The organism is Thermoactinomyces intermedius, from assembly GCF_013912365.1.
GTDB lineage: Bacteria > Bacillota > Bacilli > Thermoactinomycetales > Thermoactinomycetaceae > Thermoactinomyces > Thermoactinomyces intermedius.
Window position 1 is genome coordinate 1 of the sequence record NZ_JACETT010000052.1, and the last position, 41,856, is coordinate 41,856.

Annotated in this window: 49 protein-coding genes, 1 rRNA gene, 1 pseudogene and 1 riboswitch; of the genes and pseudogenes, 34 read left to right on the plus strand and 17 right to left on the minus strand. The window is 47.8% G+C overall.

Annotation, left to right across the window (positions count from 1 at the left end; genetic code table 11):
- Nucleotides 1-114, plus strand: a 16S ribosomal RNA gene (locus tag H1R82_RS12055); the annotation flags it as partial.
- A gap of 119 nt (nt 115-233) precedes the next feature.
- Here the strand turns inward: H1R82_RS12055 and H1R82_RS12060 are convergent.
- Complete coding sequence (locus tag H1R82_RS12060) at nt 234-839, minus strand: DUF6630 family protein (protein WP_181732194.1); 606 nt, start codon at nt 837-839, stop codon at nt 234-236.
- A gap of 177 nt (nt 840-1,016) precedes the next feature.
- On the opposite strand from H1R82_RS12060, the gene H1R82_RS12065 reads away from it, so the two are divergent.
- The 7 genes from H1R82_RS12065 (at nt 1,017) to mtnA (ending at nt 7,517) form a co-directional block, all read left to right on the plus strand.
- Entirely contained in the window at nt 1,017-1,655 is a 639-nt protein-coding gene (locus tag H1R82_RS12065) for an SDR family oxidoreductase (RefSeq protein WP_181732195.1), read from the plus strand.
- Between the two features lie 149 nt (nt 1,656-1,804).
- Nucleotides 1,805-1,916: riboswitch (SAM riboswitch) on the plus strand.
- A 131-nt stretch (nt 1,917-2,047) separates the two neighbouring features.
- Nucleotides 2,048-3,271, plus strand: a complete 1,224-nt coding sequence (locus H1R82_RS12070) for a 2,3-diketo-5-methylthiopentyl-1-phosphate enolase (RefSeq protein WP_181732196.1) — start codon at nt 2,048-2,050, stop codon at nt 3,269-3,271.
- Nucleotides 3,268-3,972, plus strand: coding sequence for a 2-hydroxy-3-keto-5-methylthiopentenyl-1-phosphate phosphatase (locus H1R82_RS12075; protein ID WP_269747559.1), 705 nt, complete (start codon nt 3,268-3,270; stop codon nt 3,970-3,972). The genes H1R82_RS12070 and H1R82_RS12075 overlap by 4 nt, the downstream gene beginning before the upstream one ends.
- Before the next feature lie 16 nt (nt 3,973-3,988).
- Nucleotides 3,989-4,615, plus strand: coding sequence for a methylthioribulose 1-phosphate dehydratase (gene mtnB, locus H1R82_RS12080; protein ID WP_232334002.1), 627 nt, complete (start codon nt 3,989-3,991; stop codon nt 4,613-4,615).
- A 23-nt stretch (nt 4,616-4,638) separates the two neighbouring features.
- The gene (locus H1R82_RS12085) at nt 4,639-5,175 is read left to right on the plus strand and encodes a 1,2-dihydroxy-3-keto-5-methylthiopentene dioxygenase (RefSeq protein ID WP_181732198.1); all 537 of its coding nucleotides are present in this window, start codon (nt 4,639-4,641) and stop codon (nt 5,173-5,175) included.
- A gap of 51 nt (nt 5,176-5,226) precedes the next feature.
- The gene (gene mtnK / locus H1R82_RS12090) at nt 5,227-6,450 is read left to right on the plus strand and encodes an S-methyl-5-thioribose kinase (RefSeq protein ID WP_181732199.1); all 1,224 of its coding nucleotides are present in this window, start codon (nt 5,227-5,229) and stop codon (nt 6,448-6,450) included.
- On the plus strand, nt 6,447-7,517 hold the full coding sequence (gene mtnA, locus H1R82_RS12095) for an S-methyl-5-thioribose-1-phosphate isomerase (protein WP_181732200.1): 1,071 nt from the start codon (nt 6,447-6,449) through the stop codon (nt 7,515-7,517). Before mtnK ends, mtnA begins: the two co-directional genes overlap by 4 nt.
- A 66-nt stretch (nt 7,518-7,583) precedes the next feature.
- Here mtnA and H1R82_RS12100 read toward each other — a convergent pair whose 3' ends face one another.
- The 4 genes from H1R82_RS12100 to H1R82_RS12115 form a co-directional block, all read right to left on the minus strand.
- Nucleotides 7,584-8,015, minus strand: a complete 432-nt coding sequence (locus tag H1R82_RS12100; protein WP_181732201.1) for a TlpA disulfide reductase family protein — start codon at nt 8,013-8,015, stop codon at nt 7,584-7,586.
- A 109-nt stretch (nt 8,016-8,124) separates the two neighbouring features.
- Nucleotides 8,125-8,505, minus strand: a complete 381-nt coding sequence (locus H1R82_RS12105; protein WP_181732202.1) for a hypothetical protein — start codon at nt 8,503-8,505, stop codon at nt 8,125-8,127.
- 101 nt (nt 8,506-8,606) lie between these two features.
- On the minus strand, nt 8,607-9,467 hold the full coding sequence (locus tag H1R82_RS12110) for an EamA family transporter (RefSeq protein WP_181732203.1): 861 nt from the start codon (nt 9,465-9,467) through the stop codon (nt 8,607-8,609).
- A 210-nt stretch (nt 9,468-9,677) separates the two neighbouring features.
- The gene (locus H1R82_RS12115) at nt 9,678-9,968 is read right to left on the minus strand and encodes a hypothetical protein (protein WP_181732204.1); all 291 of its coding nucleotides are present in this window, start codon (nt 9,966-9,968) and stop codon (nt 9,678-9,680) included.
- A gap of 174 nt (nt 9,969-10,142) precedes the next feature.
- Between H1R82_RS12115 and H1R82_RS12120 the strand changes: the two genes are divergently transcribed.
- Entirely contained in the window at nt 10,143-10,508 is a 366-nt protein-coding gene (locus H1R82_RS12120) for a carboxymuconolactone decarboxylase family protein (RefSeq protein WP_037994793.1), read from the plus strand.
- A gap of 262 nt (nt 10,509-10,770) precedes the next feature.
- A complete protein-coding gene (locus tag H1R82_RS12125) occupies nt 10,771-11,250 on the plus strand; it encodes a CBS domain-containing protein (protein WP_181732205.1) in 480 nt (159 codons plus the stop codon).
- A 151-nt stretch (nt 11,251-11,401) separates the two neighbouring features.
- Here the strand turns inward: H1R82_RS12125 and H1R82_RS12130 are convergent, their stop codons facing one another.
- Complete coding sequence (locus H1R82_RS12130) at nt 11,402-11,959, minus strand: hypothetical protein (protein ID WP_181732206.1); 558 nt, start codon at nt 11,957-11,959, stop codon at nt 11,402-11,404.
- A gap of 565 nt (nt 11,960-12,524) precedes the next feature.
- On the opposite strand from H1R82_RS12130, the gene sufC reads away from it, so the two are divergent.
- The 5 genes from sufC to sufB are packed head-to-tail and all read left to right on the plus strand — an operon-like array spanning nt 12,525 to nt 17,721.
- A complete protein-coding gene (gene sufC, locus H1R82_RS12135; protein WP_181732207.1) occupies nt 12,525-13,313 on the plus strand; it encodes a Fe-S cluster assembly ATPase SufC in 789 nt (262 codons plus the stop codon).
- 15 nt (nt 13,314-13,328) lie between these two features.
- A complete protein-coding gene (sufD, locus tag H1R82_RS12140) occupies nt 13,329-14,633 on the plus strand; it encodes a Fe-S cluster assembly protein SufD (protein ID WP_181732208.1) in 1,305 nt (434 codons plus the stop codon).
- Nucleotides 14,630-15,850, plus strand: coding sequence for a cysteine desulfurase (locus H1R82_RS12145; protein ID WP_181732209.1), 1,221 nt, complete (start codon nt 14,630-14,632; stop codon nt 15,848-15,850). Before sufD ends, H1R82_RS12145 begins: the two co-directional genes overlap by 4 nt.
- The gene (gene sufU, locus H1R82_RS12150; RefSeq protein WP_220215033.1) at nt 15,837-16,277 is read left to right on the plus strand and encodes a Fe-S cluster assembly sulfur transfer protein SufU; all 441 of its coding nucleotides are present in this window, start codon (nt 15,837-15,839) and stop codon (nt 16,275-16,277) included. The genes H1R82_RS12145 and sufU overlap by 14 nt, the downstream gene beginning before the upstream one ends.
- Before the next feature lie 31 nt (nt 16,278-16,308).
- The gene (gene sufB / locus H1R82_RS12155) at nt 16,309-17,721 is read left to right on the plus strand and encodes a Fe-S cluster assembly protein SufB (RefSeq protein ID WP_232334001.1); all 1,413 of its coding nucleotides are present in this window, start codon (nt 16,309-16,311) and stop codon (nt 17,719-17,721) included.
- Nucleotides 17,722-17,820: 99 nt separating this feature from the next.
- Here the strand turns inward: sufB and H1R82_RS12160 are convergent, their stop codons facing one another.
- Entirely contained in the window at nt 17,821-18,129 is a 309-nt protein-coding gene (locus H1R82_RS12160) for a DUF4870 domain-containing protein (RefSeq protein WP_181732211.1), read from the minus strand.
- 107 nt (nt 18,130-18,236) lie between these two features.
- Between H1R82_RS12160 and H1R82_RS14955 the strand changes: the two are divergent.
- From H1R82_RS14955 to H1R82_RS14730, 5 genes and pseudogenes are all read left to right on the plus strand, one after another.
- A pseudogene (locus H1R82_RS14955) lies at nt 18,237-18,413 on the plus strand (site-specific integrase); the annotation flags it as partial.
- Nucleotides 18,414-18,472: 59 nt separating this feature from the next.
- Nucleotides 18,473-19,165, plus strand: coding sequence for a DUF1538 domain-containing protein (locus H1R82_RS12165; RefSeq protein WP_181732212.1), 693 nt, complete (start codon nt 18,473-18,475; stop codon nt 19,163-19,165).
- Complete coding sequence (locus tag H1R82_RS12170; protein ID WP_181732213.1) at nt 19,162-19,896, plus strand: DUF1538 domain-containing protein; 735 nt, start codon at nt 19,162-19,164, stop codon at nt 19,894-19,896. Before H1R82_RS12165 ends, H1R82_RS12170 begins: the two co-directional genes overlap by 4 nt.
- Complete coding sequence (locus H1R82_RS14725; RefSeq protein ID WP_181732214.1) at nt 19,880-20,251, plus strand: P-II family nitrogen regulator; 372 nt, start codon at nt 19,880-19,882, stop codon at nt 20,249-20,251. The genes H1R82_RS12170 and H1R82_RS14725 overlap by 17 nt, the downstream gene beginning before the upstream one ends.
- The gene (locus H1R82_RS14730) at nt 20,232-20,570 is read left to right on the plus strand and encodes a P-II family nitrogen regulator (RefSeq protein ID WP_181732215.1); all 339 of its coding nucleotides are present in this window, start codon (nt 20,232-20,234) and stop codon (nt 20,568-20,570) included. Before H1R82_RS14725 ends, H1R82_RS14730 begins: the two co-directional genes overlap by 20 nt.
- A 223-nt stretch (nt 20,571-20,793) precedes the next feature.
- Here H1R82_RS14730 and H1R82_RS12185 read toward each other — a convergent pair whose 3' ends face one another.
- The 6 genes from H1R82_RS12185 to H1R82_RS12210 form a co-directional block, all read right to left on the minus strand.
- Nucleotides 20,794-21,099, minus strand: coding sequence for a magnetosome magnetite crystal formation protein family (locus H1R82_RS12185; RefSeq protein ID WP_232333995.1), 306 nt, complete (start codon nt 21,097-21,099; stop codon nt 20,794-20,796).
- A 117-nt stretch (nt 21,100-21,216) separates the two neighbouring features.
- Entirely contained in the window at nt 21,217-22,362 is a 1,146-nt protein-coding gene (locus tag H1R82_RS12190; protein WP_232333994.1) for an N-acetyldiaminopimelate deacetylase, read from the minus strand.
- A 14-nt stretch (nt 22,363-22,376) separates the two neighbouring features.
- Nucleotides 22,377-23,582, minus strand: coding sequence for an aspartate aminotransferase family protein (locus H1R82_RS12195; RefSeq protein ID WP_181732218.1), 1,206 nt, complete (start codon nt 23,580-23,582; stop codon nt 22,377-22,379).
- 52 nt (nt 23,583-23,634) lie between these two features.
- Nucleotides 23,635-24,342, minus strand: coding sequence for a 2,3,4,5-tetrahydropyridine-2,6-dicarboxylate N-acetyltransferase (gene dapD, locus H1R82_RS12200; protein WP_181732219.1), 708 nt, complete (start codon nt 24,340-24,342; stop codon nt 23,635-23,637).
- A 163-nt stretch (nt 24,343-24,505) separates the two neighbouring features.
- Nucleotides 24,506-24,727, minus strand: coding sequence for a hypothetical protein (locus H1R82_RS12205; protein ID WP_181732220.1), 222 nt, complete (start codon nt 24,725-24,727; stop codon nt 24,506-24,508).
- Nucleotides 24,711-26,042, minus strand: a complete 1,332-nt coding sequence (locus tag H1R82_RS12210) for a helix-turn-helix domain-containing protein (RefSeq protein WP_181821669.1) — start codon at nt 26,040-26,042, stop codon at nt 24,711-24,713. The genes H1R82_RS12205 and H1R82_RS12210 overlap by 17 nt, the downstream gene beginning before the upstream one ends.
- Nucleotides 26,043-26,319: 277 nt before the next feature.
- On the opposite strand from H1R82_RS12210, the gene H1R82_RS12215 reads away from it, so the two are divergent.
- The 5 genes from H1R82_RS12215 (at nt 26,320) to aceA (ending at nt 31,611) form a co-directional block, all read left to right on the plus strand.
- The gene (locus H1R82_RS12215; protein WP_181821671.1) at nt 26,320-27,144 is read left to right on the plus strand and encodes a YihY/virulence factor BrkB family protein; all 825 of its coding nucleotides are present in this window, start codon (nt 26,320-26,322) and stop codon (nt 27,142-27,144) included.
- 6 nt (nt 27,145-27,150) lie between these two features.
- On the plus strand, nt 27,151-28,233 hold the full coding sequence (locus tag H1R82_RS12220) for an AI-2E family transporter (protein ID WP_181732223.1): 1,083 nt from the start codon (nt 27,151-27,153) through the stop codon (nt 28,231-28,233).
- 193 nt (nt 28,234-28,426) lie between these two features.
- On the plus strand, nt 28,427-28,552 hold the full coding sequence (locus tag H1R82_RS14735; protein ID WP_255516933.1) for a hypothetical protein: 126 nt from the start codon (nt 28,427-28,429) through the stop codon (nt 28,550-28,552).
- Nucleotides 28,553-28,716: 164 nt separating this feature from the next.
- Complete coding sequence (gene aceB, locus H1R82_RS12225) at nt 28,717-30,303, plus strand: malate synthase A (protein ID WP_181732224.1); 1,587 nt, start codon at nt 28,717-28,719, stop codon at nt 30,301-30,303.
- A 27-nt stretch (nt 30,304-30,330) separates the two neighbouring features.
- Complete coding sequence (gene aceA / locus H1R82_RS12230; RefSeq protein ID WP_181732225.1) at nt 30,331-31,611, plus strand: isocitrate lyase; 1,281 nt, start codon at nt 30,331-30,333, stop codon at nt 31,609-31,611.
- A 53-nt stretch (nt 31,612-31,664) separates the two neighbouring features.
- On the opposite strand, the gene H1R82_RS12235 is transcribed toward aceA, so the two are convergent.
- Both H1R82_RS12235 and H1R82_RS12240 read right to left on the minus strand, forming a co-directional pair.
- Nucleotides 31,665-33,155, minus strand: a complete 1,491-nt coding sequence (locus H1R82_RS12235; RefSeq protein WP_181732226.1) for a nicotinate phosphoribosyltransferase — start codon at nt 33,153-33,155, stop codon at nt 31,665-31,667.
- A gap of 22 nt (nt 33,156-33,177) precedes the next feature.
- The gene (locus tag H1R82_RS12240; RefSeq protein ID WP_037994753.1) at nt 33,178-33,585 is read right to left on the minus strand and encodes a M67 family metallopeptidase; all 408 of its coding nucleotides are present in this window, start codon (nt 33,583-33,585) and stop codon (nt 33,178-33,180) included.
- Between the two features lie 236 nt (nt 33,586-33,821).
- Here H1R82_RS12240 and H1R82_RS12245 point away from each other — a divergent pair, with 236 nt between their 5' ends.
- From H1R82_RS12245 to H1R82_RS12260, 4 genes are all read left to right on the plus strand, one after another.
- Entirely contained in the window at nt 33,822-34,694 is an 873-nt protein-coding gene (locus H1R82_RS12245; protein ID WP_181732227.1) for a DUF72 domain-containing protein, read from the plus strand.
- Nucleotides 34,695-34,731: 37 nt separating this feature from the next.
- Nucleotides 34,732-36,177 carry a bifunctional metallophosphatase/5'-nucleotidase gene (locus H1R82_RS12250; RefSeq protein ID WP_181732228.1) on the plus strand — a complete coding sequence of 482 codons (1,446 nt, stop codon included), beginning with the start codon at nt 34,732-34,734 and terminating at the stop codon, nt 36,175-36,177.
- Between the two features lie 48 nt (nt 36,178-36,225).
- Nucleotides 36,226-36,483: a DUF6154 family protein gene (locus tag H1R82_RS12255; protein ID WP_049719637.1), complete on the plus strand. Its 258-nt coding sequence runs from the start codon at nt 36,226-36,228 to the stop codon at nt 36,481-36,483.
- Nucleotides 36,484-36,559: 76 nt separating this feature from the next.
- Nucleotides 36,560-36,862 carry a YunC family protein gene (locus tag H1R82_RS12260; protein WP_181732229.1) on the plus strand — a complete coding sequence of 101 codons (303 nt, stop codon included), beginning with the start codon at nt 36,560-36,562 and terminating at the stop codon, nt 36,860-36,862.
- Between the two features lie 54 nt (nt 36,863-36,916).
- Here the strand turns inward: H1R82_RS12260 and H1R82_RS12265 are convergent, their stop codons facing one another.
- A complete protein-coding gene (locus tag H1R82_RS12265) occupies nt 36,917-37,126 on the minus strand; it encodes a cold shock domain-containing protein (protein WP_037994743.1) in 210 nt (69 codons plus the stop codon).
- Between the two features lie 170 nt (nt 37,127-37,296).
- Entirely contained in the window at nt 37,297-37,731 is a 435-nt protein-coding gene (locus tag H1R82_RS12270) for a DUF2621 family protein (protein ID WP_181732230.1), read from the minus strand.
- Nucleotides 37,732-38,341: 610 nt separating this feature from the next.
- On the opposite strand from H1R82_RS12270, the gene yfkAB reads away from it, so the two are divergent.
- The 5 genes from yfkAB to H1R82_RS12295 all read left to right on the plus strand — a co-directional run bounded on the left by yfkAB (nt 38,342) and on the right by H1R82_RS12295 (nt 41,755).
- Nucleotides 38,342-39,496, plus strand: coding sequence for a radical SAM/CxCxxxxC motif protein YfkAB (yfkAB, locus tag H1R82_RS12275; protein WP_232333993.1), 1,155 nt, complete (start codon nt 38,342-38,344; stop codon nt 39,494-39,496).
- 118 nt (nt 39,497-39,614) lie between these two features.
- Nucleotides 39,615-40,289: a 5,6-dimethylbenzimidazole synthase gene (bluB, locus tag H1R82_RS12280; protein WP_198058700.1), complete on the plus strand. Its 675-nt coding sequence runs from the start codon at nt 39,615-39,617 to the stop codon at nt 40,287-40,289.
- Between the two features lie 68 nt (nt 40,290-40,357).
- On the plus strand, nt 40,358-40,612 hold the full coding sequence (locus H1R82_RS12285; protein ID WP_181732231.1) for a hypothetical protein: 255 nt from the start codon (nt 40,358-40,360) through the stop codon (nt 40,610-40,612).
- 35 nt (nt 40,613-40,647) lie between these two features.
- Nucleotides 40,648-41,340, plus strand: a complete 693-nt coding sequence (locus H1R82_RS12290; protein ID WP_181732232.1) for a DUF3891 family protein — start codon at nt 40,648-40,650, stop codon at nt 41,338-41,340.
- Between the two features lie 22 nt (nt 41,341-41,362).
- Complete coding sequence (locus H1R82_RS12295) at nt 41,363-41,755, plus strand: VOC family protein (protein ID WP_181732233.1); 393 nt, start codon at nt 41,363-41,365, stop codon at nt 41,753-41,755.
- The last annotated feature ends 101 nt before the right edge of the window (nt 41,756-41,856 follow it).

Here is a 41,856-nt window from a genome sequence, read left to right on the forward strand (position 1 = left end):
CCGAAGTCGGTGAGGCAACCATTTTGGAGCCAGCCGCCGAAGGTGGGGCAGATGATTGGGGTGAAGTCGTAACAAGGTATCCCTACCGGAAGGTGGGGATGGATCACCTCCTTTCTAAGGAGCTCATTTCGAGCAAAAACGATTTTTTCAAAGAGTCATGTCTCACACTCTTTGGTTTTCAGGGAACACTGGGAAAAGCCCCGCAGACCACGGTCTGCGGGGCTTTTCTTACATCATGAGACCCAAAAAGGGTTTTCTTTTTCCAGCAGATGGATAAACGCAGGAATCAACAGCCCATAATGCGGTTCCGGTTGAAAGGGCAGATCCTTTTCAATCCACAAGGTCCCGTATCCGGATTCAAAAGCCAGTTCCTGGCAATGTTTGGCCGTCTGCACGGGCAAAATGGTCAAGGTGTACGGATGAAGCGTGGGTGTCAGAGAGCATAAAACATATTGCAGGGGTTCCAAATAATGGTTGGCTAATTGAAAGAAAAAACGGACATAAGGATGGCTGACCGGGTCCGAAGAAGCGAAATGGCTTTCGTTCCATTTGCCGTCACGGATCACCCATGCAAACCGTTTGGACTTTTTGTCGTGTTTGGTGCTGAACCAGGCGGAGATGAGGGATTCGTCGAATGTGAAAATCAAATTTCGCTGTTTCAAAGAGTGAATCAATGCAAACCAGGGAAGATTACTAAGAGGGACGGAATCCATCATCATCGTGGTTAATAAATATTCTTTGGGATTTTTTATGCAAAAATTGACTTCTTCGGCCAAGGTTGGATCATTGGGAAGCAAAAAATGCGCAAGATCCAAAAGTTTTTCAGGCTGATATTGCATAGCGACTCCCCCACCACAAGATATCGAACATATGTTCTGGGATCATTATAAAAAAAGATTGAATCAGGAACAAGGGGAAATGTGAAATTAACCATAAAGAGGTTTGACGGGGGGGAGTCCGGGTGGAAAGGTTCATATGGTGACAAAAGAAACATCAATCAAAGGGAGTCTGGTAACATGAATATTTTGCTCCTTGGCGCCAATGGAAAAATCGGCAGGAAATTGGTATCGCTGTTGAAAGAAACGCCTCATCACCTCCGGGCGATGGTCCGCAAAGAAGAACAAGTGCCGGTCATTCAAAGACTGGGCGCGGATGAGGTGGTCATCGGCGATTTGGAAAAAGATTTTTCCCATTGGGCAGAGGGTATGGACGGAATCATATTTTCAGCCGGTTCAGGCGGTCACACCGGTCCGGATAAAACCATTTTGGTGGACCTGGACGGGGCCTTCAAGGCAATTGAGGCTGCTGAACAGCATCAAGTCGGTCGGTTTGTGATGATCAGTTCCATCGGGGCGGATCAACCGGAAAAAGGGCCGGATTCCATCCGCCATTATCTGGTTGCCAAAAAAAGGGCAGATGAACGATTGCGCAACAGTTCCCTCAATTACACCATCATTCGCCCCGGAGCCTTGACAAACGACCCGGCCAAAGGTACGGTCTTGCTCCGTGAACATATCGATCAACCGGCTTCCATTCCGAGGGCTGATGTGGCGAGAGTCGTGGCGGAAGCATTGGAACATGAAAATACTTATCGCCGTTCGTTTGATCTGGTCACAGGGGATCAACCGATTCAAGAGGCTTTAAATAACTTGTGACCCAAAGAAAAGCGCCGGAGTGTGAGCATTCCGGCGCTTACTTGTTTATTCAAAAATCAAATGAAAAATTTAAATCAAAATTATTGATTCCTTAAAAATTATATGCTAAATTAAAGAAACTGATGAAAACTGAATAAACGGATCAGATTCTCTTATCCAGAGAGGTGGAGGGACAGGCCCGAGGAAGCCTCGGCAACCATCTGCTTGAAGCAGAAAGGTGCCAATTCCTGCAGGACACGGAGCGGTTCTGACAGATGAGAGAAGGTGATAATGATAGATCGATTTATCCCTTTTTGCATCTGTGCAGAAAGGGATTTTTTTCATTACCCGGCATAAACGGGCGGGTACCGCTGTATGGTAAAGCATCATTGATTGAGGGATGGTGATGGCAAGTGGCAACCGATCGGGAGTATATCATTGCGACCTATCTGATTCAGGGGAAGCATGATTTCCACAAAAAAGCCAAAAGCATTGCTGTCGGTTTGACGGCGGGAACTTGGACGGAGTTGCCGGAGACCCGGAAAAAACAGATGGCGGCCCATCTCGGTGAAGTGATTGAGGTGACCGGGCTGGCACCGGGAAAGGACGGAGAACCGCGTGCCCTTTGCAAAATCGGGTATCCGCTCCGCAATCTGACACCGGATTTTCCCGCTCTTTTGACCACGGTGTTCGGCAAGTTGTCTTTGGACGGAAAAATCAAGTGCTTGGATATTGAAGCACCCGATTCGTTTTTGGACGCGTTTCCCGGTCCCAAATTCGGAATCGAAGGCATCCGCCAAAAGTTGGATGTATCCGGCCGTCCGCTGTTGATGAGCATTTTTAAACAATGCATCGGCATGACATTGGATGAGTTGGAGGAAGCTTATCAACAACAAGTGGATGGCGGGGTGGATCTGGTCAAAGATGATGAGATTTTCTTCCGGGAGGATTATGCACCTGCCGAAGAAAGAGTCCGCATTTTCAAAAGGATCAACCGGGAGAAGGAAGAACGGACCGGGAAAAAAACTTGGTATGCGGTCAACCTGACCGGCCCGGTGACACAACTGGCCGACAAAGCCAAGCGTTTGGCAGAACAAGGGGCGGACTGTTTCCTCTTAAACGCGGTTCCTTACGGGCTGGATATTCTCCACCGGTTGGCAGAGGATCCCGATATCCATGTGCCGGTCATGGCTCACCCGGCTTTTGCGGGAGCGGTTTGCGCCTCTGATGATTACGGTTTGAGTTCGCCGCTGCTGTTGGGAAAATTGTTGCGATGGGCCGGAGCGGACATGGTGTTGTATCCTTCGCCTTATGGTTCGGTGGCCATGCCGAAAGAGGATGCGCTCCAAGTGGCTGAAAACTTGCGTCAACCTTCCACCGTTCACCGGCCATCCCTTCCGTCCCCGTCGGCCGGCATTCATCCGGGGTTGGTGCCGGCCATGGTACGGGATTTTGGAACGGATCTCATCGTCAATGCAGGCGGGGGCATTCACGGCCATCCGCAAGGCTCGACGGCAGGGGGAAAAGCATTTGTCGAAGCGATCGGCGCTGCGGTAAAAGGGCGTCCGTTGGAAGAAGCGGCCCAAGATTCCCCGGAATTAAAGCAGGCGTTGGACAAATGGGGGAGTATCACATGACGTCTTCGTTGAAACAGGTGATTTTCTGTGATTTTGACGGAACAATCACCAATCAGGATAACATCGTCAACCTTTTCAAGCATTTTGACCCGCCCGGCTGGGAAGCGCTGAAAGACGACATCCTCGCCCGACGCATCAGTATCCGGCAGGGGGTGGGGCAAATGTTTTCGCTTCTTTCCACGGCAAAAAAAGAAGAGATTGTGCGTTACGCCGTGGATCAGGCGGAAATCCGCCCCGGGTTTGAAGATTTCATCCGCTTTTGCCGGGCAAATGATATCCGGCTGTTGATCACCAGCGGAGGGATCGACTTCTTCGTGTACCCGATTTTGACCCGCTTTGCGATTCCCGCTGAAGACATTTTTTGCAATGGCAGTGATTTCAGCGGGGAGACAATTCGCATTGTCTGGCCGCATCCCTGTGACGAGCATTGTGACGGGGACTGCGGCATGTGCAAAACCAGTGTGATCCGTTCTTATGATGAAAAGGAGTATGAACGGATTGTGATCGGAGACAGCATTACCGATTTGGCCGCTGCCAAACTGGCTGATTTTACGATTGCCCGGGACTTTTTGCTGGAACAATGCCGTAAGCAGGGGCTGAATCACCAGCCTTTTGACACGTTTTATGATGTGATCGAAATTTTGAGCCATCATCGGGGCCATGGGAGGTGCAAACAATTTGACACGACTGGAACATCCTGAACGGATCCGGGTGGAAATGGAAAAGGTGGAAGGGGCTTTTGAGGAATTGCGAAAGATCAAAGAGCTTTTTGCCCGTCGGGGATGGTTTCCGGCCACCAGCGGAAACCTTTCGGTCCGGATGGACGTCCAAGAGGGGGAACCGGATCTGATTGCGATTACGGCCAGCGGAAAAGATAAGACCGTCCATACCCCGGAGGATTTTTTGCTGGTGGACCGGGAGGGGAAACCGGCGTTTCCGACCCGGCTTAAACCTTCGGCTGAGACTTTGGTTCACACGGCGATTTATCAAAAAATAAAAGACTGCCGCGCAATCTTCCATATTCATACTGTTCATAATAATCTCATTTCGGAGCAGTGCGGGGATGCCGGGTATGTTTCTTTTTCAGGGCATGAAATTATCAAGGCGTTGAACATCTGGGAGGAAGGAGCCGTGATCCGGGTGCCGATTGTCCCCAATCATGCCTCGATTCCCGACTTGGCCCAAGCAGTCCGCGAAGTGACCGACCCGCGGGTTCCTGCGGTTTTGATCCGCAATCACGGTATTTATGCATGGGGTGACAGCATATTTGCTGCCAAACGTCATTTGGAAGCTTTTGAGTTTTTGTTTGAGTATCAGGTGAAGCTTCAGCTTTTAAATCAATAGACCGACGGAAAGGGGTTTTTCACATGGCGCAAATTTACATCAGAAATTCGGGAAAACGGTTGGAATCAGAAGAAGTCCGTTCCTTTCTCGAAGAACAGGGCGTGTTGTATGAACAATGGCCGACAGAGAAACTTCCGGAACATCTCAGGGAAAAGTTTGTGTTGAATGAGGAAGAGCAAGAAGAGATTCTCAAGGCCTACCAAGAGGAAATCCAATCGCTCGCCAAGCGAAACGGCTATGTCCAATGGGATGTGGTGGCGTTGTCCGAAGCGACTGAAAATCTGGATGAGCTTTTGAAGAAGTTTGAAAATGTGCATACCCATTCGGAAGACGAAGTGCGGGCCATCGTCTCGGGAAACGGGATTTTCACGATTAAAGGAAAAGAAGGAACCGGTTATTTTGATGTGGAGCTTTCTCCCGGAGATGTGATCTCCGTGCCGGAAAACACCCCTCACTTTTTCACGTTGATGGAGAACCGGAAAGTGGTGGCCGTGCGTCTGTTTATCGATCCGTCCGGATGGGTGGCTCATCCTTATCAAGATCCGGAGTTCACGGCTTGACGGTGTCCCGCCCTGTGTGCGGGACTTCCCGGAGGAAGGAGGAAACAACCGATGTTTGAAAATTATAAACCTTTGACGGAAGAAGATGCGGTGCAATATGCCCACTCGAAAAAAGAATGGTTTGCCCCCGGTGCAGAGATGGACTGCAGGGAAATCGGCGACGGAAATCTCAATTTGGTCTTTCGCATTGCTGACCGTTCGTCCGGACGGAGCCTCATCTTCAAACAGGCGCTTCCGTATGCCAGGGTGGTCGGGGAGTCATGGCCGTTGACGCTGGAGCGGTCCCGCATCGAGGCAGAAGCCTTGAAGCTGGCGGCCCGACGGGTGCCGGATTTGGTGCCTCGCGTTTATTTCTACGATGATCAATTGGCTTTGACCGTGATGGAAGACTTGTCCGATCACATCATTTTGCGGAAAGGGCTGATCAAAGGAGAGGTGTATCCCCGGTTGGCGGAGGATTTGGCGGAATATCTGGCTCAAACGCTCTTTTTCACTTCGGAATACTACCTGGATGCCAGGGAAAAAAAGGAGAAGGTCCGCCGCTTCATCAATCCGGAAATGTGTAAGATCACGGAGGATTTGGTGTTTACTGATCCTTATTATGATGCCGAAACCAATTCATTCAACTCTTTGATCCGGGAAACGGTGGAAGCGATTTGGAACGATGCCCGCCTGAAAAAAGAAATTGCCCATTTGAAAGAAAGTTTTATGACCCGGGCACAAGCTTTGCTGCACGGGGATCTTCACACCGGTTCCGTCATGGTGAAAAAAGACAGCACCAAAGTGATTGATCCGGAATTTGCTTACTACGGGCCCATCGGCTTTGACGTGGGGGCTGTGATCGCCAATCTCTTCCTTTCTTTTGTTTCCCATGAAGCGCACACCCGGGACCGGAAGCAGAGGGAAACCTACCAAAACTGGCTGCTGGAAACCGCCGAAAAAATTTGGAGCGGCTTTGAACAAACGTTTCGGGCACTTTGGAAAGAGCATGTCAAAGATGAAATGTGGTGCGTACCGGGCTATGTGGATGATGTATTGTACCAGGTGCTTCAGGATGCGGCGGGCTTTGCCGGTTGTAAAATGATGCGGCGTGTGATTGGTTTGGCTCCCGTGGCGGATTTGGAATCGATCGAAGACACGGCTGTCCGCGCCGAAGCGGAAACCAGGGCTTTGGAAATCGGGCGGCAATTGGTGCTGCAGCGTCATTTGGTACATTCAGCGGCTGACCTGATCCGGATTGCCCGGGAAGCCGGGGAAGGGTTGACGGTGAAATGAAGCAGGATTACACAATTCCCCATCCGCAATCGGTTTTTTGGGAAAACGACCATCTGGTTTTGCTGGATCAAAGAAAGCTTCCCCGTGAAACCGTTTATTTGCACCTTTATACCCCGGAAGAGGTTTGGGATGCGATTGTCACATTGGCTGTGCGGGGGGCGCCGGCCATCGGCATCGCCGCTGTTTACGGTTTGTATCTCGGCGTGCGCCACGTCACCGGGCGGGAAGAAATATTCTTCTCCGAGCTGGAACGGATGGTTGACTATTTGAGTTCGGCCAGGCCGACCGCGGTGAATTTGTCATGGGCCTTAAACCGGGTGAAAACCAAGGTGGAATCGTTCAAAGGGAGACCGGTATCCGTTTTGAGGCAGGCAGTATGGGAAGAAGCGAAAGCCATTCATGAAGAGGATGTGAGGGTGTGCCGGAAAATCGGGGAGCATCTGCTGCCTTTTTTGCACGACGGCATGGGCATCCTCACTCACTGCAATGCCGGAGGGCTGGCCACCGGTGCGTACGGGACCGCCTTGGCTCCGCTGTATCTCGCCCGGGAGAAGGGATGGAACCTCAAAGTGTATGCCGACGAGACACGGCCGGTGTTGCAGGGATCGCGGCTGACCGCCTATGAGTTGATGCAGGCGGGAATTGACGTCACACTGATTTGTGACAATATGGCGGGGGCCGTGATGAAACAAGAAAAGATTCAGGCGGTCATTGTCGGAACGGACCGGGTTGCGGCCAACGGGGATGTTGCCAACAAAATCGGTACGTACAGCTTGGCTGTCCTGGCCAGGGCTCACCAAATCCCTTTTTATGTGGCAGCCCCTTCTTCATCGATTGACTTGGCGACGGAAACGGGCGACGGGATCCCGATTGAAGAGAGGCCGGCGGAGGAAATCGTGAGCGGCTGGGGCAAGCCGACTGCTCCCGAAGGGGTCCGTGTCTATAATCCCGCTTTTGATGTGACGCCCGCGGAGTATGTCACCGCGATCATCACGGAGTACGGTGTGATCCGTCCGCCCTACCGGGAAAATTTAAGAAAATGTCTTCGGCAAACGATGACGGTATAAACAAACATTTGAAAAAGGGAATTTCATGTCGGATGAAAAAGGCGCCGGTGAAAAACCGGCGCTTTTTTATGATGAAGATTCAGGGGAGAGGAGAACTCCCAATTCTTGAATGACGGTGGTGAAGGGGACCGTTTCGTCATAAATGCCGTGAATTTCGCCCTCCGGTGTGATCAGGACATCGGTGGGAACCGAGGAGAGACGGTAAGCATCGTAGGTCCGGGTGCCATGGTCGCGCAGCACCGGAAAATGAAAACCGGCTTCTTTGACAAATTGGTATACCCGGTCCGGATCGGGTTCGCGCCCGGAGACATGGATCGTGAGAAAAGCGACCTGGTTGGTTTTTAAAGATCGGTAAAAAATTTCTTTTTTGGCCAGGGCCTCCTGGCAAGCCGCACACCAGGTCGTCCAAAACTCAAGCCAGACTATCCGGCCCTGGTAATCGCTCAGTTGATGGATGTTTCCGTTTAAATCGGGAAGGGAAAAATCGGGTGCTTTCATCGGTCATGAACTCCTTTGCGTAAGGATGCCGGTTAAAAATGGCGCTGAAAGATCCGGGCAGTTCGGGATCCCGGTTCCAAAAGGAAGAAGATCCGCCCGGCGAATCCGGTCACTCACCGGTGATGTAGCCGGCTTTCAAGGCGTACAAAAAGGTGATGAAAAAAATGACCAGGTTGGGATACATGATTTTTTTTCCAAACTTTTCACTGACGGGCCACACCCGGTGCCGGGACCGGGGGGATGGAAAAACCAAAGGTTCATAAGTCATCATGATCCATAAAGATTGCGAAAACACGGACATCATTTTGGCGTCGAAAGTGGGAACGAAGATCACATGGAGAACGGTCACGGCAAGCGATACATACAGCATGATTTTCATGGTCAAAAACGCTTTTTCCCGAAACCGAGTATCCAAAAGAAAGAAACAAACATAATGGATGACACCACATAAAATCAAAAGAAGGATTTGCAATGCCAACATTTCGATCATCAGACAAATCTCCTTGCTTGCATGGATTATACATAAGTAGGAATTAATAATAACAAAAGTTCGAAAAGAATCGAAGGACCACCGGAGAACTTTTTCCCGATTCAAATGCGGATCAGAACCAGTCCGGCAAACAACAGGATCAAAGACACGGATTGCATCAGCGATAAGCGTTCACGAAAAACCAGGATGGATAGCAGCGCAACCACCAGGCTGTTTGTGGAAAAGATCGGGGCAATGATGGACGCAGGGCCAAGATCCAGAGCGATGGCATAGAGTTGCATTCCGGCAAATGAAAAAAATCCTGCTCCCAACCCCCAGACCATTCCCGTGAGACGGCTTTTTTGGCAAAACCCGGCCGGCGACACCTTGCGGAGAATTTGCCATGTGAACCAAACCCATCCGAATAAATAGCTGATCAACAAAATGGATGTGTTGGAAAGATTCATTTCTTCCGTAATCTTTAATCCGCCGTTTCTGAAAAAGAACAACAACATGGCCAGGAAAATCAGCAGATACCAGCGCCTGTTTTGGATCCGTAAGTTTTCATTGGGGTCCACCGGCAACAGCATGATGGCTGAAATCAACAGAAATGCACCGGCCGCTTCGGTTACCGTGATGCTCTCGCCGTAAACGAGCATGGCCATGGCCATGGTTAAAAGGATGTTCGCATTGGCCAAAGGAGATGTAAGGCTGGCAGGGCCGATCAAAAGGGCTTTCATAAATAACAGGTTTCCAAAAGCCGAACCGATCCCCACCAAAGTTCCGGCCACGAGGTTGAGCCATGTGAACCGGATATCACCGGTTTTAACCGCCCACCAACCAAAACCGAGGGAGCCGGTCAAGTATAATCCCCATAACAAAAAGTCATCATCCCCGCTTCGGGCTGAACTGACTTTCATCAAAAATCCGGACAACCCGAAAGTAACGGCACTGGCCAGTGAGATGAGAAACCAGGTACTCATACAGGTTAACCCTTTCTGTTATGATATAAACTTTTATTATTATCGCATTTTTTGTTGATGAAGTTTACAGATAATAATTTAAGTGTGAAACACCAAAACGGTGAAACAAGGATCAATGAGGACGGATGGCGGGGAAAGAGCGGTGATCAATCAAATGAAAAGAAACGGGGAAAGGACACCATGGACTCCGCATGCAGGGAGTCCATGGGATTAAGCATGAGCTTCTTCTTTGGTTTTGCCGGTTTGGTTTTCAAATTCCAGCAAAAGCTCGTTCAATGTCATTTGGTCATCCAAATACAATTGAACAAGTTCCAAAAATAACGTGTGGGCTTCATCCGGAAGCTCCAATATTTGAATCAGTTCATTAAACGGATCAAAGTCACGGGCTAAAATATGTACGCTGCTGGCTTGAAAGATCTTTTCCAAATGAATCGTTTTTCCATAAATTTCTTTGACCATGCGTAAGATGATGCCGATCAATTGTAGTTTTTGCTGATCCATTTTCATTTCCTTTCTGTTATAAAAAAGCTTTCTCAATATTGGTTCAAGATCTTACTCTATTTTAAAATAATATATTTCTTAATGTAAAGATAATAACTGTAGTTACAGAAACAGATTTGAATATTTGTATATTTTTCTTTTTCTCTGGAAAACTAGTCCTGGAAGGAGAGATGAATGATGCAAGAAAACTTTGTCAAGCAATCCCTGACGGATTATAAAAAAGGAATCGGCCAACTCCAAGAGCAACTTCCGCATGTGGTGGAAACGTACAACGCGTTCACGGAAGCTTGCTTTCAAGACGGCGCCCTGTCCAAGAAGGAAAAACATTTGATCGCGCTGGCACTCGGCGTTTATACGAATGATGAATACTGCATTGTTTATCACACCAAGGGAGCCTGTGACCAGGGAGCCAGCGCACAAGAGGTGCTGGAAGCGGCATGTGTAAGCAGTGCCTTCGGAGGGGGAATGGCGATGTCACAAGCTGCCACGCTGGTCCAACAAAACCTCTCCCAGATTCAGGGGCAAAACCTCTCCCACTAAGGTTGACAATCCGGCAAATCGCCGGATTGTTTTTTAATGGCCGTAATATTTCAAGGATCAGCGGCGATGTTATAAAATAAGGTTAAGGAATGGATAAAAGAGTGATAAGAGCGTTGACAGCGGTTTCGGGAACAAGATAACATGGTTGGGGAACTGTTATCATTACAAAAAAGAGAAAAGATTTTGACGGGAAATCGGGCTTATCTTTATCACTCTGTGGTAATGGCCGGAGGGATTACCAAGAGTAAGGGAGTTTTTGCTTATGCAGAAACGGGATCAAAACAATTATTTATTTTCACGCGAGATTACTCCTTACATTATTCCGAAGGAAAAGGTTGTTGTTGTCCACACAGACTGGTCACTGGAGCGCGCTTTATTGGTACTGACCCGCAAGGGAACCAATTCGGTGCCCGTGGTGAATGATCAGGAACAAGTCGAGGGGATCATCAGCAAAACCGACATTCTGGATTTTATGTTAAAGATCAGCCAAGGTAACGAAATTGATTTTTCGCAATTGAAAGGATATACGGTTAATGAAGCGATGAATAAAAATCATTCAGGTATTTTGGCCAATTCCATTTTTTCGTTTGCTTTCGAAGTGCTGGTCAACCGTCCCTACATCCCGATCATTGATTTGAAAGGGAAGTTGGTGGGCATTTTGACGAGAAAAGTGATCATGGAACAAGTGATTAACTATTTTAAAGAAGAATATATGATGATGAACAAACTGCAGGGTTCCTGAAAAGTTTTACCAATGAAAAACACCGCCTGACGGGCGGTGTTTTGCCGTTTTATATCTCATCCTGATTCAGGTTGCTTTTGAATGGAATCATACAAAGATGAATGAATGAAGCCTTGTTCATTTGTTTATCATTACACATAGTCATACAGTCCTATTGATCCAGAGACTTGTTTACAGGCCTTTGCTCAAAGAGGTCGGTCAACAAATGGTTTTTGTGACATTGCTGGAAAAACAGCGCCAATTCATCCCATTGCTTTGCATCTTTGGCTTTGCCCGTGATTTGCGCGGTGAGTTTGACATACTGCAACCAGCCGAACAAAGTGAACGGGATTAAAGGGATGTTGAAATCTTCCTCATAGGATTGGATCAAAAGCATTTTTAATTCTTCGTAGATCTGTTTTCTTTCCTGGTTTGTTTTTTCTTCGGACGGGTGTGAAACGGAGAGGATGTGGCGATGTTTTTTCCAAAGCTGCAGCAATTTTTTTTTAAGGAAGCTGTTCAAATACCGTTCTTGATCTTTTTTTTTCAGGGGTATGCTGAAGTTTGACGGCTCTTCGGAAATGATCACGTTGCCAAATAAAAAAGACCGTTGCTTTTTGGTTTTGTATTGTGTGTCTGTGGCAGGTTTGGTGTAAATTCCGATCGGAGAGCTGAGAGATGGGGGCATACAAGATGGTTCTTTCGAAACCCTGTAAGTGCTTTTTTCCATAAAAATTCCTCCTACCAACGCGCTTATTCAAAAAGGTGCGGAAATAAAAAAAGATGATCAACCTGATGATGGCAGAAAAAATCTCCCGAGGCAAAATATTTCGATGAATTCCGAAAAAAACCTCCTAAAGATATTTTGCCTGAAAACGGGCTGAAAAGCAAGGGAAAATTAAAGATTTCGGGGGCATTTGCGGGAAAATGCGACAATTTTGAAAGGGTTTGCATCCGTTTTCCGTTTTCCGGAGAATGAAGTTTCATGTGCGGCGATGAAATGTTATATTTATGAGTAGTTTTGTGCTCATGAAGAAAAAATACCAATAACTTCACATTGAAAGAACAGGACTGAAACCGCACGATTTCCAATCTTCACTTGATATACCCCAGATCGTGAAGTAAAATGAAATGAGAATCAGGTGATAATCACTTTAATTTAGGGTGATTGTCTGATTGGTTTTTCTTTTCACGCCGTCCACACGGGCGGTGTTGAGGGAATATCTCCGGTTGATGACAACCCGTTGCGGTTCAGGAGATAAACAAGGGCAAAAGACATGATGGAGGATGAGACTATGTCGACAGCACCAAAATTGATAATAAAGGATTTGCATGCATCCGTGGATGGGAAAGAAATCCTGAAAGGCGTCAATTTGGAAGTCAATGGCGGAGAAGTTCATGCGATCATGGGTCCGAACGGGACCGGTAAGAGCACCCTGGCTTCCGCTTTGATGGGTCATCCGCGTTACGAGGTCACCCAAGGGAGCGTCACGCTCGACGGGAAAGATGTTTTGGAAATGGAAGTGGATGAAAGGGCGCGTGCCGGCTTGTTCTTAGCGATGCAATATCCGGCTGAAGTAAGCGGCGTGACCAACTCCGACTTCATCCGCAGCGCCATTAACGCCAAAAACGGGGAAGGCAAAGAAATTTCGCTGATGAAGTTCATCCGTGAAATGGATAAAAAAATGGAAATTCTTGAAATGGATGAGAAGTTTGCCACCCGTTACCTGAACGAAGGTTTCTCCGGCGGGGAGAAAAAACGGAACGAAATTTTGCAAATGATGATGTTGAAACCCCGCATTGCCATCTTGGATGAGGTGGACTCCGGACTCGATATTGACGCGTTGAAAGTCGTGTCCAAAGGGGTTAACTCGATGCTGAGCCCGGAATTGGGCGTGATTGTGATCACCCACTATCAACGCCTGTTGAATTACATCAAACCGGACCATGTCCATGTCTTTATGCAAGGACGGATTGTGAAATCAGGAGGGCCGGAACTGGCTGAACGTTTGGAAGCAGAAGGTTACGACTGGGTGAAAGAAGAGTTGGGCATTGAAGACGAAACCGTTGGTCAAAAGGCGTAAGGTTGGTGATTTTGGATGAGTACAGATACCCGATTGCTTTTTGATGAAAATGTTGTAACAGAAGTATCCCAAAAGAATCAGGAACCGGCCTGGATGCTTCAAAGTCGTTTGGATGCACTCAAAAAAGCTGCCCAACTTCCACTGCCCAAAGTACAACAAACCAACATCAGCCGTTGGAACTTCACCGGGTTTGAACCCTTCCGGGAAGAGGCTCCCGTCCAATCTTTGGATGAACTCCCGGAAGGCGTCAAAGAGTTTGTGTTTGGCGAACAGCCCAGTGTGGTGGTGCAAAAAAACGCCAGTGTCATTTTCAAGCAACTGTCCACGGAATTGAGTGAAAAAGGCGTGGTCTTCACGGACCTGGGCACGGCCGCCAAAGAATATGAGCCGTTGATCAAAAAATACTTCATGACGGACGGGGTGAAGAAAGACGAACATCGTCTGACTGCCATTCATGCTGCGCTTTACAGCGGCGGGGTGTTCTTGTTTGTACCGAAGAATGTGGATGTGCAAATTCCGTTGAACGGATTATTCTGGTTGTCCGGTGAAGGGGCTGCCCTTCTGCCTCATATTCTGATCGTTGCCGAAGAAGGAAGCCGTGTTGATTTTGTGGCCAACTTTATTTCGGATCCGGATGAACCGGGGGCCATGAACAACAGCGTCATCGAGGCATTTGTCGGGGCACAGGCAAAAGTCCGGGTGACCACAATCAGCAACCTGGGTGCTTCTGCGGTGAATGTGGTTTACCGTCGTTCACTGGTCGACCGGGACGGCCATTTGGAATGGATTATCGCGGATTTGAGCGACGGAAAGGTTGTCTCCGACAATACTACCCATCTCAAAGGGGAAGGCAGCCGGGCCGATGTGAAGGCGGTTGTGCTCGGAACAGGTGAGATGAGAGCCAATGTGACGTCATCGGTTTACCATTGGAACCGGCATACCGAAAGCTTTATCAATGCCCGTTCCGTCATGACGGATAAAGCCTCGAGCATTTTGAACAGTATTACCAAAATCGAAAAAGGTGCCAGCAAATCGGACGGGCAACAATCCGGAAAAGTGTTGATGCTTCATCCGGAAGCGCGCGGGGACGCCAACCCCATTTTGTTGATCGATGAAAACGACGTCGTCGCCGGACACGCGGCAAGCGTGGGAAAAGTGGATCCCCTGCAAATGTATTACCTCATGTCGCGTGGAATTCCCAAAAGGGAAGCAGAGAAACTGATTATCCACGGTTTCCTGGATGCAATCATTTCGGATATTCCGTCAGAATTATTGCGTGAACAGATTCATCGGCTGATTGAAAGGAAAATCAAATCATGAATGAATTCCGCAAAGACTTTCCCATATTGGATCAGGAAGTAAACGGCCACCCGTTGGTTTATTTGGACAGTGCTGCAACATCACAAAAACCGTTTCAAGTGATTGAAGCGGTGGAAGCCTATTATAAAAAGGACAACTCCAATGTGCACCGCGGTGTCCACACATTGGGTTCCAGAGCGACGGATGCCTATGAAGGAGCCCGTGAAAAGGTACGCCGTTTCATCAATGCGGATTCAACCAAAGAGATTGTCTTCACCAGAGGAACCACCACATCGCTGAATCTGGTCGCAAGAAGTTTTGCCACTTCCGTGCTGAATCCGGAGGACGAGATTTTGATCACTCCGGCTGAACATCACAGTAATTTGATTCCGTGGCAGCAAGTGGCCAAATGGACCGGAGCGCGGTTAAAATATTTTCCGCTCAAAGAAGACGGCTCCCTGACGATGGATTTGGTGCGCCAAGCCGTGACCGACAAAACCAGGATCATTGCCATCCAGCAAGTGTCCAACGTGTTGGGAACGGTTCATCCCATCAAAAAAATCGCGGAGTACATCCATCAAAAAGGCGGATATATCGTGGTGGACGGCGCGCAAAGCATTCCCCACATCAAAGTGGATGTCAAGGATTTGGATGTGGATTTCTTCGCTTTCTCCGGACACAAGATGTGCGGTCCGACCGGAATCGGCGTTTTGTACGGCCGGGAGCATTTGCTGAATGAAATGGAACCCATCGAATACGGTGGCGAAATGATTGATCATGTGGGCGATTATGAGTCGACATGGAAAGAGCTGCCCTGGAAATTTGAAGGGGGAACTCCCATTATTGCCGGAGCGGTCGGACTCGGTGCGGCCATTGATTATCTGGAATCCATCGGCATGGACCGGATCGAAGAGCATGATCGCAAACTGGCTGCTTATGCTTATGACAAGTTGCAACAGATTGACGGAATCACCATTTACGGCCCCAAAGAAGGGCGGATCGGGTTGGTTACTTTCAATTTGGGTGAAGTGCACCCGCATGATGTCGCAACCGTCTTGGACGCGGAAGGAATTGCCGTCAGGGCGGGGCATCATTGCTGCCAGCCGCTGATGCGCTGGTTGAAAGTACCGGCAACAGCAAGAGCCAGCTTTTATTTGTACAATGATGAATCGGACATCGACCGGTTGGCGGAAGGTTTAATCAAAACGAAGGAGTATTTTGGCCATGTCTTTGGATGATCTGTATCGTCGCGTGATTTTGGAACACTATCAAAAACCGAAGAATCGGGGCAGAATTGAAGACGGAGCAATAACCATCGATCTGAACAACCCGACTTGTGGTGACAAAATCTCTTTGCAGATGCGGATTGAAGACGGCCGGGTCCAAGACGCGAAGTTTTTGGGGGAAGGTTGTTCCATCAGCTTGGCCTCCGCTTCCATGATGACCGAAGCGGTCAAAGGATTGACCGTGGAAGAATCGCTGGAACTGGTTGATCTGTTTTCCCGGATGATGCAAGGAGAAGAAGTCGATCTGGATAAATTTCCGCTGGAAGACATTGAAGCGCTGACCGGCGTTGCAAAATTTCCGGCACGCATCAAATGTGCGACCTTAGCGTGGAAAGCACTTGAAAAAGGGATGAATGAATATCGCGAATCTAAATCATAAGGAGGAGAAAACCGTGACGACAAACAACCAATTGCCGGATCTGTCGGATTACAAGTACGGTTTTCACGATAAGGATGTCTCGGTTTTCCGTTCGAAAAAAGGGCTGAGCCGGGAAGTGGTGGAAGAGATTTCCCGCATGAAAGGTGAACCGGACTGGATGCTCAAGTTTCGCTTGAAAGCATTGGAGCAGTTTTACAAAATGCCGTTGCCCAATGCCGAAAACAGCCAATGGTTTTCCCTTTTGCCCGGAAAACTGGACGATCTCGACTTTGATGATATCACTTATTATGTAAAACCGTCTGAACGCCAAGGAAGATCTTGGGACGAAGTACCGGATGAAATTAAACAAACGTTTGATAAACTGGGAATTCCGGAAGCTGAACAGAAATTCCTGGCCGGGGTTTCTGCACAGTATGAATCGGAAGTGGTTTATCACAACATGCAAAAAGAGCTCGAAGAGCAAGGCGTGATCTTTTGTGACACCGACACAGCCGTTCGTGAGTATCCGGAGCTGTTAAAAGAGTATTTCGGAACGGTGGTTCCGCCTTCGGACAACAAATTTGCCGCATTGAACAGTGCCGTGTGGAGCGGCGGAAGCTTTATTTATGTTCCAAAGGGAGTGCGTTGTGAAGTTCCGCTTCAGGCATACTTCCGGATCAATTCGCAAAACATGGGACAATTTGAACGGACTCTCATCATTGTCGACGAAGATGCTTTTGTCCATTATGTCGAAGGTTGCACGGCTCCGATCTACAGCACGGATTCGTTGCACAGTGCGGTGGTGGAAATTATCGTGAAAGACAATGCCCGCTGCCGTTACACGACCATCCAAAACTGGTCTCCCAATGTTTACAACCTGGTAACCAAACGGGCAGTTGCTTATAAAGGGGCACACATGGAATGGGTGGACGGCAACATCGGAAGCAAGCTGACGATGAAATATCCGGCTGTCATCATGAAAGGCGAAGGGGCCAAAGCGGATGTGTTGTCCATTGCCGTGGCAGGAAAAGGGCAACATCAGGATGCCGGGGCAAAAGTCGTGGCACTGGCACCAAACTGTACTTCCACGATTGTTTCCAAATCCATCAGCAAACAAGGTGGAAAAGTCACCTACCGCGGTTTGTCCAGCTTTGGAAAAAATGCAACGGGATCCAAAGCCAATGTGAAATGCGATACCTTGATTTTGGATAACGAGTCGACTTCGGATACGATTCCTTACAATGAAATCAAAAATGATGATGTGGTGTTGGAACACGAGGCAACCGTATCCAAAGTGAGTGAAGAGCAATTGTTCTACCTGATGAGCCGCGGGTTGACCGAAGACGAAGCCACACAAATGATCATCATGGGCTTCATTGAACCTTTCACCAAAGAATTGCCCATGGAATATGCGGTGGAAATGAACCGGTTAATCCGTTACGAGATGGAAGGCTCCATTGGTTGATCCCGGATCAAACCTGCCACAACTTTAGGTGGCAGGTTTTTTTATGGAAAATGGCTTTTATAAAAAAATCCCCCTTTGGAAAAAGGGGGATTTTTTTGTTTAGTGAATGAACCATTTGGCCACCGGGTACTCAAAGTACTTCTCTTTCCATGCGTAAACCATTCCCTTGACCGGATAATAAAGACCCATGATGGAAAACATAACAAGAAATGGAATACCGATCAAAACAAACGAAAACACAAAAGAGACGGAAATCAGCAGCCAGAACACGGCATGAAACACAATGGCCTGCAGTGACAGACGTTTCAAATCCCGATCTTTAAAGATGAGATAGACAATGAGCGGGAGAAGCACGGGAGCAAACCAAGTGCTTGCATGAACCAAAATTTTGATGCCTTTCTTATCCAAAAACAAAACCTCCACAACATAACAATGTTTCATTATAAAGATTCCCGGCCTCAAGGCATTTAAAACCTGTTTCTTTATCCCCCAAAACCCAAAAACCCGGTACACATGCTTACCGCATCATCCTGAGCGGGAAAAGCGGCACGAATTCTTTGCGGAAAACGTTTGGCTCTTATGAACGAGGTTTGCCCTTCTCTCCAAAAGTATTTCAATATCACTCCACCCTTTCTGAAGACCTCAAATGCCTTGGAATTTCAAAGGATGAAAAGATCCGGGCCGAAATCGACTGCTGTGAAAAAGCCAAATGCAACATACAACAAAACATGAACAGAGAGGGGAATCCGAATTGGATCAACTCAAACAGATCGGAAAAGAAGTCCTTTTATCAATTCTTCCCATGACGGCAGTGATTTTTTTGTTGCAATTCACGGTCATTGGTTTGCCTGTTGAAGTGTTTTTGCAGTTTTTAACCGGCGTGGTCATGGTGGGATTGGGATTGTTCTTGTTTTTTGTCGGGGTGGACATCGGGTTGCTTCCCATCGGTGAAATGATCGGCTCTTCCATGTCAAAGTCCGGGAAACTGAGTGTGGTAGTTTTCATCAGTGTGGTTTTGGGGTTTGCCGCCACGGTGGCTGAGCCGGATGTGATTGTCCTTGCTTCTCAAGTGGATATGGTGACCGGCGGAACGATTCCCAAAGGCATTTTGATTTCCACCGTGGCATTGGGTGTGGGTATGACGGTGGGAATTGCCATGCTTCGCATGATCTTCAACATCCCGATTCTGTATCTGTTGATGGGAGGTTACGCCATTATTTTTGTGCTTTCATTATTTGCTCCCACCGAATTTGTTCCGGTCGCACTGGACTCCGGCGGTGTCACCACCGGTCCGATGACGGTTCCCTTTATCATGGCATTGGGTGTGGGCGTGGCTTCCGTCCTGGGCGGTAAAAGTGCCTCCACGGATGGTTTCGGGTTGGTTGCATTGGCTTCGGTCGGCCCGGTGCTTTCCGTATTGTTGTTAGGGGTGGTGTATGCATGATCAATCCATTGCACGGACTGACAGATGCCATGGTTGAAGTGGCCCTTGCATTGTCTCCTTTGTTTGTGATCTTCTTGCTCTTTCAGTTCTTTTATTTAAAACTTCCTTGGCGCAAAGTGGGGAATATTGCCGTTGGATTTATCATTACTTTCTTGGGATTGGTCTTCTTTTTACAAGGGGTGCATATCGGCTTTATGCCCGTCGGTGAACAGATGGGCTTGATTCTCGGGGATCTTTCGTATAACTGGATTCTTGTTCCCATCGGGCTGTTTCTCGGATTTGCCGCCACTTTTGCAGAGCCGGCCGTAAGAATTTTGAACCAGCAGGTGGACAAAGTGTCGACCGGATCCATTCCGGAAAAGGTCATGTTATATACTGTATCCATCGGGGTTGCCGTATCGGTGGCTTTGTCCATGTTACGGGTCCTTGCTGGAATTCCTTTGTGGTACTTTATTATTCCGGGATACTTGTTGGTGTTTTTGTTGGCCCGCTTCTCAAAAGACAGTTTCACAGCGATTGCGTTTGATTCGGGAGGGGTTGCCACCGGTCCCATGACCGTGACTTTCATTTTGTCCATGGTTGTTGGCGTGGCCACCGTCATTGAGGGGCGGAACCCTTTGATGGAAGGGTTCGGCATGGTTTCGCTGGTGGCACTGGCTCCGATCCTTTCTGTATTGGTTCTGGGGATTTTATACAGAAGGAAGGAGAAAGAAAATGAGCAAAGTACCTGATCACAAATTAATTGTCACGGTGGTGAAAAAAGGGCTGGCGAAAAGGGTGGTGAGAGCCTCCAAACAAGCCGGGGCCGAAGGAGGAACGGTGATGTTCGCCAGGGGCAGCGGAATCCGTGAGTGCGTGTCGTTTCTGGGCATTCACATTGAACCGGAGAAAGAAGTGATTTTGACCTTGGTTCCCGAAGAGAAGCTGCAACCGATTTTGAAAGCGGTGAAAGAAGCGGGGGGGCTCGACCGGCCGGGAAACGGGATCGGTTTTGTCATGGATACGAAAAAAATCGCCGGGATTTCCCATTTGTTTGAACCCGGATCCCGTAAGGAGGACGAAAACAATGACTCAACCGGACATTGAATATGATTTGATTGTGACCATCGTGAACAAAGGGTTTGCACAAGAGGTCGTGGAAGCTTCCAAAAAGGCAGGCGCCGAAGGGGGCACCATCCTGCAGGGACGCGGTACTGGAATCCGCGAAAAAGCCAAGTTGTTCAATATTGTCATCGAACCGGAAAAAGAAGTGATTCTGACGCTGATTGACCGCAAAAAAACTGAACGGGTCCTGGATGCGATCATGAAAAGCGGCCAATTGGACAAACCCGGAAAAGGAATCGCTTTTGTCATGAAAGTGGAGCACACGGTCGGAATCAACCACATTCCTGCTGATTGTTTCTGATTACCGGAAAAGATCGCGATGTTTAGGTGGAACGCCCTGATCCGGCGTTATTTCACAAACGCGGCAACGATCGATTAATGATTGAGGAGCGATAAAAAGAGGCTGCCTGGACGGAGATGAGCGGGCAGCCTTTGTTCGTTTGCAGCCTGATGCCAAAAAGCACACCACCGTCCGGCATGATGTGCTTTCAAGAAACCGGACGGGCCGGAAAAAATTCGCTATTTTAATGGATAAACCATTTGGCAACAGGGTATTCATATGGTTTTTCCCACCAGGCATAAGCAATTCCCTTGACCGGGAAATAGATCAACATGATGCCGAAAATAATGGCAAAAGGAACTCCGATGATTAGAAAGGAAAGAACTTTGGAGATGAAAAACAACGGCAAGAAAATGGCATGAAAGACAAGAGCTTGTAAAGACAATCGTTTGACGTCCCGGTCCTTTACGATTAACCAAGTAATCAGCGGGAGAAGAACCGGTGCAAACCAAGTGCTTGCATGAATCAGGATTTTAATCAGCTTATTCAACGATGCAACCTCCATAACATAACATTGTTCTATTATATAGTACCCTGAGATGATCAAAAGGTAAACCTTTCTTTTCGATTTTGGGCTAAAAAAAAACATCCTCATCAGAGGATGTCATCATGTTTGCGGGCGGTTGCCCAGGTGTTCCAGGTATTTGGTCATGACTGAAACGGCGACGGGAATCGCTTCATCCCGGGGTTCCATTTGGGGATGGTGCAATCCGTACGGGGTCTCCACCCCCAGCCAAAACATAAAGCCGGGGATTTCATTTAAAAAGTAGCCAAAATCTTCTCCGGCCATCGATTCATCGCATTGCACGAGCTCGTAAGGGGTATGTTTGTCGACAAACTCCATGAAGGATTTTGTCCATTTTTCATCATTGTAGACTTGGCAGTAGTTGCATCCCCAATCGATGTCCGCCCGGCATTGAAAGCCGGTTTCGATGCCCCGGACCAATTCCCGGATCCGGCTTTTGACCAAATTCATGGACTCGATGGATTTGGTGCGGATGGTTCCTTCCAGACGCGCATGGTCCGCAATAATGTTTTGTTTCGTTCCGGCTTCGATTTTTCCGATCGTGATGATGGCGGCATCCAAAGGATCCAAATTGCGGGAAACAATGGTTTGAAGTTGTTGGACCAGTTGGGCACAGGCGATGACCATGTCATTGGCCAGATGGGGACGGGCTGCATGGCCGCCGGTCCCGTGAAGATCGATGAAAAGTTCCGATGTATTGGCAAAGAGCAACCCCGGACGCAAGGCAATGGTTCCGACCGGATATTCCGGAGCGACATGAAGCGCAAAGATGACATCCGGTCTCCATTCATTAAATTCGGGGCTTTTTAACATCGGCAAAGCGCCTCCGGGCCCTTCTTCCGCCGGCTGGAAAATGAACAGTAGGTCATCATCCGTCTCATGATGGACAAAATGCGTTAAAATGCCCAAAGCGATTGCCATGTGCATGTCGTGCCCGCATGCGTGCATATAACCTTCGTGAAGCGAGCCGAAGGGATAGGAAGTTTGTTCTTCCATCGGGAGCCCGTCCATATCCGTCCGGTAACCGATGCATTTTTTCGGGTTTTTCCCGGGAACTTTCACCAAAATGCCCGTTTTCCAAGTGCGAATGATCCGCCGGTGTTCTGGCAAGGTTTCCAGATAATTCAACAGATGCTGTTGGGTTTTGAATTCCTGAAAGCCGGGTTCCGGAATTTGATGCAACTGATGCCGCAATTCGATAAAAGGCGAAGCTTGCTTGACATCCAATCTGAACCCTCCTCTCATTGCTTTCTTGCTTGCAGGTGTTTGTTCAACGCGTTCATGAGGGTGTCAATTTCTTCTTCCGTCAGTGTCAGGGGAGGAAGCAGCCGCATCACGGTCCCGGCGGTGATATTGACCAAAATTCCGTCTTCCATCAGATTTTTTTGCAAAGATTGGAGCGCCTCCGGGGAAAGATTGGTCCGGATTCCGATCATCATGCCGCGTCCCCGGATGTTTTTAATCAGGGTTGGAAAGGTTTCTTTGAGTTCATGTAAACGGGACCACAGCAAACCGGCTGTTTTCTTTCCTTGTTCCAACATGCCTTGTTCCAATAAGACATCCAACACCGCATTTCCGAGGGCGGCGCTCAACGGGGAAGGGGCAAAGGTCGTTCCGTGATCCCCGGGTCGGAATTCATTTTGCAGTTTCTCGCCGGCGATGATTCCGCTCAGCGGCAAGCCGCCTCCGATCCCTTTTCCAAACAAAATCAAATCCGGTTTCAGTGAATAAGCCTGATAGGCGAAAAGGGTGCCCGTGCGCCCGAGCCCGGTTTGGATCTCGTCAACCAAGAAAAGCATTTCTTTGGATTGGCAGATCTGTTGAATGGTTTGCAGATATTCTTCCGTCAGCGGGATGATGCCCCCGGATCCCAAAATCGGTTCCACCAGAATGGCGGCGGGCCTGGCTTCTTCACAAACCCGGACCAATTCTTCCGGTTGGTTGGCTTCCACTTCATAAACCGGATAGTCAATCAGCGGATAATCCTGATACACCCCGGGTTGGCGGGTTAATTTTAAAGCGCCCAACGTACGGCCGTGGAAACTGTTTTTCATCACGACGATCCCTTTTTTGTCCGGTGCATGTTTCACCGACCATTTATGGACCAGCTTGATGGCTGCTTCGGTGGCTTCGGCTCCGGAATTGCCAAAATAAACCCGGCCGGTGCCGACGGTGTTTTGGACCAGCCGCTGAGCAAGGCGGATGGCCGGCGGATTGAGAAAAAGATTGGAGATGTGTAAAAAGCGGTGTCCCTGTTCATCCAACGCTTTCATCAAATGGGGATGGGAGTGCCCCAAAATATTGACGGCAAGGCCTGTGAACAGATCCAAATAGCGCTTTCCTTCCGTGTCGATCAACCAATTGTTTTCGGCCGCGGCAATGGTGACCGGCAGCCGCCGGACGGTTGGAAAAAGATACGTTTGATCCAGATGTTGCCAGTCTGACATACTTGTTCCTCCTGCAAATATAAAATGAGCCCCTGAATGGGGCCGGGATGTTTTAAAGTTCGCGCAATGCCTGAATCACTTCAGTTTTGGAACGGGTTTGGCTGTCAATGGATTTGATGACGCGTGCCGGGGTTCCTGCCACCACGCTGTTTGGGGGAACGTCTTTGGTCACGACCGCACCGGCGGCCACAACCGCTCCTTTTCCGACCCGGACCCCTTCCAGAATCACGGCATTGGCACCGATCACGACATCGTCTTCAATTACGACCGGTTTTGCAGAAGGAGGTTCAATCACGCCGGCAATCACGGCACCTGCGCCAATGTGGCAGTTTTTCCCGATGGTTCCGCGGCCGCCGACCACCACGTTCATATCGATCATGGTTCCTTCGCCAATGACGGCTCCGATATTAATCATGGCCCCCATCATAATGACTGCATTTTTCCCGATTTCCACATTTTCGCGGATGATGGCGCCCGGTTCAATCCGTGCCGGAATGTCTTTCAAATCCAAGAGAGGAATGGCCGAGTTTCGGCGGTCGTTTTCGATGACATAGTCTTCAATTTTATCTTTGTTTTCTTCAAGAATGGGTTGCAGTTCTTTCCAATCGCCGAAAACAACACCCACACCGTTTTGGATGAAAGTTTTGGCACCTTTAAAATCAATATGTTCCAAATCCCCTTTAATGTGTACTTTCACGGGAGTCTTTTTTTCGCTTTTTTGAATAAACTCAATGATTTGATGTGCATCCATTTCCTTCATTTGATACATCCTTTCTTTGTCGAAGGGTAAGGGGACACTTTTTTGTGTACCGTATCACATGAACAAAAGTATATCATATCTCCTCATTCATCGAAAACCGAAAGACTTAACGGCATTAAAAAAAGATCCTCTGAAGAGGATCCAATGCATGAATCTTCCAATTTTAAAGTCCGCCCGGCTCGCTTTGAAAAGGAGTTGCCAATCCGCCCGGTTCGCTTTGGGAGGGATCCGCTTCAATGGATAATCCACCCGGTTCGCTTTGAAAGGGAGCGATCAATCCGCCCGGTTCACTTTGAGCTGCATGAACCGCGGGACAGGCAAATCCGGTCAATCCCACAGCAGCAGCCACAACCCCGGAGAAAATAAATTTAGATGTTATTTTCATAATCCTCTACCTCCCATCTATTAAAACCTTTTTTTACATTATACATATTTCGCATGCAATTCTGAAATTCCTTTTCATCATATCCGTCATAACAGCGTGCCAAACTAAACCAAATTTTGAATTCTTTATCCTGATACTTATGTTTTTGAGATATTTCAAGCGCTTTCTTATAAGTTAAAATTGCCTCATCCCTTTGGTCGCACATCAGGCACAAATCACCGAGAATAATGAGACTGGTGCTTAAGCGGGGAGCGTCGTTAAACTTTTCAGCCAACCTGATCGCCGTTTTTAACGTCTGGCTGGCCTCGTCGTTGCGGCCTTGTTTGATGTAGAGGATGCCCAGGCGGGTGTAAACCGTGGTCAGCCGCTGGTCAGGCGGGAATTTTCCTTCCAGTTTCAAAGCCATTTTGAACGAAGTTTCTGCCATTTCCCATTCTTTTTTCGCGGTGTAAACACTGCCGAGAACCGTCCACAAATCACACATGCTGTCATACTGCTTGTTGTTTCTCGAAATCTCGATGCCTTCTGTCGCATAATCGATGGCTTCATCCAACAAGCCGGACAAGCGGGAAAATTCGGCACGCAACCAATAGAAACTGAGCAGGGTGCTGATGTCGTTGATCTGGGGGATCATATCCCATATATCTTGAACCAGGCGCATCCCTTCGGTGATTCGTCCCATGCGCTGGAGGTAAACCCCTTTGTTGCGGTATAATAAATATTTGATGTGCTGATTATCTCCTGAGTCTTTAAATGCTTCGATGCCGTTGTTTGTCATTTCCAAGGCCTGTTCGATATTGTTTTGTTTGTAACGGATCAAGCCGAGCAAAAGGTAACTGGCTGCCTCCATATTGCTTTCTTTATAAGGGTTTTGCTGTGAAATGCGAAGGGCATTATACAAGGTTCGCTCAGCCTGTTTCCATTTTTGCTTGCTCATGTAGCATTCGCCTTTGTAATAGTATGCCTGGGCGATGAACGGGTTGTTTTCATCCAGATTAAGCGCATCCAGGCGTTTTAATGCTTCATCGATCAGGCCGATTCTTCGCAATGTGGCAATGGAGAGAAGTTCGAACTTAACTTTTTTTAATTTTTCTTGCTCTTTCATGAGCATTTCTGGTAATTTACGCATGGGGAGATTCAATTTTTCCAGAAGATATGAAATTTTCTCAGGACTCACATGAGCGACCCCACGCTCGATGTTGGAAACCGTCGCCGGTGATATGTTTTCATCGGCAAGGTCTTCCAATCTCAAACCGCGGTCTTTTCGAACCTTGCGAATCACTTCACCGATTTCGTGAAGGGCCAATTGTTTCAAACCGATCACCTCACAATCCGTTAATTATTATTATATTACACCTTTTTAAAAAAAATGGGAATGAGTGTTTTTTAAACTTCTTAAATATAAAAGGAAGTTTTTTGCGGGATTTTTAAATTTGTCACTACTAAAGCAGACGGGACAAGGAAATAAAAGTAAGAAGAAAAAGAAGGAGGTTTAAAAAAGCAGAAAAGACGAAAAAAAAATTAAAAAAAGGATTCCGGTGATCCAACCGTTGCAGTTGAAATAAAATGGTTCAGCTTTGGAGGTTAACATGGTGTTTTGGGAATTCATCAGGGAATTGAAACAACGGATCTTAAAAGAAAGGCTTTATGATCTTGCCGCCCAGTTGGCATATTACTTCTTGATGTCTTTGTTTCCGTTTTTATTGTTTACGGTAACCGTGCTGGCATACCTTCCCGTTTCCAGCGATAACATTCTGCGTTTGATACGGCCTTTTGCGCCGGAAGATACGTATGTGCTTGTGGAGAACAATTTGCGGATCATATTGGATCAACAGCGGGGAGGAATTTTTTCGGTCAGTCTGATCGTCACGTTATATTTGGCTTCCATCGCTTTTCAGTCGGTTATCCGCATCTTGAATAATGCTTATCAGGTCAAACAAACCCGGCCGTTTTTCATCCAGTGGCTTTTGGGAATTGTTTTAATGATGGGGCTTTTGATCGCCATCACGGTTTCTTTGATTTTGCCGGTGTTTGGAAAGATCATCGGAGAGTTTGTGTTCGGTTTACTCGGGTTGAGTGACTTTTTTTATGAAGTATGGATTTGGCTGCGGTGGATTTTAAGCAGTTGTGTTCTGTTTCTGGTGTTTTTCTTTGTGTACAAATTTGCCCCCAACCGGAAAATCGGCACGATGGAAGCTTTGCCCGGGGCCGTTTTTTCGACGATCGGCTGGCAACTCAGTTCGCTGGCTTTTTCTTATTATGCTTCAATCAACAATTATTCACATATTTACGGAAATCTGGGTGCTATTATTGTATTGGTGGGATGGATATATTTGTCTGCGATGATATTGATATTAGGCGGGATGATTAATGCCACCTTTGGACAATTGAAAAAACGGGACAGATGGGAGAGTTGAAAGCTTATGCCGGATACAAAGGCATTTCGGATCGGATATGGGATCATTATTATATTATTGATTATTTTGCTGGCGAATCAAGTGAACTTTATTTTTCAGCCTTTGGTGGTGCTGGTGCAAACCTTGTTTTTTCCCTTTTTGCTGTCGGGGATTTTGTTTTATTTGTTCCGGCCGTTGGTCCGCTGGCTTGAGAAGAGAAAGATTCCCCGTACCATCTCCATTTTGTTGATTTACCTTGCCATTTTTGGCTTGTTGTTTTTGCTCGGCTCGTTGGTGGTACCGGTTCTTCAGGACCAGTTGACCCATTTAATCCAAAATTTGCCGGCGATCACGGATGCGGCCAAAGAAGAGTTAATCCGGTGGAGCCATCATCCGTGGGTGAGTGACAACCTGGATTGGAAGAAAATCATGACTTATGTAACCAACTATTTGAATTCCAGTTATAAAGCAATCGGCGCCAATGTCGCCAACTTTTTCCAGGTGCTCGCCAATATCGTGATGGTTTTTATCACGGTTCCCTTCATTCTTTATTTCATGTTAAAAGAAGGGGATCGCTTTCCCCATTTTATTTTGCAATGGCTCCCTGAAAAAGAACGGGATCAGGGATTGCGGATTTTGTCGGATATGGATTTTGCGCTCAGCTCATACATCAAGGGACAAATATTGGTGAGTGTTTGTGTCGGGGTTTTGGTTTACATCGGATATTTGATCATCGGCTTGGAGTATTCATTGATTTTGGCCATCATCACCATGTTTACCAACGTCATTCCGTTTCTCGGTCCGTTTCTCGGAACCATCCCCGCCGTGATTGTTGCATTGATCGATTCTCCGGGCATGGTGGTCAAAGTGCTGGTGGTCGCCATCGTTGCTCAACAGATTGAAGGGAATCTGGTTTCTCCGCTGGTGATGGGAAAAAGCTTGAACATTCATCCGTTGACCATTATCGTTTTGCTCTTGGTTGCCGGAAGCTTGGTCGGTTTTTTGGGGCTGTTGTTGGCGGTTCCGGTTTATGCCGTCGCGAAGGTGGTGTTGAGCCATCTGTACCGGTTCTTTCTGCTCCGGCGGCGCCAAAAAAGGGCGGAAGGGTGAGATTCAAATCAGTCCATCTTATGATGGGCTGATTTGAAAAAGATGAAAGAACCGCTATCTTTTTTCATATTGTAAAAGGAATAATTTAAATATTGTATAAAATATATTAATAATCACCAATCATTTGCCATCGATCCGTTGGGTTATTTCCATTTCTGATTCGCCATTCATCCAAAAAAAAGGGGGAAAAGGAATGGGAAAAGAATGGGATCCGACAGAAATCAAGATTGAATTACCCGACCCGGAATTCGAGGCGGGAATCAAAGAATTCGAGTTGACTCTCGATGAGGAATGTACCGAATTGGATATCGATATTTAAGCCGGTGGACCGCTCCGAGGAGCGGCTTTTTTATTTTTTGAAATGTAAATTCGAAAAAAATGAATTTTTCTGTTGTTATATAACAGAAACTGTGCTAATATAAATGTTGAAATCAGGAACTGTTATATAATAACAGGTGGCCAAAAATGGGGAGGAATCATGGAATGACTGAGCTGGTGTCAGAGGGAATCAGGGTTTCTAAAGAGGTGCCGCCCTTATATCGGGAAATCTTGTCCGACGATGCGTTGCAATTTATTGCCAAGTTGGCACGTGCTTTCACCCCGATGCGAGACAAACTGTTATTGAACAGGAAGGAAAGGCAGAAACGGTTGGATCAGGGGGAATTGCCGGATTTCTTGCCGGAGACCAAACACATTCGGGAAGGGGATTGGAAGATTGCCCCGTTGCCGGAGGATTTGAAGGACCGGCGGGTGGAGATCACCGGGCCGGCCGGGGACCGGAAATTGGTAATTAATGCGCTGAATTCCGGAGCCAACGTTTTTATGGCCGATTTTGAAGATGCCAATTCCCCGACCTGGAAAAACACCATTGGCGGTCAAATCCATTTGCGGGATGCGGTGAACGGGACCATTGAATATCGCAATCCGGACGGAAAAGAATACCGGCTGAAAGAGAACCCGGCTGTGTTGATCGTACGGCCGCGCGGATGGCATCTGGATGAGACGCGGATTTTGGTGGATGGAAATCCGGTTCCGGGAGGATTGGTCGATTTCGGCCTCTACTTTTTCCACAATGCCAAAAAATTGATCGAAAAAGGGTCCGGTCCTTATTTTTATCTTCCCAAACTGGAGAGTCACTTGGAAGCGCGGTTGTGGAATGATGTCTTTTTGTTTGCCGAGCATGAGCTTTCCCTCCCGAAGGGAACGATCAAAGCCACGGTATTGATTGAAACCATCATGGCCGCATTTGAAATGGACGAAATTCTCTATGAATTGCGTGAGCATTCGGCGGGACTAAACTGCGGCCGTTGGGATTACATCTTCAGCTATCTGAAACGTTTGAGAAACCATGAAAATGTGATTCTGCCGGACCGGGAACGGGTGACCATGACCGTGCCCTTTATGCGGGCATACACCTTGCTGGCCATTCAAACCTGCCACCGCCGGAATGCCCCCTGCATCGGAGGAATGGCCGCACAGATTCCGATCAAACATGATGAAAGAGCCAATGCGGAAGCCATGAAAAAAGTGCGTTTGGATAAAGAGAGAGAAGCCAAAGACGGCCATGACGGGACCTGGGTGGCTCACCCCGGTTTGGTTCCGGTGGCAAGGGAAGTTTTTGATCAATATATGACTACCCCAAACCAAATTCACAAGAAGAGAGAAGATGTCAAGATCGAGGCGAAAGATCTGTTGGCCGTGCCGGAAGGCATGATCACGGAATATGGACTTCGGAAAAACATCCGGGTGGCCATGCAGTATCTGGAGGCATGGCTCAAAGGATCCGGAGCCGCTGCGATTGACCATTTGATGGAGGATGCCGCCACGGCGGAAATCTCCAGGGCGCAGGTTTGGCATTGGATCCGGCATGAAAAAGGAATTTTGTCCGACGGCCGGAAAATCAATGCGGAATTGGTCCGCCAGTGGATTGATCAGGAATTCAACAAATTGCGCAAGAATGCGCAGGATGACAGCGTGTTGAGCCAGGCAAAAGAAATATTTTCAGAATTGGTGTTCGAGGATGAATTCAGTGAATTTTTGACCCTGAATGCCTCCCGCTATCTGGATTGATTTCATCAAGAAGAAAGGATGAGCGTAATGACTCAACAACAAGAAGCGTTGGAATTAAAAAGAGATTGGGAAGAAAATCCGCGCTGGAAGGGAATCAAACGTCCGTATACGCCTGAACAAGTGCTGAAATTGCGGGGATCGGTGAAAATCGAATATACTTTGGCCCGCAGAGGGGCTGAGCGTTTGTGGAAATTAATGGAAGAAGAATCCTTTGTGCGCGCACTGGGTGCCTTGACGGGAAACCAAGCGGTCCAACAAGTGAAAGCCGGCTTGAAAGCCATTTATTTGAGCGGTTGGCAGGTTGCCGCCGATGCCAACCTGGCCGGACAAATGTATCCGGACCAAAGCTTGTATCCGGCCAACAGTGTTCCGCATGTGGTCAAACGCATTAATCAGGCTTTGCAAAGAGCTGATCAAATTGAGCATTCGGAAGGAAAAAGGGAAAGAGAATGGTTTGCCCCGATTGTGGCGGATGCCGAGGCCGGGTTCGGAGGGCCGTTGAATGTCTTCGAGTTGATGAAGGCGATGATTGAAGCCGGAGCCGCCGGGGTGCACTTTGAAGACCAGCTGGCCTCCGAGAAAAAATGCGGGCATTTGGGCGGAAAAGTGTTGATTCCGACACAACAAGCGATTCGCAACCTGATTGCAGCCCGCTTGGCAGCGGACGTTATGGGGGTTCCCACCATCTTGATTGCCCGGACCGACGCCAATGCCGCCAAATTGATCACCAGCGACATCGATCCCTATGATCATCCGTTCATCACCGGTGAGCGGTCTCCGGAAGGGTTTTATTACCTGAAAAACGGTCTGGACACCGCGATTGCAAGAGGATTGGCTTATGCTCCGTATGCCGACCTGATCTGGTGTGAAACGTCTGAGCCCAACCTGGAGGAAGCGCGCCGGTTTGCAGAAGCCATCCATGAAAAATATCCCGGCAAATGGCTGGCTTACAACTGCTCACCGTCTTTCAACTGGAAGAAAAAATTGGATGAAAAAACGATTTCCACCTTCCAGGAAGAGCTCGGGAAGATGGGCTATAAATTCCAATTCGTCACCCTGGCCGGCTTCCATTCACTCAACCACGGAATGTTTGAACTGGCCAAAGGCTACAGTGAAAGAGGAATGGCCGCTTACTCGGAATTGCAACAGGCGGAGTTTGCAAGTCAGGAAAAAGGCTATACGGCCGTCAAGCACCAGCGTGAAGTGGGCACCGGTTACTTTGACGAAGTATCCATGGTCATTTCGGGTGGAACTTCATCGACCACCGCTTTGAAAGAGTCGACCGAAGCAGAACAATTTACGACTTGATCCCAAAAAAGAAGGACCTGCTCCAAAGCAGGTCCTTTTTGTCTGATTTTTTTTCACGGGGTGGAATCATCGGATGATTCAGTGTGGCCGTTTTCCTCGGTTTTGATCGTTTGATACACTTTTTGGATCATTTCTTCTTTCGTTTTCCAAAGTTTGGTCGACAAGTTCACATGATATTCTTCAGGGTTTAAGATCCGTAAATATTCTTCCCAAAACTGGGAAAGCTGTTCCCGGTGATAAGCGCGGATCTCGCTGAGTGAAGGGAGATCATAAACCAGTTTTCCGTTTTGAAAAATTGGTTTTAATAACGGAACCGCCTTAAAACGCTTCATTTTTTTGCGACGGAACGTGTGAACCGGATGGAACAGCGTGAGCGGTTTGTTTTCATCGATTCGTTCATCGGTGAGTGTGAGCAAGTCACCGTGTGCTTTGTTTTTCCGGTCGAGAATCCGGTATACGTTTTTGCGGCCCGGTGTCGTCACTTTGGCCGGATTGGAAGAAATTTTGATCGTGGGTTCCCACACCCCGTTTTCATAGCGGGAAACCATTTTATACACGGCTCCCAAGGCGGGGGTGTCATAAGCCGTGATCAGTTTGGTGCCGATTCCCCATGAATCCACTTTAGCTCCTTGCGATTTCAGGTTTAAAATCGTGAATTCATCCAGGTCGCTCGAGGCGACGATTTTTGTATCCGTCAGTCCGGCTTCATCCAGCATCCGGCGGGCTTGCTTGGACAAATAAGCGAGATCCCCGCTGTCGATCCGGATTCCCTTCAGGGTTTTTCCTTGTTTTTTGAGTTCTTTTCCCACTTGGATGGCATGCGGAAGGCCGCTTCGCAAGGTGTTGTAAGTGTCCACCAAAAGTACACAATGGTCGGGAAATGCTTTGGCATAAGCGCGAAACGCTTCCAATTCGCTCGGGAAATCCTGAATCCATGCATGGGCGTGGGTTCCGCTGGTGGGGATGCCGAATTTTTTCCCGGCCAATGTGTTCGAGGTTGCATCAAAACCGGCCAGATAAGCGGCGCGGGCGCCCCAGATGGAAGCGTCTTTTTCCTGTGCACGCCGGGTCCCGAATTCCATGAGCTGTTCATCGGGTGCCACATGCCGGATTCTTGCCGCTTTGGTTGCGACCAGGCTTTGGAAGCCGATAAAATTGAGAAGCGCGGTTTCGATTAATTGCAATTCAATGATGGAGCCTTCGGCACGCAGCATGGGAACTCCCGGGAACGTAAGGGTTCCTTCCGGGAGGGCATAAATATTTCCGGTGAAACGAAAGTTTCTCAGGTAATCGAAAAACGCCGGGTCAAATGGTTCGTCAAAGGATTTGATATATTCAATGTCCTCTTCCGTAAAACGCAGATTCATCAAATAGTGAACGGCTCTTTCGAGCCCGGCGAAAACCGTATATCCGTTGCCGAAAGGAAGTTTGCGAAAATATAAATCAAATGCCCGCTGATGGTGGTGGGTTCCATTTTTAAAGTGGGCATACATCATTGTCAGTTGGTATTTGTCGGTGTGCAATGCTGAAATCTGTTCATTCATGGTGTAAACTCCTGTTCTACATTCATTCGATGATCTTAAACATGAGCGGAATGGCTTTGCGATCATGTATATAGTAAGCGCAAAATTGCATTTCTTTATCCTTTAAGGACATGATCCACAAGCTTTTGTTTGCAAAACTCCATGCAGACAGATCCCGGTTTGAGGGGTAGGCTTGAGTCAGCGGGTGTGAACGCATGACGCCCAGCCACTCCAATTGATTGGAACGGATTTGTTTAATGATGTCAAAATAGGCGCTGGGTTCCGGTTCCAATGAACAAGGTGTGCGGTTTTGGCTGGGAACGGGAAAAAAATGCGTGATGGTGGTGAGATGTCCCGCTAAAAAACCATACCCTTCGTCAGGGTATTTTTTATAGCAATACTCTTTGATTTGCTCTACGACATGCTGATGAATGGTATAATAGGACGGCATGAATCCGGCCCCCTCATCGGAATTTGCATTTAAAGGAGTCTGCCATTATTTTATATTTCTATAAATAGAAAGTCTATGCCGGATTTCAAAGCGGGAAGCCGCTTGCGCCCCTTTCCCAGTTTTTGGTTGCCGGCGGAGAGGGGGGTTCCGGATGCCTTTCATTTTTTTTGCTTTATACAAATGGTAAAATAAAAGATATTTAGTCTTTTGTTGAATTGGGGAAAGGCGGAGGAAAGATGAGCGAAATCATAAACCCGGTTCAGGTGGGTTTATGCGGGTGGGGCGACCATGACATCTATCCGCCCGGAACCCGGTCCCATGAGAAACTGGCCATTTATGCCGGTCATTTTCCGGTGGTTGAATTGGACAGTACATTCCATGCCATTGCCCCGCCGGACAGGATGGAGCGTTGGGCACAGGAAACACCGGTTTCTTTCCGGTTTGTGGTGAAGGCTTACCGGGAGCTGACCGGACATGGCCGCCTGGAGCGTGCTCCGGTCCGGACGTGGATGGAGCTGGTGGAGGAAATGAAAGATTCGGTGGAACCGTTGATCAAACATGGAAAATTGTCGATGTTGCTGTTTCAGTTTCCACCGTGGTTTGACTGCACCAAAAAGCATGTGAAATATATCCGGCGGGTTCGCGAAGCATTTCGTGATTATCCGGTGGCGATTGAGTTCCGGCATCAAAGCTGGTTTTTACCCCGGTTTAAATCTTCCACCCTTCGTTTTTTGCGGGAGGAAAAACTGATCCATACCATTTGCGATGAACCCCAGGCGGGGGAAGGATCGGTTCCTCCGGTTGTCGAAGTCACCCATCCGCAGCATGCCCTCATCCGCATGCACGGAAGGAATTTGGAAGGATGGAACAACACCGGGCAACCCAACTGGCGGGATGTGCGGTATGCGTACCGCTATTCGGACGAAGAATTGGATGAATGGAAACATATCATCGAGCAGTTAAAGCACCGGACAGGTCAGGTGACCGTGCTTTTCAACAACAACTCACAAGGGGACGCAGCCGGAAATGCCAAGCAGATGATTGGCAAACTGAATCTTACCTTTAGCGGACTGGCTCCGAGACAGCTGACTTTTTTCGAAGAGTTGTGAGAATGTCGCAGCCAAAAACAGGGGTGAGGGGATTTTCTTGAGCCGATTGAAACGAATTCATCTATTGCATACCAACGACTTGCACAGTCATTTGGATCAGGCCGGGAAGATTTACACGCAAGTGGATTTGTTGCAGAAGCAATTCGAAGAAAAAGGAGAACCGCATTTTCTTTTGGATATCGGGGACCATATGGACCGGTTCCGGTTGGAAACCGAAGGGACCGACGGCAGGGTCAACCGCGCTTTGCTGGAGAGAACCGGTTACGATATGGTTACTTTTGGCAACAATGAACTGTTGACCTTTTCCAAAGAACAATTGGGGATGTTGTATGATGATGCGCCTTTTTCGGTGGTGTCCACCAATGTTTTTGATGTAAACGGGGTGGAACGGCCGGATTGGATTGTTCCTTACGAATGGAAAGATGCCGGCGGCATCCGTGTGTGTTTTCTGGCGGCGACGATCCCTTATCCCCGGGTGTATGAAATGATGGGCTGGCAGGTGAAAAATCCTTTGGCCATCCTTGGGCAAATGGTTGAATCATTGCGCAACCAGGCGGACATCATTGTATTGCTTTCCCATTTGGGTTTGGGAAACGACCGGAAGCTGGCCGAACAAATTGACGGAATCGACATCATCATTGGCGCACATACCCATCACTTGCTGGAAAAAGCCGAGAAAGTGCGAAATACATATTTGGCTGCAGCGGGTAAATTCGGGCAGGCGGTCGGCCAAGTGACGGTTTTCTTTGATGAAACCACCCGGTCGGTTCAGGATGTAACCGCATGCTGCCATGATCTGGCAGGGCAGGTGCCTGATGAAAGCATCAATTTGTTGATTCGCCGCTACAAAGAGCGGGCCGAGCAAAACTTGGCCCAACCCGTTGCCCGTTTGGAGGAACCGCTCACCGTCGACTGGAATGCGGAGTCGCCTTTTGCCAATTTGTTGGCGGACAGTATCCGGGATTGGGTCGGGGCGGATGTGGCCTTGGTCAACAGCGGTCAATTATTGTGTGATTTGCCCAAAGGAACAGTTACCTTGGAAATGATTCACCAGACGTGTCCGCATCCGATTAATCCGGTGTTGGTTGAAATCAGCGGAAGGGATTTGAAAAATGCGCTGGAAGAGTCTCTGCTTTCAGAGTTTCAACAAAAACCGATCCGCGGTTTCGGCTTTCGCGGAGAAATTTTGGGGACCCTGAGTGTATCGGGAATCGAGGTGCGGTTTGACCCGAAGCGCAAGCCGTATCAAAAGATTACATCCATCCGGTTTGGGGAAAAAGGGGAATGGAAAGAAGAGGAAACCTATTTGGTGGGCATGATTGATATGTTTATATTCGGGGCCGGTTATCTGTCTTTAAAAAACGCGAGGTTAATCAAGTACTTTCTTCCTGAGTTTTTGCGGGATTTGCTGGCTTATCAGCTTAAGAAACCGGTGGCCGTCGAACGATGCAAAGAACGCAGGTTTTTCAAAGCCGGCAACTGAGAACGAACGTAAGTCCCATGAATTCAATAAGGATTTGGAGGTTGTTGCATGAGTTTTGTGGATGAAGTTTACGATTTGTATCGCGATCAATTAAATGATGATGAAGAAGATGCCGTGGCCATTGTACTCAGCATCCTGGAGGAGCAGTCCCGTGAACATATGATGCAGCTCATTGAGCAGATGGATGATGATGAAATCACGCAAATGCTGGGAGTTTATCTGGTCGAAATGTTGAAGCTGAAAATGGTTCAGGACGGGAAATTGCCCCGTTTGCGTTCGGTTTCCCCGGTCACCCGTTATCATTGATCCGGAAGATTTCCTCACATGCACCGTTTGTGGCACATACATTGTATAAAAACGGTTCGCATGAGGAGGGAATCGGATGATCCAATTGAAACCTTTGGATATTGAAGGAAAGCAAGTTTTGGGAATCGAAGTCAAATTGCCGAAAACAACCTTGTTGGTGATTACGACCGATAAAGGATATATTATGTGTGGTGCTTTGGATGTCGCGTTGTTAAATGAACGGCTTTCGGAGCGGAATATCATTGCGGCGCGGGCGCTGGGGGTCCGAACCTTGGAGCAGTTGTTGGATGCACCGCTGGAATCGGTCACGCATACGGCGGAGGAGAAAGGAATCAAGCCGGGGATGACCGGACGGCAAGCACTGCTGCGGATGATTTGAAAAAAGATGAAAAAAGCACTTTCCATTGGAAAGTGCTTTGTTGTCTGTGTTGAATCAGCGTACGGAGTTCAAACGTACGACATTGGCAGATTGGGGACCGCGGTCTCCTTCCACAATGTCGAATTCAACAGGTTCGCCTTCTTCAAGTGTTTTGAATCCTTCAGATTGAATGGCCGAATAATGAACAAATACATCTCCGCCGTCTTCGCGTTCAATGAATCCATAACCTTTTTCGGCGTTAAACCATTTCACTGTTCCCTTCATCTCAGGGCCTCCTTCTTTCCATTAAAAAGCGGCCAAACTCAAGCACTTGAAAACCTATTGTTTCGAAACAAGAGGCCACAAGATGAAACTTGACTTACGATACCAGCTTTTTAACTCATTATGTACCTAAGTTTACCACGTTGAGCGGGAAGTGGCAAGTTTTTTCCGTGTCATTCCAAAAGATGTTGGTATTTGGAAAGATCAATCTGTTTTTCTTTCAGTTTTTTGATGAGCCACTTGTGGTCCCGTTTCGGGGTGGCCAGAATATAACCGCGGATAATATATTCCTCATGTAATGACTCGGCTTGGTCTTTCAAAGCCAATTCCCCGATTTTTGCCGCAATCTTTTGTTTGGCCACATCCCGGAACAATTGGGGGACCGGCTGGACAAGTTCGTTTAAAAGTTCTTTTTGCTCCTGATTCCACAAATGAAGGGTTTCTTTTATGTAATATTCCTGCCAATCAAGAACCGATTTTCCATCTTCTTTGGGAAGGGCTTTTAAAAACTTGCGAAACATAAAATAACCGCCAATGGCGAGAAAAACGAGAAAACCAATCCAAAAGAACAAATAGATCCACTGCAGCCAGGCTGGTCCGATGCTCATCGCGGCTTCACCTCTTCTCTGCTTCTATCTAAAGAGTTATTATAAAGGAGAGGAAAAACGGAGTAAATAAAAAACGCCTTCATCCTTGTTTTCCCGGATGAAGGCGTTTATAAGATCCACTGATTATACCAACAAACTAATTCCATAACCGATCAGTCCCCAACATGGAATGCTTAATAACACCGCGTTAAATAATCCTGCCATTGGTTTCATCTGGCATACCTCCCGTGAATTCTCCAGTGAATTGGTTTCTGTGTATGATCAGGTTCAGCCGGCCAGCAAGCGGATGCCGAAGTAAATCATCGTCCAAACCGGAACACTCATCAACACTGCGTTAAATAATCCAACCGATGCGTGATTCATTGGTGTTTTCCCTCCGTGACCTCTTTGTTGATTTTATTATAGCGGCCCCGGGAATGGTTTGTCTTTGATTTCGGGTAAATGTAAAGTACATGTAATAATGGGGTTAAATTAAAGAAACAGATCGACCGGTTTGTTACATACGGAAGCTTTTTGTAAAAATAAGCGGGCATTGCGCCCGAAAGATCGTTGCGTTATATTCATACACAGTGTTTCATGTATTGCAGGCTGGTTAAAAGGAGCAATGGCCATGATAAGTATGACAAATGAAAAAAAAGAACTGACACCTGATTGGGATCCTTGGGACCCTTGGTATACAAGAGTTGAAAAAGGCAGGTACGAATTGACAAGCGTGGAATTCACAGTGACACAGTTGTGTAATCTTCGCTGTGAACATTGTGCGGTCGGGGAGGAACTGGTGGAAAGGGAAGGCATTCCGATTCCGGTCGAACAATTGATTGCGGCTTTGGAGGAGATCGATACCTTACAAACGGTCAGCATCACCGGCGGAGAGCCGGTTTTAAATCCCAAAGTCGTCCAAAACACCATCCAACCCTTGTTGAAATATTGCAAGGAGCGCGGGATCTACACGCAATTGAATTCCAATCTTACGTTGCCGCTGAACCGGTATCTGGATTGGATTGACGATTTGGATGTCCTGCATATTTCATATAATTACCGGGATGAAAAAGATTTTTACCGGATGGCCTTTAAAAACTTCGGAAAGGAAATCAACCCGAAAGTGGCGGACCGGTTGTATGAACAGATGATCGATAATGCCCGTGAGCTTTCAAAACGGGGGGTTTTTGTTTCGGCGGAATCCCTCTTGAGCCCGTTTACGGCCAAATATATTGAAAAAATGCACCAAACCGTTGCAGAAATGGGATGCAAACGGCATGAAGTCCATCCTTTGTACCCCAGTGACTTTGCCAAAAACATGGAGCTTTTGAGCCTGGATGAATATCGGGAAACCGTGTGGAAACTGTTGGACCACCGGCATCCAGACGTATGGATTTTGTTTGGAACCCTTCCTTTTTATCCGTGCAGTGACCGGGAAGAAGACCGCGAATTGTGGAGGCGTCTGCATCAGGAGGACAACGTGACCGTCCGCCAGGATCCGGACGGACGCAACCGGTTGAATGTGAATGTTTTCACCGGGGATGTGATTGTGACCGACTTCGGGGATGTTCCTCCGCTCGGAAACATTCATCGGGACCGGCTCAGCGATGTGTTTGACCGTTGGCTCAACAGTCCGGTTGCCAAAGAAGTTCATTGTTTTTGCAAAGAAGCACGTTGTGCCGGGCCCAATCTGCTGGTGAAAAACGCTTACTATCCCCGTTGGGATTTCCAAACCCGGCAGGCCAAAGTCAGGGTGGATCGCCGTGAAACATCAGATCTTCTGTAGAAAACCATCTTAAAAAAGGAATATAATAGAAGTGAGGGCCGAACAAAGTTCCGGCCACCGAAAGCGAATGTCCGGCAAGGCATTCTTGTCACCGGGTGAAAATGAGGGAGGCATTCGTTTGCACGATACTTTTTCCAAAGAGGAACAGGAAGTGATTTACCGGGTGATCCGCGCCCGTCGGGACATCCGTCATTTTTCAGGTAAGCCGGTTCCCAAGGATGCGTTGAAGAGAATTTTAGAGGCGGCTCATTTTGCGCCTTCAGTCGGGTTTATGCAACCGTGGAATTTTATTTTTGTAAACTCTTATGCATTGCGCCGGTCCATTAAGGATCAATTTATCAAGACCAACCGTGAACAATTGGAGAAAATCCCGGAAGCCCAGCGGAAAAAGTTGTACCGGGATTTAAAGTTGGAAGGGATCATGGAAGCGCCGGTGAATGTGGCAGTCACCTGTGACCGGAATCGCGATGCCCCTTTTGTGTTGGGGCGCGGGCCCATGCCGGAGACCGATTTGTTCAGCACGTGTCTGGCCATCCAAAACATGTGGCTGGCAGCCCGTGCCGAGGGCATCGGAATCGGCTGGGTCAGCATTTTGGATCAAGAGAAAACGGAGAAACTTTTGAAGCTGCCGGAAGGCGTCCGGTTGGTTGCCTATCTTTGCATCGGGTATCCGGTTGAATTCCGGCCCAGGCCCATGCTGGAAGAGAAAGGCTGGAAAAACCGCTTGGATTTGTCCAAACTGATTTATGAAAACGAGTGGGGAAACCCGTTGGATCTGGAGCAGATGGAGTGAGACCCGGAAGCCAAATTTCTTGTTTTGGAAGTTTGGCTTTTCTTTTTACAAGAAAGGGGGAAGCTATGATGGATGTTTTTCAACGGTTTGTACAGCAAAATGTGGATCAGGTTCAAACGGCAAAGTCGGAACGGGTGGTGATTTTGCCGAGGGAGTTGGAAAGGTCGTTTGAGCATTATTGCCGAAAAAGGAACCTGAGTTTCAACGAAGCCCTTGTAAAGTTGATGGAAGAAGCGTGCAAATCGGAGCAAAAAGGAAAAAAAGATCAAAAGAAAGATGAACAGGAACCCGATGCGGCTTTGTTTATGAATGACGCTTTATAAAGCGGTGTAAAGGGCTTGAAAAGGAGAGGCTTCGAATGATCGTCAGAAAACGGGGGAAGTATTTCATTCTGATTAAACAACATGACCATGCGTTGATCGCAGGGGAAATGGCGGCGCACATCGATGAGCCGATTCAGCCCCTCGCCAAAACGCTGTTTGCCATTTCCCACCATGATATCGGGTGGGAAGAGCTGGACCGATCCGTGCTTTGGGATGAAAAAACCAATCATCCGGTCAGCTTTTACGAATATCCGTTATTGCCCAAATTGGAAGCCTATACCCGGGGGATTTCCAAAGTGGTTGCCAATGATCATTATGCCGGTTTTTTATGCAGCAAGCATTACGCTTCTTTTTTTACCAATGAGACCGATCCCGCCTGCCGCAGGTTCCGGGAACAGGAATTGGCCAGACAAAATCAGTTGCGGGAATATTTCACGGAAACCGAAGAAGAAAATATCGCGCGCAACTTCCGGTTGCTGCAATTTTGTGATCAGTTGTCGCTTTTTGTTTGCCTCAATGAACCCGGGGAAAATACCTTCCCGTTGTATAAAGACGGGATCTTCTATCAGGGGAAGCGGTATGAGTGGATCTGGGAAGGAAAAGACCGGTTGCGTCTTTCCCCCAACCTGTTCAAACAGTCCTACTCCATTGAAATCCCCTATCAAATGGTGGATTCCTACCGCCGCCTGGTCGGAAGCCAGACATACACACTGCATGTGACGGTGTGACGGAAACGGAGGAGAAGGGCGGATGAACGTCAGCGGTTTCAATCACCTCACCCTGAGAGTGAGGGACTTGGAGCAAAGTCTTCGGTTTTATTGCGGTCTTTTGGGAATGAAACTGGTGCACAAAGGCCGGAAGGACGTTTATCTGGAATGGGGGAATGCCTGGATATGCTTATTGGAAAGGCCGGATGATGGTTCCATCGCAGCCGGCCCGGGAATGGACCATGTGGCTTTTTCCATCCGGGAACCGGATTTTTTTCGAGCAGTTTCCCTGTTAAAAGAGCATCGGGTGGAGATGGTGAGGGAACCGGTTTACCGGGGAGGAGGATGGTCCGTTCAGTTTAAAGATCCGGATGGCATCGTGCTGGAGCTTTTTACAGGAAATTTAGAGAAAAGAATGATTCATTGGACAGCTTGAATCACGCAGGGAAAGGCCGGTTCACAAAAATTGCCGTTTTTTTTGGTCTGCAATGTCGCAGATGAAAAAAAACGGCTTTTTTAATATAAAAAATTTAATAA

Excerpts from the sequence above, each read along its gene's own strand:
- H1R82_RS14725 (WP_181732214.1), top strand. The coding sequence starts at position 19,880 with ATGAGCAAAGTACCTGATCACAAATTAATTGTCACGGTGGTGAAAAAA.
- H1R82_RS12260 (WP_181732229.1), top strand. The coding sequence starts at position 36,560 with ATGATCCAATTGAAACCTTTGGATATTGAAGGAAAGCAAGTTTTGGGA.
- sufU (WP_220215033.1), top strand. The coding sequence starts at position 15,837 with ATGTCTTTGGATGATCTGTATCGTCGCGTGATTTTGGAACACTATCAA.
- H1R82_RS12170 (WP_181732213.1), top strand. The coding sequence starts at position 19,162 with ATGATCAATCCATTGCACGGACTGACAGATGCCATGGTTGAAGTGGCC.
- H1R82_RS12060 (WP_181732194.1), bottom strand. The coding sequence starts at position 839 with ATGCAATATCAGCCTGAAAAACTTTTGGATCTTGCGCATTTTTTGCTT.
- H1R82_RS12290 (WP_181732232.1), top strand. The coding sequence starts at position 40,648 with ATGATCGTCAGAAAACGGGGGAAGTATTTCATTCTGATTAAACAACAT.
- dapD (WP_181732219.1), bottom strand. The coding sequence starts at position 24,342 with ATGAAGGAAATGGATGCACATCAAATCATTGAGTTTATTCAAAAAAGC.
- H1R82_RS12145 (WP_181732209.1), top strand. The coding sequence starts at position 14,630 with ATGAATGAATTCCGCAAAGACTTTCCCATATTGGATCAGGAAGTAAAC.
- H1R82_RS12295 (WP_181732233.1), top strand. The coding sequence starts at position 41,363 with ATGAACGTCAGCGGTTTCAATCACCTCACCCTGAGAGTGAGGGACTTG.
- H1R82_RS12265 (WP_037994743.1), bottom strand. The coding sequence starts at position 37,126 with ATGAAGGGAACAGTGAAATGGTTTAACGCCGAAAAAGGTTATGGATTC.
- H1R82_RS12130 (WP_181732206.1), bottom strand. The coding sequence starts at position 11,959 with ATGGAAAAAAGCACTTACAGGGTTTCGAAAGAACCATCTTGTATGCCC.
- aceA (WP_181732225.1), top strand. The coding sequence starts at position 30,331 with ATGACTCAACAACAAGAAGCGTTGGAATTAAAAAGAGATTGGGAAGAA.
- yfkAB (WP_232333993.1), top strand. The coding sequence starts at position 38,342 with ATGATAAGTATGACAAATGAAAAAAAAGAACTGACACCTGATTGGGAT.
- H1R82_RS12075 (WP_269747559.1), top strand. The coding sequence starts at position 3,268 with ATGACGTCTTCGTTGAAACAGGTGATTTTCTGTGATTTTGACGGAACA.
- H1R82_RS12120 (WP_037994793.1), top strand. The coding sequence starts at position 10,143 with ATGATGCAAGAAAACTTTGTCAAGCAATCCCTGACGGATTATAAAAAA.
- H1R82_RS12205 (WP_181732220.1), bottom strand. The coding sequence starts at position 24,727 with ATGAAAATAACATCTAAATTTATTTTCTCCGGGGTTGTGGCTGCTGCT.
- H1R82_RS12285 (WP_181732231.1), top strand. The coding sequence starts at position 40,358 with ATGGATGTTTTTCAACGGTTTGTACAGCAAAATGTGGATCAGGTTCAA.
- H1R82_RS12235 (WP_181732226.1), bottom strand. The coding sequence starts at position 33,155 with ATGAATGAACAGATTTCAGCATTGCACACCGACAAATACCAACTGACA.
- H1R82_RS12245 (WP_181732227.1), top strand. The coding sequence starts at position 33,822 with ATGAGCGAAATCATAAACCCGGTTCAGGTGGGTTTATGCGGGTGGGGC.
- H1R82_RS12085 (WP_181732198.1), top strand. The coding sequence starts at position 4,639 with ATGGCGCAAATTTACATCAGAAATTCGGGAAAACGGTTGGAATCAGAA.
- sufC (WP_181732207.1), top strand. The coding sequence starts at position 12,525 with ATGTCGACAGCACCAAAATTGATAATAAAGGATTTGCATGCATCCGTG.
- H1R82_RS12255 (WP_049719637.1), top strand. The coding sequence starts at position 36,226 with ATGAGTTTTGTGGATGAAGTTTACGATTTGTATCGCGATCAATTAAAT.
- H1R82_RS12240 (WP_037994753.1), bottom strand. The coding sequence starts at position 33,585 with ATGCCGTCCTATTATACCATTCATCAGCATGTCGTAGAGCAAATCAAA.
- H1R82_RS14730 (WP_181732215.1), top strand. The coding sequence starts at position 20,232 with ATGACTCAACCGGACATTGAATATGATTTGATTGTGACCATCGTGAAC.
- mtnK (WP_181732199.1), top strand. The coding sequence starts at position 5,227 with ATGTTTGAAAATTATAAACCTTTGACGGAAGAAGATGCGGTGCAATAT.
- H1R82_RS12270 (WP_181732230.1), bottom strand. The coding sequence starts at position 37,731 with ATGAGCATCGGACCAGCCTGGCTGCAGTGGATCTATTTGTTCTTTTGG.
- mtnB (WP_232334002.1), top strand. The coding sequence starts at position 3,989 with ATGGAAAAGGTGGAAGGGGCTTTTGAGGAATTGCGAAAGATCAAAGAG.
- H1R82_RS12105 (WP_181732202.1), bottom strand. The coding sequence starts at position 8,505 with ATGATCGAAATGTTGGCATTGCAAATCCTTCTTTTGATTTTATGTGGT.
- H1R82_RS12100 (WP_181732201.1), bottom strand. The coding sequence starts at position 8,015 with ATGAAAGCACCCGATTTTTCCCTTCCCGATTTAAACGGAAACATCCAT.
- H1R82_RS12115 (WP_181732204.1), bottom strand. The coding sequence starts at position 9,968 with ATGGATCAGCAAAAACTACAATTGATCGGCATCATCTTACGCATGGTC.
- aceB (WP_181732224.1), top strand. The coding sequence starts at position 28,717 with ATGACTGAGCTGGTGTCAGAGGGAATCAGGGTTTCTAAAGAGGTGCCG.
- H1R82_RS12220 (WP_181732223.1), top strand. The coding sequence starts at position 27,151 with ATGCCGGATACAAAGGCATTTCGGATCGGATATGGGATCATTATTATA.
- H1R82_RS12065 (WP_181732195.1), top strand. The coding sequence starts at position 1,017 with ATGAATATTTTGCTCCTTGGCGCCAATGGAAAAATCGGCAGGAAATTG.
- H1R82_RS14735 (WP_255516933.1), top strand. The coding sequence starts at position 28,427 with ATGGGAAAAGAATGGGATCCGACAGAAATCAAGATTGAATTACCCGAC.
- H1R82_RS12125 (WP_181732205.1), top strand. The coding sequence starts at position 10,771 with ATGCAGAAACGGGATCAAAACAATTATTTATTTTCACGCGAGATTACT.
- H1R82_RS12195 (WP_181732218.1), bottom strand. The coding sequence starts at position 23,582 with ATGTCAGACTGGCAACATCTGGATCAAACGTATCTTTTTCCAACCGTC.
- sufD (WP_181732208.1), top strand. The coding sequence starts at position 13,329 with ATGAGTACAGATACCCGATTGCTTTTTGATGAAAATGTTGTAACAGAA.
- mtnA (WP_181732200.1), top strand. The coding sequence starts at position 6,447 with ATGAAGCAGGATTACACAATTCCCCATCCGCAATCGGTTTTTTGGGAA.
- H1R82_RS12110 (WP_181732203.1), bottom strand. The coding sequence starts at position 9,467 with ATGAGTACCTGGTTTCTCATCTCACTGGCCAGTGCCGTTACTTTCGGG.